Consider the following 55,116-nt stretch of genomic DNA (forward strand, 5'->3'; position numbering starts at 1 on the left):
TTTCGTCGCGCGCGAAGCCATCGTTTCACTCAACGAGGCTGACAGCCGTGAGGAGCTTGAGCATCTGACTTTGCCGACGCTCGTCGTCTGCGGCGAAGAGGATGCCATCACGCCACCTGCGCAATCCCAGGCACTCGCGGCCGGTATTCCTGGTGCCATACTGCAGCTGGTCCCCGCCGCTGCGCACTTCCCGATGCTGGAGCAACCCGAGCGTTTTAACGCCATCCTGCGCGACTTCATTGCGCGTATCGACAAGCGGAGCGGTGCCTGACGGCACCGCCATACATCTAGGAGTATGGACATGACAACAAACATAAACGCATCCCCCGCAACGCCAGGGACCCCCCGTGAAACGCGCCGCGTGGTCTTCGCCGCCGCACTCGGCACCGTGTTCGAGTGGTATGACTTCTTCATCTACGGTAGCCTCGCAGTGTTCTTCAGCGGATTGTTCTTTCCCAAGGGCAACGAATCCGCAGCCATTCTCGCGTCGCTCGCGACCTTTGGCGCAGGCTTCGTGTTGAGGCCCTTCGGTGCAATCGTCTTCGGACGCTTGGGTGACCTGGTTGGACGCAAGAAAACCTTTCTTGTGACAATGATGATCATGGGCCTGGCCACCGCGACCATCGGCTTCCTCCCCACGTTCGAGACCATCGGCTGGGCCGCCCCGGCGATTTTGGTCCTGCTGCGGCTGGTGCAGGGCCTGGCGATCGGCGGAGAGTTCGGCGGCGCTGTCACTTACATCGCGGAGCACGCAGATCCGCGGCATCGCGGCTTCACGACGAGTTGGCTGCAGATCACTGGAACCCTCGGGCTGCTCGCCTCTCTGACTGTGATCCTGGTACTGCGATCGTCGTTGTCCGCAGAGTCCTTTGCCTCTTGGGGATGGCGTGTGCCGTTCGTGCTGTCGTTGGGGTTGCTCGCGTATTCGCTTTATGTGCGTATGCGGCTGGAGGAGTCGCCGATATTTCTCGAGATGAAGGCGCACGGAAAGGGCTCGCGAAATCCGATCAAAGACATTTTCGGAAATTCGCGCACTCTACGCATTGTGCTGGTGACGATTTTCGGTGCAGTGGCAGGACAAGCCGTCATCTGGTATACGGCGCACTTCTACAGCCTGCAGTTCCTCACCACCATGCTGAAGCTGCCCGCTCAATCTGCCTATGGCTACCTCACGATCGCTCTCGTGCTGGCCACACCGTTCTTCGTGCTTTTCGGCTGGCTTTCAGATCTGGTTGGTCGAAAGTGGATCATGCTGACGGGCTGTCTGCTGTCTGCATTGCTGTTCGTGCCTCTCTTCCAGGGCATGGCCAAATACGGGAATCCAGCGCTGGAAGAGTTCCGCGCTCGGACTCATGTCGTCATTGAGGGTAGCGACTGTCGTGAGGAACAATCATTTGTCGGTCAACTCTTTCAGCCAAAGGCGACCAAGCCGTGCACGCGCGCCCGCTCATTCCTGGCCGCGCAAGGTATTCCATATACGTTGCAGCAGCAGCAAGGCGAACTGCGGCTCGTGATTGGCGAAATAACATTGCCCGGTTTTGACGAAGCCGTGGTACGTCGCGTGCTGGTTGAGCGCGGCATGCCGCTGGTCGCCGATCCAGCCCGCGTGAATGCGCCCATGATTGTGCTGATGCTGTTCGGGCTGATTTTCCTCTCGACCATGGTGTATGGCCCGATGGGTGCGTTCCTCGTTGAACAGTTTCCAACACAGGTTCGCTATAGCGGCGTCTCGGTGGCACTGCAATTCGGGAATGGCTGGATCGGTGGCTTCGCGCCTTTCGTGGCGACGGCAATGGTGGTAGGCAGTGGCGACATCTTCCACGGCCTTCTCTACACGGTTGCTGTGTCGCTGATCACTTTGGTTGTGGGGGCGATTTTCATTCGTGATCGCCACGGACTGGACATGCGCGAGCCGGTTACATCGGCGGAAAATCCCCATCCTGCCGCAGCTCTGGCAGCTTCGAAACGTCAAGCCGGATGATTCCCGTCACGATCATCACCGGCTTTCTGGGTGCCGGTAAGACGACACTCGTAAACCACCTGCTAGATCAGTGCCATGACGCTTTCATCGGCGTCATCGTCAACGAGTTTGGCGAGGTTGGCATCGACGGGGAACTGATCGTCGCCGATGATCGGCCGCTTATCGAGATCACCAATGGTTGCATCTGCTGCACGGTGCGCAAGGACCTGGCAGTGGCGGTCAACGATCTGCTCCAGCGTGCCGGCCGGCCGGTCGATCGCCTGATCATCGAAACCTCCGGTCTGGCCGACCCGGCTCCGGTATTGCAGAGTTTTCTCGCCGATGCGGCCATGTTGGAGCGCGTGGAACTTGAATCGGTCATTACCGTTGCCGATGCACACCATCTTCTACTCCATCTCGGCGACGATATTGTGCGTGAGCAAATAGCTTTTGCTGACGTCGTCATGCTCAACAAGATCGAGACGGTCGATGGTGAAGCAGTGAAGAGGCTCGAGCGCGAGTTACGTCTGCTGAACCCCGCTGCGCACCTGGTCCGGGCTGAACACGCGCGGATCCCGGTGGGTGAACTGCTCGGCACGAAGCGGTTTTCCCTGGCGAACGTGCTGTCGGTCGAGCCCGATCTCCTGGAAGACGAGCACAACCACGAGCACGACACCTCGATCGGCTCATACAGCATCGAGACCGATGAGGCCATTGACGCAGAGCGGTTCAATCGCTGGATGAACCAACTGGTCCAACAGTCGGGTGCCCGGTTGATGCGAAGCAAGGGCGTTCTGAACCTGCGAGGCGAGGCACGGCAGTTCCACTTTCACAGCGTTCACATGCTGCTCGATGCCCGGCCGGGTCGCGGCTGGCGACCTGGAGAGCCGCGCCGCAGTCGGCTGGTGTTCATTGGACGGAATCTGGACGTGGATTCGCTGCGCGACGGATTCCTCGGTTGCGTTGCCTCTAGCCAAAATGGTGCCACACCATGAAACTTCAACACACTCTGGGCGGCCTCGAAAACCTCGGGCCTGTCAGCCTAGAAATCCGCGTTTTTGTGCAGGAATGGGAAAAGCGGATTTTCGGCATCCACACCGTAATGATGGCCGAAAGTGCACATCTTGCAGACGCATTGCCGAAGTATCCGGTGGCTGCATTGCCGACCACGTTCAAGGAAACGTGGACCTGGGCGTCGCTGCGCTCCGGTGCCGAGGCGATGCAGCCTTTCGAGTACTTTAAGTTCCGCTATTACGAGAAGTGGCTGATGGGCATCACCCAGTTCTTCGTCGATAAAGGCTACTTCAACAGCGACGAGCTGGCGCGTGCGACAGCGCATTACAGCGCCGAGCCAGGTGCACCGCTGCCCGATAGGCCCAGCGAGCCCATCAAGCAACAGATCGTCGACTACCTGCTGCGCGGCGATTCTCCCCTTCGAACGCTGCCCGACGCACCGCGGTTCGTCCAGCGCCAGCTGGTTCGGGTGGGCGACCCGCCGGCAGTGGAACATACCCGGCTACCCGGCTACCTGCGCAACAAGCGGGGTACCGTCATGGAGGTGTATTCAGGGGCTTTCGGGTACTTCTGCTCGACAGGGCCCGACGGGATTGGCGCACCCATGCCGGTGTACCGCGTAGCGTTTGCTGCTGAGGACATCTGGGGGCCCGGTATGTCCGAGCCAAACACGACGATTTATGCGGACCTCTTCGAGGCTTACCTGAGAGAAGGACTATGAGCGACGACCTGTTCAAGTACAACGAGGAACGCGAAGCGGCGAACGCCGCAAAGGTCCGCGCACTGGAGACCCTTCTGATCGAAAAAGGCGTGATCGGCAGCGACTCAGTCGATGCCGTGCTCGAGCACTTCGAGAAGGTCGCCGGCCCCTTCAACGGCGCGCGCGTCGTCGCACGGGCGTGGACCGACCCCACTTACAAGGAGCGCTTGCTCGCCGATACGCCCAAGGCTATCGCCGAGCTGCAACTGCCGCAGGGCATGACGGGAGCCGAGGGCGAACACATGGCAGCGGTGGCGAACGTCCCCGGCGTGCACAACCTCATCATTTGCACGCTTTGCTCTTGCTACCCGTGGCCCCTGCTCGGTTTGCCGCCCTACTGGTACAAGGATCCGGTTTTCCGCGCCCGTGGCGTGCGCGAGCCACGTGCGGTCTTGCGCGAGTTCGGCGTTCCGGTGAATGAAGGCGCTGAAGTGCGGGTGTGGGACAGCAGCGCGCAAATTCGCTGGTTCGTCATACCGGAACGGCCGGCCAATACCGAAGGCTTAAGCGAGGAAGCGCTGGCTGCGCTGGTCACTCCCGAGTCGATGATGGGCGTCGCACTGGTACAAGCGCCCAAGACAATCTGAGGCTCACGCGATGTTTACCCGCTTCGAAGAGTACGCCGCATCCCGCATGCTTGGGCAAGCTGATGCACCACCTCATAGCAATGGCAAGTTGCACTTCAGCCAGGAGTGGCAACGCCAGCTTTTTGGATTGGCGCTTGCGGTGTCCAAGGAGGGCCATTTCGAATGGGAGGATTTTCGCCAGCAACTGATTCACTCGATCGGAAACTGGGAACAACTCGATTGTTCAGCGCAGCCACCGTGGGATTACTACGAGCGGTTTCTCGAGGCGCTGCTCAATGTTCTTCAGCTACAACAGTTGACATCCATAGGCGAGGTTACCAAAGCACTGGATAGTTAGCAGGCACCGGCCCAAAGGTTGTAACGCAACGATGGCCGTTGGCCTTTGATCGTGACTCATAGTTTTGAACACGAGCCTGGGAAGGCGATGGAAGTTTGCTCCGTCAGCCCGGATACCGGCCAACAAGGTGAACGCGCGGCCTGCAACGGCCGCGCGGTCGTAATGCTCAGGCGCTGGCGGGGATGCTGGCGCGAGTCTTTAGCTAGTTGAGGAAATACACCATGCACATCGAACCCGGTCTCGTTGACGGCACCAAAATACTTATGAGCTACGGGACTGCAGCGGCAGCGCTCGCCTACACCGCCAAGCTCGCGCTGGATATGTTGAAGAATGAGGGCATTGTCGCCTTGCTGCTGCGCTCTGCGATTGCCGCGGCGCTGGTGTTCAGCTTTTTTGAGCTACTGCCTCATCATCCTGTCGGGGGTTCCGAAGTGCATTTGATTCTGGGTACCACGTTGATGCTGGTTTTTGGTGTGGCGCCTGCCTGCATCAGCCTCGCGGCCGGCTTGTTGATCCAAGGCCTGTTCTTCGAACCTCAGGACATTCCCCAATACGGCATGAATGTCACTACCTGCTGGTGCCTTTGTTTGCCACTGCTGCCTTGGCGCGCCGTATCATTCCGGAAGAGCTGGCTTATGTTGACATCGGATACATGCAAGCGTTCAAGCTCTCTGTCGCCTATCAAGGCGGTATTGTGGTCTGGGTCGGCTTCTGGGCGTTGTATGGCCGCGGTGTCGGTATTGAAAACCTGAACCAAATTGCCAGCTTTGGCGCGGCGTACATGGCCGTCGTGCTTGTTGAGCCTCTGGTAGACCTCGGCGTGTTAGCAGCAGCCAAGGCTTGGCGTCGGCTGCAAGGCACGGTGTTGGTGGAAAAGCGGTTGTACCGCGCAATCTGATCAAAGTTTGTTGAATACCGCTGAAGTCTGACCAGAGGGGGATGCGGACAATAACTTGGACTGGTATGTGCCGTAAGTCCAAGATGCTCTCGGCTGACCGCCGAAAATCGCCGCCCGAATGCAAGTAAAGGCGTATCAATGCGATGTGTTCGACGTACTTCATTTAGTTGTCGAAAATTCTTGCGCAGCCCGGAAAACTTCGACGGACTTTGCTAGGTTAAAAACGGCAGGAAAAGTAATCGAAAGGCATTCCTCTTAGAGGAATTCTCCGACGGACTTTATTCATGACAATCAAGCGTGTTCCGTGGGAATAAGGTCTGTCGGAGATTCGGCAGCTCGATGGTGCCATTGCGAGGATTCCCACTACGCGTTGTTGACTTAGCCAAGCCGCATCGACAACTCCACGTCCTCGCCGAACGACACGGACAGGTAGCCACTGCCGGGCGAACGCATCCGGGTTAGGTAGTCCGGGCTCTGGTCGGCGTTGTCGGCCACGATCAGCGCACCCGGCAAAAGGCGGTTCCCCACCAGATCCAGGATGTCGCTGTAAAGCGCCTTGGCTCCGTCGAGCAGCAGCAGATCGATGTTTTCGGGGAGATCGGTCGCGAGGGTATTCAGTGCGTCGCCCTCGCGGATTTCCACCAAGTCGGCCAGGCCGCCCTCGGCGAGATGTTCCCGCGCCCGCGCCACTTTAGAGGGCTCAAATTCAGTGCTGATCAGGTTGCCGCCACCGTTGTCACGCAGTGCCGCAGCCAGGTGCAGAGTTGAAATACCAAACGAGGTGCCAAACTCGACGATGTTTGCAGCATTGGCATTGCGCGCCAGCATATAAAGCAGTGCGCCGGTTTCGCGCGAGACCGGAAGCCATAAATCTTTCAGAAGCCCATACAAACTCAAATATTCCGTCTTGCTTTGCATCAGGCGTTCTCGCTCTTCACGCGAAACGCCTGCCATTGCCGGGCTGGTGGCGGCATCGGCCTGCGCGAACAGTCTGTCCAACAACGGGGCGAGCGGGGGAGAGGTAAGTGTTGCAATCATTGAAGTGTCCAATCTGGGGGTGAGCGTTACGTAACGCGCGATAAAATGCGATCAATTCGTCGCATTCATAGAATACGATGAATTCCTCGCATTTGCTATTCGCATTATTTTTGGACACGCCACGCCGCCATGACTGACCGCCAGATCCCTCAGATTTCCTCGAGAAAACAGCCCAAGCAGGCCCGCTCGACTGAACTCGTCGCTGCAATTCTGGAAGCGGCCACTCAGGTTCTGGCCAAGGAAGGAGCACATCGATTCACGACAGCGCGCGTCGCGGAAAAAGCTGGAGTTAGTGTCGGCTCGGTGTACCAGTACTTCCCAAATAAGGCGGCGATCCTATTCCGGCTGCAAAGCGACGAGTGGCAGCAGACGACAGACATGCTGAGCAGCATCCTGAAGGATGTTCAGAAGGCGCCGCTTGAAAGGCTGCGGGCACTGGTTCACGCCTTCATTCGATCAGAGTGTGACGAGGCTGGAATGCGGGTGGCGCTCAGTGACGCTGCACCGCTCTACCGCGAGGCGCCTGAAGCACACGCGGCGAAGGCGTCGGGAGACCGAATTATTCAAGCCTTCATGCGGGAGGCGCTGCCCAAGGCGCCGCAGGTAACTCGTGTGCTGGCCGGCGATCTGATTACCGCCACTCTCAGCGCTGCCGGAAAGGACTTTTCGGAAAGCAGCCGCACAAACGCAGAGATCAAGGTCTACGCGGACGCAATGGCCGACATGTTCTGCGCCTACCTCAAGCATTTGCGTGCCGCTGAGTCGAAACGCCCCCCGAGTGGGCGGAATGGTGGATGAAGCAGACCGCCCAATGTTAAATCGCAAGCTATGCTGTTGAATTCTGATTTGAGGGGATCAGATTTCGACGGAATTCAACTGGCAACCGGGACCAAGGGTAAGGTGCAGTGGCGATATTTATATCAGGTGTGTATCAGCGAGCGCCGTACGCAAGAAGTGCAAGTAGCCAACCTGCAAGCGAGAGCACCAAGCGGAGCCAGTTGAGTGAGCGCCATTTTGCTGCGGTGCGCAGGGCCGTCCCAGTTGGCGAGTCATCGCCGCGCATGAGCCCTATTGCTTTGGGAATAAAGAAGGCGAATGTGAATATTCGCTCGACCAGCGTCACCGCACATGCAGCGAGCCAAAGGGTACGGACGGGCCCCGTACTCGCGAATGCAAAATAGCAATTGATGAGCGTCAAAAGACTCAGGGGTCCGGTGCTGACAAAGCCCCAGAAACGGCGCCCGGAATCGTCGGCTCGCATCGCCTCTGGATGAAGATAGCGTGCACCCCCGGGAGAAATTCCCATCCAGCGCGGAACGACGATTCGCTGCTCGTACAGACCGGCTCCAAAGGCAACGCCGTGAAAAATGACGAACATCACCAGCGAAAACGATGGAAAGTCAAAGAACATGTAATGCTTCGAGGAAGGATTTGTCGCTTAACGCGAAGATGGCTGGACCGGCAACATTCGCGGCGATGCCGCGTCCTGTCATAGTGTCTTTCCGTGAGCTTAACGCAATTTATAGCGCAAGGTCCGCGGCAGACGGGTTCGAACCTCGGCGCAATTCGACAAGTTCAAGCGAGGCTGTCTTTCTTCCTCAATGCATTGATGACATACAGCCAGGGCAGCAGCCACATGGCAGAAAAAACCATGAATGCCCACGGGATTGGGTCAGACGATGCAAGGCTGGGCCCAAGGTAAGACGTATAGAGATCGACACTCCAAAGCGTATTCAGCACACCGAGGAGCGGAGCCAACGCCACCACCCACGCCCCCGACACCTTCGCCCCTTTTACAAATAGGAGTAAAGCGATGGGTGCTGCCGCGCCAACAATGGGAGCCCAGAGTAAAAGTGAATCCACAGCGCGCAGGGGAGAACCCCATCCACCCAGTGCTAACGCTGCCGGCCAACTCACAAGTCCAACACCTATCGCTAAAACGATCCCGACAATTTGCATAACGCCCGCCCTCTTCACTTGGGGCATGGTATCGCACCTGATATCCCGTCGGGATGCCAATTCAGTACAACCTTTCTCCCACCCATCGCGCATACCGGAAATCCCGGATCCCCATCACTTTCCCCTCCGCAAATTCCAGCACCACCAGGTACCCCGGCGCCCCTGCACCTTCGTCCTCCTCGGTATCCACCCACAGTCCTGGCCGGCCCTCCACGTTGATGGGTGTTATGCGCAGCCCGTACGTCTTGGCTGCGTAATTCGTGAAGTACTCCCCACCGCGCGCCTGCATCGGCTTGCGGCGAGCCACCAGGTCCAGCTTCACGTCCTGACCCAGCATCTCGCGCAGGCCATCGAAGTCCCTGGCGTTGAAGCGCTCGGCATAGGCGGCCAGCAGGGCCTGGTCTTGCGGTGACAGGCTGGGCGGCGAAGCCGCGTCGTCGGGTTGCCCGGCCAGCTCGCGCAAGCGCGCGCGGCCGCGGTGCAGCGCCGCCTTGACGGCCGGCACGGTGGTGCCCATCACGCCGGCCGCTTCTTCGAGGGCGTAACCCAGCACGTCGGCCAGGATGACGGTGCTGCGCTGCGCGGGCGCAAGGCGCATGAAGGTGCGCAAGGCCGCGGTGGCCACATGGCGGCGGTCGGCGGACTCGGCCTGCTTGTCCGCGATTGTGTCCACGTCTTCGTCGGCAAACATCGCCTGCTCGCGCGATTTGCGCCGCAGGAAGTCCATGGCCGCGTTGTGCGCGATGCGAAACAGCCACGCTTCCACGTTCTGCACGGCCTGCGCGTCGTAGCTCCCGTTGGCCTTGATCAGCGTTTCCTGCACCACGTCTTCGCCGTCCAGCATCGAACCCGTCATTCGTGCGCAGTAGCGGTGCAGGCGGGCGCGCAGCTGGGCCATCAACTGGGGGAAGTCGGGGTCGGGTATAGGCGGGTCGGGAAGCTTGGTGGGGAGCATAGGAGCCTTTGGTGAGGGGGACATGGCGGGCCGAGCCCGCAATGGCGATCAGGGAAGACGTTTGGCAAAGGTGAAAGGATGCGATGCGGACGAAAAATATTTCCGGATCGTTGCGCCCCCGCCCTTCGTCTTTACAGCCATGCAACACGAAAGGATACAAGCAGATGCAAGACACCCATCAATCTACGGGATTCACGGGCACCCAGCGCTGGGTGCTGGCGCTGGCCGCGGCCGGCTCCTTCATGGCGGCGCTGGACGCCATGGTGGTGACCACGGCGCTGGACACGCTGCGGCACGACCTGTCGGCGTCGGTGGAGGCGCTGGAGTGGACGGTCAACGCCTACACCTTCAGTTTTGCCGCGCTGCTGATGACAGGCGCGGCACTGGGCGACCGGTTCGGGCGGCGCCGCATGTACGTGGCGGGGCTGGCGCTGTTCGCGCTGGCGTCGGCCGCCTGCGCGCTGGCGCCCGGCACCGGCTGGTTGATCGCCGCGCGGGCGGTGCAGGGCCTTGGCGCGGCGCTGCTGATGCCGATTGGCATGGCGCTGCTGGGCGCGACCTTCCCGCCGGCGCAGCGGGCCAGGGCGCTGGGCTTGTTCAGCGGCATCACCGGGCTGGCGGTGCTGTCGGGGCCGCTCATCGGCGGCGCCATCGTGCACGGGCTCGCGTGGCAGTGGATCTTCTGGATCAACCTGCCGGTGGCGCTGGTGGTGGCCTGGCTGATGCTGGCCAAGGTACCCGAGGGCAAGGCCGCAGCGCCGCAGCTGGACATCCTGGGCGCTGCGCTGATGACGGCGTCATTGCTCGGCCTGGTGTGGGGCGGGGTGCGCGGCAATCGCGATGGCTGGGGCAGCACGCAGGTGCTGCTGTCCTTGGGGGCTGGGGCGGTGCTGGGTGCGCTGTTCGTGGCGTCGCAACGATCGCGCGCGTGGGATGCGATGGTGCCGCCGCGTCTGTTCCGCTCCCCTGTGTTGGCGGCGGGGCTCACGATCGCTTTCTTGTTGACGGCCTCACTGATGGGCACGCTGTTCTTCATGGCGCAGTTTTTCCAGGTCGTGTGGCACCGCTCGCCGCTGGCCGCCGGCGCGAGCATGCTGCCCTGGACGGCGACTTTGTTCCTGGTAGCGCCGGTGGCGGGTGCTATGGTCAAGCGCGTCGGCGAAAAGGCATTGGTCGTCGTCGGACTGGGCCTGCAGGCAGCCGGCATGGTGTGGCTGGCGGCGCTGGTGCGCGCCGACGCCGGCTACTGGATGTGGGTGCTGCCGCTTGCGCTTGCCGGTGGCGGCATCTCAATGGCCATGCCCGCAGTTCAAAGCGCGGTGCTGGGCGCGGTCGAGCCGCCCGACATAGGCAAGGCGGCGGGTTTGTTCAACACCCTGCGGCAACTAGGCGGCGTGTTCGGCGTCGCGTTGGTCGTGGCGGTGTTTACGCGCGCGGGCGGCTACGCCAGCCCGCAGGAATTCGGCGCCGGCTTTGCCGTGGCGCTGTGGGTCACCGCGGCGCTTTCGCTGGCCGGCGCGGTGGTGGGTTTGCGGCTGAAGCCGCGCGCAACCCAGGTTGATACGGCGATACAAGGAGTGAAATCATGAAGACAGTGGTGGTGCGCTACAAGGTGATGCCGGAGTTCGCCGACGAGAATCAGCGGCTCATCGAGCAGGTGTTCGCTCAACTGGCGCGCGAGAAGCCCAGTGGTCTGCAATATCAATCATTCCGTATGGGCGACGGCTTGAGCTTCATGCACATCGCCACCCGCGAAGGCGGGCCGGACGACAGTCCCCTGATGAAGCTGGACACGTTCAAAACTTTCCTGGCGGGGATCAAAGACAGGTGTGTGGAACCGCCGGTACAGATGGAGGTGAAGCCGCTCGGACGGTACGACGAACTCGTGGACGTTGCAGCCCCATCCTGAACGGTCATCGATTCCTGCGTGGGATATGGCGTTTCACCCACACTTTTTTTGTAGATTGCGTTCTAAAACCAGTTCAAGCGAGAAAAATTATGCCAATCGGAATCACAATTTATCTGAAGTACGACAATGTTCAAATGGCTGCGGAAGGTCGCTAAGCGCCACAAGATGCGGCGCGTTCACCCGGAGGTTCCATATGTCTCTCACTCTGTCTGCATCTGACTTGGCCACACGCCTGGCAGTCGAGGACGTCGTCGTCCAGATGTTTGTTGCCACCGACGAACGAGACTGGCCGGCGCTGGAGAATTGCTTTACCAGCCCCTTTACGCTCGACATGAGCTCCATGGTCGGTGGAACGCCGGCCGAAATGACGCCAAACCAGGTGGCCCAGGCATGGGCTGCCGGATTCAAGCCGCTCGACCACGTTCACCACCAGATTGGCAACCTACGAACCGAGGTCAGTGGTAATCAGGCGCTTGTCAGATGCCACGGCGTGGCCTTCCACCACCGGGGAAAGGCAATCGGCCTGAAGAGCCGCATCTTCGTGGGCACCTACGAATTGCAGTTGCAACAGTTCCCGGACAGATGGCGCATCTCCCGGCTTGTCTTCAAGCTCAAGTTCATCGAGGGAAACCTGGAACTTGAGAAGTCGGCGCCGCAGTGAGAACGACAGCGAATCGCTTAAGCAACTTGCTCCCGGCAGGCCAGTCACCAAGACCGCTTTCGGAATTCAAGTGCCCGCGCGGCCCAACTTCGAAATAGTCGCTTCCCCAGGCCTTCGAACAGGCGCTTGCGTACGGCGTGCTTCCATACGGATCATTCGTGCTTGCAACAACCGTACTGGGGAAAGGCAACTCTTTCAATGGCACGGGCGAGAAGCCGACCGCTGATACAGGGAAAACTTGCGAGGTGGGATCGGGTACGGATACCAGTAGGGCTCCCCTGATCTTTTTTTCTTCCCGTGCAGCCCAGTGAATCACTGTCAGGCAGCCCAGACTGTGCGCCACGATGAGGGTGTCAGGCCCTAGGGACGCGACCTGCCGGCTGATGGCCGAAACCCAGTCATCGCACACAACGTGATCCCAGTCTTTGACTTGTAGTCGATGCCACTCAGGTCCCTTTTCCTGCCAGAGACTTTGCCAGTGTGAGGGGCCGGAATTCCCAATCCCGGGAACGATCAGAACAGGAGATGTCATTTTTCAAGCACCTATGTAAAAGCACCCAGTTTAGAAATGAATGAGATATGTCACCATAGACAATCCAAGGAAATGAGTACTTCAATTTTCCAAACCAATTGAATTTTTCCTCTCATGCAAATGAAACCAAAGCAGGCAGATCTCGACAAGCTGGACTGGAAGATTCTGGAGGCGCTGCAACTCAATGCGCGCATCAAGAACACCGAACTAGGCATGCAGGTCGGACTGTCGCAACCGGCCGTCACTGCACGCATTAGGCGTCTCGAGGAGGCTGGGGTGATTGAAGGATATTCCGCGAGGATCAATCTGCGCCTGTCGGGATACCCGACCTCCGCCGTCATTCGCATACGTACCACGCACGCTCAAATACCGGTCTGCTTGAAGGCTTTTGCTGCCATGCCGGAGGTGATTGATGCGCACCGCATTACGGGGGAAGACTGCTTCGTCGTGCGTGTGGTGGCCTCGGAAATGCAGGAACTGGAACAAACGATTGACGCACTCGCGGCGCTTGGCGCCGTGTCCACGGCCGTCGTGCTTGCGAGCTATCCAATGAAGATAGTTCGAGCTCCTAAGTGTTGAATTCCGCTGAAGCCTGACCCGAATTTTCCATCGATCTTGACCCGCCTTGGGTACTTGGGCTTGCTCTCCTCTGATCGTAGGTGCTTCTTCACTGTGTTGCGAGTCAGACTTGTACACCTTGAAATCCCGCGGATGGACATCTGATCCCGCAATGCCCAACGTCTGATGACATTCAATGTCGTCACGTCTATCACTCCTAATTTCCCCTGCTTTTAAAACAAGCAGGGTAGTGCTTACGTGGGGCAGTTTTGGATGAAAATTACTGCGCTAAGTGGGACAAATTTCGATGGAGCTCAACAAAAGTAGAGTTCATCTTGCGAACGCCGCCCCAAGCGCAGTGCCTGGCACCCAAGGGTGCAGCCGGGCCGGTTTATGAGTAGCGATGGTCAAACACAAAGGAATCGGCTGTTTGGGCCGCGCTCATCCATATTGAGGAGGCGATAAGCAGACTGTCCGTCTAGAATTGGTTTGCGGGGTTGGGTGTTTTTTTTCGACCTGAACGAAACCCAAAATGAACAATAAGCCCTTTAACAGCAAGCACCTGGCTGGGGTTTCAGCGGCCAGGTTATACCGCAGGCACGATGTTGTACCTCGGACCTTTCGGTATACATTGCGTCAGGCTCAGAAGGTCCATCCATGCCAAGCAAATTCACCCTAGTAGAGCAGGTTGCCCTCCCATCGCAGTCTGCCGTCGCTACTGCATTCAAGTCGGTGAATCTCGCGGACGCGTTTTCGATTCAACTTCCTTCTGACGCCTCTACAAATCCTGATGTCTTGGCCCGATTCATCTTCTCGGTGCAGCCATCCTGGATCGGAGCGCTCACCGGCCTCCGGGATGCAATCGTTGCAGGATTTGGCCTGAAGACCGCCAAACACCTCGCAACCCTTTCCAGTGACGCCACGGCCCCTCGCATCAGCATCTTCAGGGTCTTCAGCACTGGCGAAACCGAGGTTGTTCTAGGCGAGAACGACAAGCACCTTGATTTCCGGTTGTCAATTCTTTGTACGCCAGGCTCGCCGCCAAATACGGGTAACCAAGTGACCCTGTCAACCGTCGTTCACTGTCACAACCTTTTGGGCCGAACCTATTTGTCGGCCATTGCTCCCTTCCATCGCCAGGTTGTGAAAGCCAGTCTTCGCCGTGCTGCAAACGTCGGGTGGCCCAAGGCAAATGCGTAGGGGAATGCCATGTGTTGTCCGCTGAGGCTTAATCCTTCCTTCAAGCGGACCTGCCTGCGGCGGTCCGCTTAAGTCAAACGCCAGAACACAGCGATGCAACGCCAATTGCTCTTGGTTCTTCCCGCCTTGGCTGGCGGCCTGGCTATGGCGTGGAGCATTTATCGGTCCTATTTTCTCTTCGAGTTCAATGCAGGGAGTCTTCTGTGGGCTGTTGTTTTGCTCGGCCCCTATGTATTCGTTGCCGTGGTGGCATGGCGTTCCCGGCGAGGTTTAATTGCAGCGGTATTGGCCGTGTTTCCAGCCCTGCTACAGGCCGGCCCACCGTTCACGTGCTTTGCCATCGAATTCGGAGAAGGGTGTCTGTACCTTCTGGTGTTGTCCCCGCTCTACCTGTGGCTTGTCGTTGCCGCCGCTGCCTTGCTCGAACTCGGCAGTCGGCGCGGTGCCGCCTCGGAGGCTGGGTGACGCAGAGTTCTCGCCATTCAGTCAACACGGACGCTTTACGGCGTCCGCCTGCTTCGCGGGCTACTCGTCCAGCCAAGTCTCCGGGTGTTTCGTGGCCATAGAAAACATCCTCTTTGATGCTGATGGCGTTCTCCAGTACGCCACGAGGCACTGGCAACCTGCGTTTCAGTCCGTTCTCAAGCTCGAAGATGAGACGCAAGCCAAAGCCGTCCTGACTGACGTATTTGAAGCCGAAACCGAAGTGCTCGAAGCCGACGGCGGTTTCACTGAGCGGCTCGAGGCAGTGCTCGCAAAGTGGGGCCGGCCAGGCTTTCTCTCCGAAGCACTGAGCGTTATCCATGCAATCGAAATTCACCAGGATGTCATGCAGTCCGTCCAGTCCATTCGCCGCTCGGGCATCCGGTGCCACATCGGGAGCAACCAGCAGACCTCTCGCGCAAAGCATATGTCCGAAGGGCTGAACTACAGGTCTCTATTCGACACCGAGTTCTATTCGTGCGCCGTTGGCGTAGCCAAACCCAAGCTTGCCTTCTTCGAGAAAGTCGTTGCACAGCTCGGCTGCGATGCAAGCGCCGTGCTATTCCTGGACGATAGGGCCGAAAACGTTGAGGCTGCAAAGCAGGCGGGGTTAAACGCCATGGTCTTCTTTGGCGCAAACGGCGCGTCTGAGCTTCAGCGCCAGTTAGCCGGTTATGGCGTGTTCATAGGTGACTGAGCACAATGTGCGAGACGCTCAAGCCTTCCATCGAGAGGACTTGTCCCGGCAAGCCGGGCCGAGCCTCGTGTCAAACGTTAGCGCTCACAGGAGCAGTCGCATGAATCTATTTACACAACCCTCCAAGGTCATGCCTTTATGCGAGTAATTACTGTCCTCTCTGCTTTATTCGCTCTCCAGGTGCCCCACGCGCATGGGCAGATAAGCCTTTCTCCTGAGCGGAGGATCGAGGCCGTGCGCGCAACGGCGGTGAGCACCTGGAAGTTGCAGCGCGAGGAGGGGAATGCCGCGGCAATTACAAAGACGAATGAGTGCCGCGCCAGTCTTCTGCGAACGAAGACAAGCTACGATGAAGAAGTGGAAGCTTGCCTGGTGATCGACTATTACGTCTCGATGTCCACTGCTGGCTTCTACTCGCTGCTGTCCGAAGGGTATCGCCGCAATCACAACATCGACCCGGACAAGATCCGCCAAGACGTGACCAGGAGAATTCAGTCGGCCTACATACACTTCAAGCTCTCACCGCAACAGGCGCAGGAGGCAGAAAGCCTGTTAAAGGAACACGTGTTCCAGGCCGTAGAAAGCGTTGCGGGGACCAGGTGAGGCGAAAAAGCGGGTCACCTCGACTCGAAACTTGACAGGCTGCTCCGCGGATGGATCGCGCAAGCAACTGAACACCCAGTTCCGCTTCAAGCCGAAAGAGCCGGCGACCGACGATTGACCTGGCAACGCCGAGCCGGAGTGCGGGGGCGAAATTCCCCCGCGCATCAGAAACTTCCACGAACGTCCGCAGTTCCTCGATATCCACTTCGGTGTTCCCCGTTTCGCGACACAGCTCGCCACGAAATGGTACTACCGCATCGAGAAGGGGAGCAGCAAAATGGCCGCCAGGGACGTCGCCGCTGGCGCAATCTCCCCCGAAACCACCCCCTCACAACCGCAACAAAGGATTAACCCATGACTTTTCGTAACGGCCTTGCTTCGCTGCTTCGTCCGGAAGACTCCGTACTCGTTCTGATCGACCACCAGCCCTACCAACTCGCGAATGTGAACAGCCATGAACCGCAGATGGTGATCAACAACACGGCGGGTCTGGCCAAGGCCGCCAAGGCCTTCGGCGTCCCCACCATCCTGACGTCAGTGGTCGCCGAAAGGGGAGGACGCCTCTTTCCCCAGATCACCGACGTGTTCCCCGGCCAGGAAGTGATCGACCGCACGTTCATCAACACCTGGGAGGACAAGAAGGTGGTGGACGCGGTGAAGGCGACGAGCCGCAAGCAGCTGGTCATCGCCGGCCTGTGGACCGAGGTGTGTGTCGCGATGCCGGCAATCCAGGCCCTTGGCGAGGGCTGGGACGTTACCGTGATCACCGATGCGTCGGGTGGCGTTTCCGTCGAGGCCCATCAGGTCGCCATCCAGCGCATGATCGCAGCCGGCGCGAACATGATGACCTGGCTGGCGCTGGCCGCTGAATGGCAGCGCGACTGGGCCAGGGCCGGACAAGCTGCCGCGCTGACGCCAGTGATCACGCAGCATGCCGGCGGCAGCGGTATTGCGTTCCTGTGGGAGCAGCAACTCCTCAACACACCTGTGCCTGGCAGCGCAGGATGATTTAAACGGGGATGGGAGATGCTTGAGTTTCCACATACGTCTCTTTAGCAAGTCCGTCATGCCTCGATGCAGGCAGGCGGCATGGTCAACGACGCATCACCGGTCCGAGTGCGTATCGAAGATAAGCGATCTGAGCCACTGGTTTGCCGGGTCCTTGTGGTACTTGGCGTGCCAAAAAAGATTGATCGCGATTTGTGGCAACTTCACGGGATGGCTGACGTATCTGAGGTTGAACGGCGTCGCCATTTTTTCCGCCAGGCGCTCGGGAACTGTGGCCGCCATGTCGGTGGATTGAAGAATATGGCCAATCGCGACGAAATGGGGAACCGTGAGGCGTATGCGTCTTTTCTGTGAACCGCTGTCCAGGATTTCGTCGACTTTCCCGTGCCCGGTCCCTGCGGACGCAATCACGAGGTGATCGCTGGCAAAAAAATCGGCTGGAGAAATCTTTCGCTTGTCCAGTGGATGGTTTTTGCGAAACACACAAACGTATTGCTGAGAGAACAGGCGCTGCTGGAAGAATCCGGCCTTCAATTGGGGTAGCAGCCCGATCGCCAGGTCGACGTGGCCTGCCTCCATGGCATCTTTGAGGTTGACGGTGGTATTGCGCACCGTGCTGATGGAAACCCCCGGCGCCACTTTCTGGATCTTCTCCATCAAGAGGGGCAGGAAGTAGATTTCGCCGATGTCGGTCATCCCGACGGTAAAGCTCCGTTTGCTGCTGGCGGGGTCGAATGAGTTCTTGACGTTGATCGCGCCGTGGATCATGCCCAGTGCATAACCTATCGATTCGGCCAGCTGGTCCGCAAAGGGCGTGGGCTGCATGCCGCTCGACGTGCGCAGAAAAAGTTCGTCCCCAAACAGCTTGCGCAGGCGCGCCAAGGCATTGCTGACGGCGGGCTGTCCCAGGCCCAGGTTCTCCGCCACCTTGGAGACTTTTCTTTCGGTCAGTAGCTGGTTGAAGATCACCAGCAGGTTCAGGTCTATGTCCTTGAGTTCCATCTGTGGCCTCTAGTGCTTGGTGGTTGGGTGGTGGTAGTGACTATTGATTCAAATGATATAAAACATTGATGCCATTGTATTGACTGATTTTGGTGGGCCTCGGATCATGCCCTCATTGCAGCTGACGCCACTGATTGCCGCTGCCCACGAGACACACCAGATCAAGCACGATGGAAATTTTTGTCCGCCCTCTCCAGCGCACGCTGAGCGTTACCGCAGGGGTGAACTTGCTCGACGCCCTGCGCGCCAACGACGTGCCGGTGTCCTACAGCTGCCTGGCCGGGCGTTGCGGCACCTGCCGCTGCAAACTCGTCGAAGGGCAAGTGCTCGACTCGGGCGGGGAGGCGCAGCGGCCCGTGGCAGTCGGCGACCAGTACGTATTGGCCTGCCAGACCTTTCTGACGGAATCCTGCATTGTTGAGATCCCCGAGCCCGACGAGGTCGTTGTCCATACGGCAAGAATCGTCAAGGCCACCGTCGTTGCGGTAGAGGACCAGACTCACGACATCAAGCGCCTGCGGCTGAAACCGGCCAAGCCCATCGAGTTCTCACCGGGACAGTACGCCCAGCTCCAGTTCACGCCCGAGCACATCCGGCCCTATTCCATGGCCGGCCTCTGCGCCGACGGCGAGCTGGAGTTCCATGTGCGCCTGGTCGCCGAAGGCCGCGTCACCGGCTACATCGCCAATACGCTGAAGGCTGGCGACGCGGTGCGCGTCAGCGGTCCGCTGGGTTCGGCCTACCTGCGCCGCAAGCATGAAGGGCCGATGCTCTGCGTGGCCGGCGGTACCGGCCTGGCGCCGATCCTGTCCATCATCCGCGGCGTCATTGCGGAAGGCATGCGCAACAGCATCCACCTGTATTTCGGCGTTCGCTCCGAACGCGACATCTATGGCCGCGAGTGGCTGGCGGAGCTCCAGCGCCGGCATCCGCTACTGAAGGTGCACGTCGTGCTTGCGTCCGGCCAGGCGCCCGGGTGCCGCACCGGCCTGGTCACCGAAGCAATTGCCCAGGATTGGCCAGGCCTCGACGGCTTCCGTGCCTACCTCTGCGGTGCGCCCCCCATGGTTGAGGCGGCGAGCCTGCTGGTGCGCCAGATGGGCGTGCTGCCCGAACAAATCTATGCCGACGCTTTTTACGCCAGCGGCACTTGAGCGATCAACAGGAACCCCCATGAACAGCAGAAATACCGATCTTGATTCCCAGCTGAGCCGCAAGGCCTACTACGACCGCATTGGCGCGGACAACATGACGCCCTTATGGGAAGTGCTGGGCGCGCTGGTGCCGCACTCGCCGAAGTCGCCGGCAGTCCCGCATCTGTGGAAGTACGCCGACGTGCGCGAACAGGTCATGGAAGCGGGCCGGCTGATCAGCGCGGCCGAGGCGGAACGCCGCGTGCTGATCCTGGAAAACCCCGGGCTGCGCGGCCAATCCTGCATCACGCAGTCGCTGTATGCCGGCCTGCAGCTCATCATGCCGGGCGAAGTGGCGCCGGCGCACCGCCATACCCAGTCCGCGCTGCGGCTGGTGCTGGACGGGGAGGGTGCTTACACCGCGGTCGACGGCGAACGCACGACCATGCGCCGCGGCGACTTCATCATCACACCGGCCTGGACCTGGCACGACCACGGCAACCCGGGTGTACAGCCTGTGGTCTGGCTCGACGGCCTGGACATTCCCATCGTCCGTTTCCTCGATGCCGGATTCGCCGAAAAAAGCGACAGCAACTACCAGGCCGTCACCCGGCCGGAAGGCGATGCGCTGGCACGCTACGGCGCCAACATGGTTCCGGTCGATTTTTACCAGCAGCCCGCCGAGCCGACCAAGGTGTTTGTCTATCCCTGGGAACGCACACTGGCATCGTTGAAAGCCATAGCCGCCGGCAGTGAGCCCAATGCGCACTTCGGCCACAAACAGCGCTACGTGAACCCGGCCACCGGCCGCTCGCCGATGCCGACGATAGCGGCGTTCTCGCAGATGCTGCCGGCCGGCTTTGAAACGCGGCCCTACCGCTGCACCGATGGCACGGTGTACGTGTGCCTCAGCGGAAACGCTGAGGCGACCGTTGAAGGAAAAACCGTCCGCCTCGATGAAAACGACGTGATGGTGGTGCCGTCCTGGCACAGCCACCAGTTCCGCGCCGGTCCCGATAGCGTGCTCTTCAGCTATTCAGACCGCCCGGTGCAGCAGGCCCTCGGCTTGTGGCGCGAACACCGCGCCTGAAATTCATCCCCACTTTCAACTTTTCAACAGAACGCCATCACATGAACTACGCCGTCGAACCCGCTACCATTCCCACGCTCGCCGTGGCCGGCGTCAGCGAACGCTTTCCCGTCAACCGGATCTTCTGCGTGGGCCGCAACTACGCCGCGCATGCGCGCGAGATGGGAAAAGACCCTGATCGCGATCCCCCGTTCTTTTTCATGAAACCGGCCAACGCGGCCGTCGATGCGTCGTCGCCGGTCAGCATTCCTTATCCGCCGAAGACGAACAACTTCCACCACGAAATTGAACTCGTCGTCGCCATCGGCAAGGGCGGCCGCGACATCGCCGTGGCCGATGCGCTGGACCATGTCTACGGCTACGGCGTGGGCCTGGACATGACACGCCGCGACCTGCAACTCGATGCGCGCGACAAGGGCCGTCCGTGGGAATTCGGCAAGTCCTTCTCGCTGTCGGCACCCGTCGGCGCGCTGTCGCGCGTGGCCGGCGGCGGACACGTCGCGCAAGGTGCCATCAGCGTCACCGTCAACGGCGGCGCCCGCCAGTCGTCAGACATCGCCAAGCTGATCTGGTCGGTCCCGGAGTGCATTGCCTACCTTTCCGAATATGAAACGCTGGAGCCCGGCGACATCATCATGACCGGCACCCCTGAAGGCGTGAACGCCGTGCTTGCGGGCGACGTGATGCAAGGCGACATCGCGGGCCTGGCCGGCATCACGGTCACGGTGGCGGCCTGAAACGCAGGCGCTGAATAACCGAAACAAAAGGAGACAGCGATGACTGCATCGACCGCCCCATCAACGGCCCCATCAGCGGCCGCCTCCACCGGCACCTTTCCCGTCAAAATCCATTGGGAATCCGAAGGCACAAGCCGGATCCCCTTCATGGCCTACACCGACCCGGACCAGCACAAGAAAGAGCTGGAGCGCTTTTTCTACAACAAACACTGGAACTACGTCGGCCTTGACGCCGAGATCCCCAACGCCGGTGACTTCAAGCGCACGGTGATCGGCGAGCGTTCGGTGATCATGGTGCGCGATGCCGACGGCGGCGTCAGCGTTGTCGAAAACGTCTGTGCCCACCGCGGCATGCAGTTCTGCCGGGAACGCCACGGCAACAAAAAAGAGTTTGTGTGCCCTTATCACCAGTGGAGCTACACACTGAAGGGCGATCTGCAGGGCGTGCCGTTTCGCCGCGGCGTCAAGCAGAACGGCAAGGTCAACGGCGGTATGCCCGCGGACTTCAAGACCGCCGACCACGGCCTCAACAAGCTGAAGGTCGCCACGCGCGGCGGCGTGGTATTTGCCAGCTTCGACCACGGCATCGAATCCCTCGAGGACTTCCTTGGGCCGGTCATCCTCGGCTATTTCGACCGTCTCTTCGACGGCCGCAAGCTGAAAATCCTGGGCTACAACCGGCAGCGCATCCCGGGCAACTGGAAGCTGATGCAGGAGAACATCAAGGACCCCTACCACCCCGGGCTGCTGCACACCTGGTTTGTCACCTTCGGCCTCTGGCGCGCCGACAACAAGTCCGAGCTGAAGATGGATGCGCGCCACCGCCATGCCGCGATGATCTCCACGCGCGGCCAGTCGGGCAAGGCCGACGAGGTCACCCAGGTGTCCAGCTTCAAAGAGAGCATGAAGCTCAACGATCCACGGTTTCTTGACATCGTGCCCGAGCCCTGGTGGGGCGGCCCGACCGCGGTGATGATGACGCTGTTCCCCAGCGTCATCCTGCAGCAGCAGGTCAACAGCGTATCCACGCGCCACATCCAGCCCGACGGCCACGGTTCCTTCGATTTCGTCTGGACGCACTTCGGCTTTGAGGACGACACGCAAGAGATGACGCAACGCCGGCTGCGCCAGGCCAACCTGTTCGGCCCGGCCGGCTTTGTGTCGGCCGACGACGGCGAGGTGATTGAGTTCTCACAGCAGGGTTTCGAGCAGAAGCCCTACCACCGCACCCTGGCCGAACTCGGCGGGCGCACGGTCGAAGACACCGACCACATGGTCACCGAGACATTGATACGCGGCATGTACCAGTACTGGCGCGAAGTGATGGAGGCCGAAGCATGACCACCGTCGTCGCCGTCAATTTCGAAGACTATCAACAAATCGCACAGCTGTATGCCGACTACGCCCAGGCGGTCGACTCGGGCAACTGGGATTTGTGGCCCGAGTTCTTCACCGAGGACTGCCTCTACAAGCTGATCCCGCGGGAGAACCATGAACGCGGCTTTCCACTGGCAACCCTGCTTTTTGAAAGCAAGGGCATGCTGAAAGACCGTGTCTATGGCATCCGCGAGACCTTGTTCCATGACCCCTACTACCAGCGCCACGTCGTCGGCGCGCCGCTGATTCGCGCGGCCGGCGGCAACCGCTTTGAGTCGGAAGCCAACTACGCGGTCTTTCGCACCAAGCTGTCACAGGAGTCGACGGTCTTCAATGTCGGCCGCTACATCGACGTGATCGTGCGCACGCCAGAAGGCCTGAAGTTCGCTTCGCGGTACTGCGTATACGACAGCGAAATGATCCCCAATTCCATCATCTACCCCATCTAAATCATGAGCAACGCCAGCTGGATTGAGGCCACCGAAGAAGACGGTGTTCCCGAAGACGACGTGATCGGGCTGCAGGTCGGCGGCCGCGACGTGGCCTTCTACAAGGTCGAAGGCAGCATCTTCGCCACCGACAACATCTGTACCCACGGGCATGCCCGCCTGTGCGACGGCTTTCTTGACGGCTATGAAATTGAATGCCCGCTGCACCAGGGAAAGTTCGACGTGCGCAATGGCCGCGGCACCTGCGCACCAATCACGCAGGACGTTCGCAGCTACCCCGTGCGCATCGAAGGCGGGCGCGTCTTCGTACAGATTTCTGACTGAACCCGCAGCTTCACCTTTTCACCCTTTTCATTACCCCCTACAGAGGAGACAACCCACCATGAACACAACTTCCAAGACGCCCTCCAAGACACCATTTCACCGCAGCGCACTGATCGCCGCAGCCGGGCTCGCACTGGCCGGCGCCAGCCAGTTCAGCGCCGCCGCCACCATCGGCTTCATGGCCCCCTTGTCCGGCCCACAGGCCATCGTCGGGCAGGACCAGGTCGACGGCTTCATGCTGGCGGTCGAGCAATTGGGCGGCAAGCTTGGCGGGCAGGCCGCCACGGTGCTGAAGGAAGATGACCAGCTCAAGCCTGAAATCGGCAGCCAGATCGTGCGCAAATTCATCGACAAGGACAAGGTCGATGCCATCGTGGGCCTCAGTTTTTCCAATGTGCTGATGGCCAGCCTGCCGCGCATCGCCGAGTCGGGCACCGTGGCCATCGCCACGAACGCCGGCCCATCGCCGCTGGCCGGCGCGGGTTGCAAGGCCAATGTGTTTTCCGCTGCGTGGCAGAACGACGGCGCCGCCGAAGCCATGGGCAAGCTCGCCCAGGACAAGGGCCTGAAAAAAGTCTACCTGATGGCACCCAATTACCAGGCCGGCAAAGACATGCTGGCCGGCTTCAAGCGCTACTTCAAGGGCCAGGTCGTGGACGAGGTTTACACGCAGGTGAACCAGCCCGACTATTCCGCCGAACTCGCGCAGTTGCAGGCCGCCGCGCCCGATGCGGTGTTTGTGTTCTACCCAGGCGGCATGGGCGTCAACTTCATCAAGCAGATGAGCCAGGCCGGCCTGATGGCCAAAGTGCCGCTGTATTCCGTCTTCACCGTCGATGGCACGACCCTGCCGGGCCTGCGCGACGCGGCCCTTGGCAGCATCAGCGGCGCGATGTGGGACGCGGCGCTTGACACGCCGGAGAACAAAAAATTCGTTACCGACTTCGAACGCAAGTACAAACGCACGCCCAGCGCGTACGCGGCGACGGCCTACGACGCGGCCAATATCCTGAACATCGCCCTGGGCAAGGCCAAGGCCGGCGATTCCAAGGCACTCGCCGCAGCGGTCAAGGCGGCCGGCAGCGAGTTCAAGTCGGTGCGCGGCCCATTCGCGTTCAACAACAACAACCTGCCGGTGCAGAACTACTATGCGTTCGAAACCGTCAAGAGCGGTGGCAATGTCGTCGGAAAGCTCATCGCAACCCCCTTGCCCAAGCAGAGCGATGCCTACCACGCGCAGTGCGCGTTAAAGTGACATGAACGGCACGATCGTTTTCGCTCAGCTGCTCAACGGCCTGCAGTACGGCGTCCTGCTGTTTTTGCTGGCGGCAGGCCTGACGCTGGTCTTCGGCATCATGAGCTTCGTCAACCTGGCGCACGGCTCGCTTTACATGATGGGCGCGTACTTCGCGGCCACGGCCTTCCAGTACACCGGCTCCTTCGGGCTGGCTTTGCTGGCGGCCATGCTGGGTTCGCTGCTCCTGGGTCTGGCGCTGGAGTTCGTCGCGGTCGCGCGCCTCTACCGTCGCGACCATCTCGACCATGTGCTGGCCACCTTCGGCCTGGTCCTGTTCTTCAATGAAGGGGTGCGCATTATCTGGGGCCCGCAGCCGGTATTTTTGCAAGTGCCGGAGTTCCTGAGCGGCGCCATTCCCATCGCCGGCTTCAGCTACCCGGCCTACCGGTTCGCCATCATCGTCGTCGGACTGGTGGTTGCGCTGGGTTCCTGGTTGCTGATCAACAAGACCCGCGTGGGTATGCTGATCCGGGCCGGCGCGGTGAACCCCGCGATGGTCGCCGCGCTCGGCGTCAATATCCGCCTGCTCAACGCCATGCTGTTTGCGGTCGGCGCCATGCTCGCGGGCCTTGCCGGCGCGATGGCCGGGCCTATCCTGTCGGTGCAGTCCGGCATGGGCGAGTCGGTGCTCATCACGACGCTGGTCGTCATCGTGATCGGCGGCATCGGCTCGGTTACGGGCGCCTTTTATGCCGCGCTGATCGTCGGCATCGTCGACACCCTGGGCCGCGCATTTTTACCCTTCCTGCTGCGGCAGGTCACCGAGCGCTCGCTCGCCGACGCGGCCGGCCCGGCGCTGGCCTCCATGCTGGTCTATCTGCTGATGGCGGTGGTCCTGGCCTGGCGACCGCAAGGCCTCTTTCCCGCCAACAGGTGAAACCATGACCCCACTTCTTTCACGCCCCAGCGCCTGGGTTCCCTTGGGGGTCCTGCTGTTGCTGGCGACCGTGCCATTCGTCGCGCAGGCCACCGGCCAGCCGTTTTACGTCGCGTTCTTCGCGCGCATCATCATCTACGCGATTGCCGCCTGCGCCCTGAACATGGCGCTGGGTTACGGCGGGCTGGTGAGTTTCGGCCATTCGCTGTTTCTCGGGCTGGGAGGGTATGCCGTCGGCCTGGCCTCTTTCCATGGCATCGGCAACGGCTGGATGCACCTGGCGCTGTGCCTGGGCATGTGCGGCCTGGTCGCCCTGGTCACAGGCGCCATCAGCCTGCGCACCACCGGCATCGCCTTCATCATGATCACGCTGGCCTTCGCGCAGATGGGCTACTTCCTGTTCGTGAGCTTGAAGAACTATGGCGGCGATGACGGCATGTCCATCGCCCAGCCCAGCCGTTTCGGCCCGCTCGACCTGTCGTCCGCGACCAGCGTCTACGTCGTGGCCTTCGTCGTCCTGGTCCTGTCGATCTGGTGGCTGGCCAGGCTGCGCGCCGCGCCCTTCGGCATGGTGATCCGCGGCGCCAGGCAGAACACACGCCGCGTCAACGCCGCCGGCATCCCGGTGCTGCGCTACCAGCTGCTGGCCTATGTGATGTCGGGAATGTTGTGCGGTGTGGCCGGCCTGCTGCTGGCCAACCTCAACGCCTTCGCCTCGCCCAGCACGCTGGCCTGGTCGGTCTCGGGCGAGCTGATCGTCATCGTGGTAATCGGTGGTCTGGGGACAGTGTTCGGCCCCTTGATGGGGGCACTGGTTTTCCTCGGCCTGGAAGAAATCCTGAAAGGATTTACCGAGCACTGGATGGTCATCTTCGGCCCCTTCATCGTCATCGTCACGCTCCTGGGAAACCGCGGCATCATCGGGCTGCTGCAGCGCTTGGATGCCCGGGAAAAGCCGGCCCCAAAAGCCGCTTCATCGGTCGCTGTGGCGACGGATGCCGCGCAAGGAGCCCTGTAATGGCCAGCATTCTTCGCACAGAATCCCTCACCAAACGCTATGGCGCGGTGCTGGTCACCGACGCGGTCTCGCTGGATATTCGCGAAGGCGAACTGCACGCCATCATCGGGCCCAACGGCGCGGGCAAGACCACGCTGATCAACCAGTTGTCGGGCGAACTCGCACCGAACAGCGGCCGCGTCTGGTTCAACGGCGCGGATGTGTCCGCCTTGCCCATCCATGAACGCGCGAAGCTTGGTTTGTTGCGCTCCTACCAGATCACCTCGATCTTCGAGGACTTCAGCGTGCTGGAGAACGCCACATTCGCGGCGCTTGGCTCACGCCAGCATGCCTTCAAGTTCTGGACGCCGATGCTGGCGGACAAGAAAGCACGCAAGTTCGCCGAAGAAGCGCTAGCAGCCACCGGCCTTGCGCATCGCCTCCATGTTGCGGCGGCCGATCTGGGGTATGGCGAGCGCAGGCAGCTGGAGCTGGCCATGAGCCTGGCCGCCGGGCCCAAATTTCTGCTGCTGGATGAGCCCATGGCAGGCATGAGCGTCCAGGAATCCGCCGCCGTCATCGCACTGCTGAAAAGCCTTAAACGGCTGTACGCCATCCTGCTGGTCGAGCACGACATGGATGCGGTGTTCGCGCTGGCGGACCGTATCAGCGTGCTGGTCTACGGCAGGATTTTGTTCACCGGTACGCCCGAGGAAATCCGCAAGCACCCGGAAGTGCGGGCGGTGTACCTCGGTGAAGAAGCTGAAGCATGAAGCGGACAAGGAAAAAGCCATGACGCCATTTTTATCCGTCCAAGGCCTGCAGGCTTCTTACGGCCACGCACAGGTGCTGTTTGACATCTCCTTCGATGTCGGCCCTGGTGAGGTTGTGACCCTGCTGGGACGCAACGGCATGGGCCGCTCCACCACGGTCAAATGTTTGTTCGGCATGCTGCCCATAGCCGCCGGCAGCGTGTCGGTGGCCGGTGCCCGCGTAGACCATTTACCTTCGCACCGCATCGCGCGCCAGGGCCTGGCGCTGGTGCCCGAAGGCCGGCAGGTGTTTCCCAACCTGACGGTCGAGGAGAACCTGGTGGCGACCGCCCGCGACGACAACAAGAGCCATGGAAAGCCCTGGGGCCTGGGCCGTGTCTACGCCTTTTTTCCACGATTGAAAGAGCGCCGCGGCAATTTGGGATCGCAGCTGTCGGGCGGTGAGCAGCAGATGCTGGCCATCGGCCGCGCGCTGATGACCAACCCGCGGCTGCTGGTGCTCGACGAGGCAACAGAAGGCCTGGCTCCTGTGATTCGAAACGAAATCTGGCGCGCCCTTGCTGAGTTGAAGGAGGAGGGCCTGTCGCAGATCGTCATCGATAAAAACGTGAAAGCGCTGATGGGACTGGCCGATAGGCACTTTGTGATTGAAAAAGGCTGCGTGGTCTGGCAAGGCACTTCGGATGAGTTGCGCGGACAGCCTGAAATCGTTCACCAATACCTGGGCGTCTGAACCGATCTGTGAGGCCCTTGCCGCAAGTTCGGCGCTCGAACTTATTGCTTGAGGACTAGGCTGCGTTGGCCAGCGTCAATGGGCCTGCGTAAACGCGGCAAGGTAGTACGACATCTCGGGGTTTAACCCATTTGAATTACTTTGCTTTGGTGATGTACTGGCTGAAGTAATAAAGGAGACTAAATGGCTCTCAATTTCACGCACCTCAAGACCACCATGGCTGCACTTCTGATCTCGGCCTTGCCGATGTCCAGCCACGCCATCGACCTCGTCTTCGGACAGGTCGCTTCACAGACCAACCCGACATCGGCCGCGAACGCCAAAGGCATGGCGGCGGGTATCCAGGCCTATTTCGACAAGGTCAACGCGGGCACTACCCTGCAGGGCAACAAGCTCAAGCTGGTCACGCTTGATGACGGCCTGCAGGCCCCAAAGATGATGGAGCTGACCCAGCAACTTATCGGCGATCCGGCGGTGGTAGGGCTGTTGGGCTTTCTCAACAGCGCCGGACTCGCCGAAATCGCCAAGCAGGACTTGGCGGGCAAGAACGGCATCGCGCTGATTGCGCCGCTGCAGGGCGATAAAAATGTGATCTCCGCCAGCAATGTGTTTCCCCTGCGCAGCGGCTATGCGGATGAAGTTGCCAGCCTGCTCAAGGAAGCCAAGACTTGGGGCAAGGACTCGCTGGCCATCGTCAATATGAGCGTCGCTTTCGGCCCACCCCTGGCTCAGCTGACGACCCAGCTCAGCGGCCCACAGGGCGTCAAAATCGCGACGCAGCAGGTGCTTGACGCCGCGCCCGACAAGCTGGATGCGAGTGTCCGCGCAGCCGTCGCCGCCATCACAGAGATCCGCCCCAAGGGCATTATTTTGCTGGCTGCGGGAAAGCCCGCATTTGAATTCGTCAAGGCTGTTCGCGAGGTCCCTGGAGGGTCGGTGCAGATCTACGGCCTGTCGGTGCTGCTGCACGACGGCCTGGTCAATGCCACCGGCAAGGACAAGGCACGCGGCATCGTGTTGAGCCAGGCGGTGCCTTTCCCCTTCGTTCCTTCCAAGCCGGTCATCACCGAATATCAAGCTGACATGAAGAAGTACGCGCCGGGCGAGGCCCTGTCTTTCTCAAGCCTCGAAGGCTACATGGGCGCCAAGATCGCTGCGGAAGCCGTCCGGCGTGCGGGCAAGACGCCGACCCGCGCCGGCGTGCTGCAAGCCTTGTCCAATCTGGGCGAATACAACCTGGGAGGTGTCTTTGTCAACTACACCGCCAACCAGCGGACCGGCTGGGGTGGTGTGGATCTCTCCATCATCAATTCCGGCGGCAACCTTCAAAAGTAGGTTGGAAAACTGCGATCGCCGTTCAAAGCGACGGAAGGCGAAGCCGCACTCGCGTTTCCGCAGGCGCTCGTGCTGCGCTACGGAGTTTTGAGCCCGAACATCGACGCCTGCCGTCTGTTGCGGAGAACCGTGGAAAGTGGTTTCCAGCCGCGTTGCATGCGCTGAAATCGCGACCGAATTCTTCCCGGATATAGGTGACACATCCTTCAAGGAGCCCGGATTCACAGCCCGTGAGCGTGTCACCCTGCGACCGTCGCTGGACGTGAATGGACTTCGCGAAGCGAAGTTACGCGGCCACGTTCCGGCGATTCACGCTTTGTAGTTGCCCCTCGCCAAGCTTCGCGCCGCACGCTGGCCTGTACCCATCGCTCTCAGCGTGTCCCCTGCGTCCTGCATTGTGAATATTCACGCTCAAGCAATGTACCGAATTAGTTCTCTCCAAACCTGTCGCGAGAACTGGAGGCGGACACGAGCGCAAAGATTTTCCGTCAATGAGCGGTGCTGTGCGTTGTTGACCGCGATGACGAAAGCCGACGAGTAAAAGGATTAATCACCTGTGGGAACCAACAGGGAAATTAAGCTACCCGTTCAACTCAAACCTCTGTTTAATTCGATCCGAAGACTGCAAAGAACGTTACAGGTTCGTGGTTCCAGGCTTTGTACGAGCCGGAATATTCATCGGCTTGAATTGCCGTCCTGATGATGATTTTTTCGGGATTTCAAAAAAACACTGTGTTACCCGGAAGCCCCGGCCCGACTGGGTTTTCTCACACACCTGGAAGGCTTTTCTATGTCTAACGGCATGACACTCTCCGCTCCTCAGAACCTGGGGAGCAATACCATCTTGACCGCGCCTCCATCAAAAATTTATATTGTGATGGGGCAGGTGGCAGTGCCGGAAAATGGCCACAACAACATAGCAACCATGTACTTGTCGACCGGCACTGGACCCACTCCGGACACGCTGCGGACGGTTGCGTCGGTTCAATTTTATAAAAATAAAAATGACTACATTACGCTGAACAGTGCAACGATGCCGGTGCCAATCAATCAAACCTGTGATTGGACTCTCAGTATGGCTGGTGACGGTGTTACGTCAAACCCGCAAGTGTTCTACTTCGAAGTAACCTTTCCCAGCGGCGTTGCTCCTCCCTCTTCCTTTGCTTCGGGCAGCGGCGCCAACAATCTGGCTCCTTGCATAAACGGTGGTGCCTGGACTGCGCCTGGGGATGGCTTTTTGGTGGGATACATAACAGGCAACTCTGGTATTACGCAGATGATCGCCAAGATCAAGGCGCCGACAGGGTCATCCGGAAATATCGCGGCCGCATCCGAGATCTATGGAACCGATGTCTATATGGGCAGCAATTCATTTTGCTTGCCGGTGTGTTCCAGCTCGGTGATCGAGGTGAGTTGGCAAGACTATCAAGGGGGCGGCAATACCGCCGGAGCGAATGCCGCTTTGTTCTGGCTGGGCTTTAACAATACCGTTTTTCAAGGTGGCTATACACCGCTATCAACTGGACTTGCTTATCAAGCGGCAAACGATTTGTTTGTCATCGGCAATGTAGCTTCTGCCGGACCAGCTGACGGAAACATGAAGATGTGGGGGAGCTTTGGCCCGTCACCGGAAGCGATGACGCAGTATGTTGGCTCCTCGGTGAACTGGGGAAAAAATCGTTGGCTGGCATACAACTCCTTTTTAATGCCAGTGCCCAAAGGCAATTGGTATCGCGTGGATCAGCAAGTAAGAGGCGGGAATCCCACACCTGGGGCAACGGCTTTTATGCTGCCCGTAATACCCCGCTAGTGATGCCTGGCTGGTGATGCTTATCCAGCCGTTCGTTCGCCCATCCGCTTATTCGCCCACGTCATCACTTTGGAGATTGCTTTGTTCAAACAACAAGATCCCTATTCCTTCACGCAGTACCTCTCTTTGTACCTGGACAAGACGCCGATCGGCATACTTTCACTCGAGTACACGGTAGCGCTATACAACGACGTTCTGGTATCAACAACCAGTTTCGTCAGCCAGCCAACAAATCAGCAGTTTCTTCTTACATGTACCCAACGTGTTTTGTTGAAAAACGTCTCAAATTCGAAAATGAATCCGGATCCGGTGAGTGATCCATCATTGGAACAATTCGAGGACTACCCTGCACTGGTTTCTTCGTCCGTGGAGGTCCGGGGAACGACAGAAGGCCTGACCCTCAATCTTCTGGATTACTCGCCGCAGACCGTGAATACGGCGGTTCAACAAAGTCAATCCCTGGCCGACACGAGCGGAAAAGCGACATCGGTTACTTCAACAACGGGGTCGTCATATTCGCAATCCACTACCTACGGAACTTCCGTCTCGGTGTCAGCCGCCAGCAGTGGCGACGGATCTGCCAGCTACGCGCGCGATCACAGCAGAACAACCACCTCTACATCGGATAAGTCGAACTCATCGGGGAGCGATGCCTCGGTGTCGAACGAGGCCTCCAATTCAGCATCAATGAGCATCAAAGACTGGGGATCCTATGCCGTCATTGACCCCAGCGCTGACTGTCCGACGTGGGTCTTCGGACAGGAATATCCGTGGAACGCCATCGAATGCCGTTATGCAATGTCCGGCAAAAACAACCCCAGCAACGACAATCAGGTTGAGATGTATATCTCGTCCACGATGCAGTCTCAACTGTATGACGGTTCGTTTCTATATCCGCCAAGTGAGTTGTCATATTTCGGGCTCAACTTTGTCATGAAGTCCCAATGGCGCGTCTATATTGACTATACGGCGTCGACCGAAATCATCGTCAATAGCCCTGTGGACTATTACTCAGCAAGTCATGCTCTGGAGGATGCCGGCCAGCCGGACGCCAATGGGGATGAAATCTACGTCCCAAAGGTATACATGGACTCCACTTCAAGAGCTTTGCAGGCCCTTGACGCATCAGGCGCCTACGTAACTCCCTCGGTGACGATTGACCTCAATGTCATGGGCTTGGATCCAATTGGAAAAAATAGCGACACTGCCATCGTCGGGTTTTTGCCAAATAAGTTCATCCCGCCGGTGACGCCTCCTTCACCAGCCTCCTCGGTGAAACTGCCCGCGGACTTCAAGATAATTTCATCCACCAATGATTTGATGGTTCTCGATACAGGGGATGAGTCTGGTTTTTCCGTATCGCAAACCAGCATCACCGCTGATTGGGATGCCGGCTCTCAAGAGCCGTACGAAATCACGCTTTATTTTAAAGTTCTGGATTGGGTGGATGAATACACGCTTTATATAAAACAATGGAAAACAAGTTCCACTGGGGTCATGCTTTCGTTCGTTTTCAATGGTGACGCAAGCAATGTAGTCACGAAGTATGTTGACGCATACGAGGGAGAAGGTGGCGAAGGTAATCTCCTGAAACTCGCACTTCGTGACCTTGACTTCTCGTCCATTGAATACCACGACTATCTGCAGCTTGGCCTGAATTCAGTAGCGATCGCGATGACACCCATGAGTCTGGATGGGTGTGGTTATCAGATCAGAGCGTTGTCCGTCCAAAAGAGTTAAGCGCCTTGAAAAACCCGCTACGAAAGATTTCCTGTGCCTAAAAGGAACCTGGAAGAGCTTCAGGATGGAGAGGCCCCTTACGGTGACATGCAGTCCTCCGAAGAGTTGGAGGGCGGAGAGGATCTATCCGGAGGTATGAGGCTCCGATCAGGGCGCTTGAAGGATCCGACGGCTCTGGTCAAAAAGAAATGGAGCGGTCGACGTGGAGATTTGCGGTATCCGGAGCAAAAAGTGCGTTCTCTGGTTGCTCGCAGGAATATGACCGATGCGGACACCGAGCGAATTGCTGATGCCACAATTCGGGGCCAAGCCGGTTCCCGATACTACATGCACCTTGCCAGACCTATCGGTACCCAGAACTTATCCCTGGAAGAATCACCGGTGCAGTCTAATAAAAAAGGAAAATTATCCTTAAAAAAGGTACCCAAAAAAGTGCATGCCAACCAGGTTTTTTCTCTCAAGAACAAAAATGTTTCCCGCGATCATATTTTGGCGGATAGCAATGTCCGCAATATCGTGACCGAGATATACAAGTTCATGAAAAAATCAGGAGCGGAGAAAATTCCCATGTCGGTGGCGCGCTTCGTTCATGCAATGACGGCAGGTGATGGATATAAATCTGTTATCCAGCGAATGAAAATTGATTTTTCCAGAAAAGGCCAAGCAAATTTTGCGGGAGTGGCTGATGAGCTTTCTCACGGAAGAGGCAACCTGTTTTTTGGTGATGCCAGGGTAAATGGGAATATCCTGCACGGATTGGATGTCCCCTTGGAGCGGGGCAGGCCAACAAGAGCGGCTGCGAAAATTATGGATGCGACCAATGGTCTCGGTCACGAGGAGGTGGTTCCGAGAGAGATGATTTTCGACGCACTCTCACCCACCGGATCTGCGTCCACAGGCTTGGCCCTCAGCTCCTCTGGCGGCCCATTCCATCCATCGCACCGTTTCAATACTCCTTCCCGCCGGCCTCCCCTTGGAAGTACAGGAAGGCCTCGCAGTTTGAGCATGTCAGATCTCGCGGGGGCTGAAGGTGAGGGCGCTGCCCGGCTTGCTATATTTTTTCTGGCGTAGCGTAGCGTGGTATGGCAGGGATGTGCGATGTTCGGGCGCTTGAAGTTGCATCACGTTCCGCATAGGGGGAAACTGCCACGCATTGGTATCCGGCTTGTAACAGTGCTGGCCCTTGGCGCTCCCTCTTAGCGGCGCTCTTTCAGCGCCGTGTGCAGGTAGTCGTAGAACATCTTCGCCGGCGCGCGCAAGGTCGTTCCGCGCAAGGTGGTGAGCCCCAGGACACGCGACACCGCCGGCGCGACCAGCGCCACGCCGACCATCGACGGATGCCGTTTCGGCAAGGCCAGGCGCGGTACGGCCGCAAGCCCCAGCCCCGCCTCGACCATGCCGAGCAGCGTCGCGATGTGGCTCACCTCGAGGCGGTACGAGGGGTTGATGCCGGCCTTGGCCAGCGCGTCGTCCAGCAGTTGCCGGTTGCCGCTGGTGCGCGAGACCGCGATCAGGCGCTCGGTTTCCAGGTTCTTCCACGACAGCGTCTTGCGCCCGGCGAGCGGATGGTGACGCGGCATGGCCACCACGAAAGGGTCGGTGTGAATGGGCTCGAAGTCCACGCCGGGCACCTGGTTGCCCATGAAGCTGATGCCGAAGTCCGACTCGCCCGACACCACGCTGGCCATCACCGCGCCGGCGGCTTCGTCGATCACGCGGACGCGGATCAGCGGGTAGCGCTCCGAGAACGAACTCACCACCGAGGGCAGGAAATGGATGGCCGCGGAGGGTACGCAGGCAACCGTGACCCGGCCGGTGCGGCTGCCGGCGATGTCGGTGATGCCGAGCATGGCGGACTCGAGGTCGTCCATCGCGGCGCGTGCGCGATCGAGAAAAACCTGACCGAGGGGCGTCAGTTCGACCTCACGCGTGGTCCGGTTGAAAAGCCGGGCGCCCAGGATGGTCTCGAGTTTGTCGATGCGCCGGCTTAAAGCGGGTGGCGAAAGGTGGATGTGGTCGGCCGCCGCGCGGAAGCTCCCGCGCTCGGCCACCGCCACGAAGGCCTCGAGTTGCTGCAAATCGAAATTGATGCGTGCCATGCACCAATACTAGCAAAAGTTGCACTTCACGGATTCCCTGCACGCATTGATGATTCGGTAACCAGAACATCCACAGGAGACATCCATGCTGCCCAAACACCCCGTCCGGACTTTGCTGATGCTGAGCTTGCTGCCGCTGGCGGCCGGTTCCTCCATGGCGGCGACCGGTCCAGCGACGTCCCAGAACTGGCCCGAAAAAGCGATCACCATCGTGGTGCCGACCTCCGCCGGCGGCGCCAATGATGCGATGGCGCGTGTCCTGGCCCAGGGACTCAGCAGCCGGCTCGGCAAGCCGGTCATTGTGGACAACCGGGCCGGCGCGAACGGCGCAATTGCCAGCGAGTTCGTGGCCCGCGCCGCGCCGGATGGCTATACCTTGATGTTCGGCTATATCGCCACCCACGGCATCAACCCGGCCCTGCAAAAACTACGCTACAACCCGGTCACCGATTTTGAACCCATTGGCATGGTGGCGGCTTCTCCGACGGTGCTGGTCGTCAACCCGGAAGTGCCGGCCAAGACCGCCAAGGAACTGGTGCAGCTCATCAAGGCCAAACCCGACAGCTTCAGTTTCGCGACGGCGGGGAACGGCACCGCGCCGCATATCGCCGGCGAGCTTTTCAAGCTCTCCGCCGGGCTGGACGTGATCGGGATTCCCCACAAAGGCTCGGCGCCCGCCGTGATGAGCACCATCTCCGGCATCACGCAGTACATGTTTCCCAGCTTGTTCACCGCCTACCCGCAAATCAAGGGCGGCAAGCTCAAGCCGCTGGGCATCGCCGGCGACAAGCGATCGCCCATCTTGCCTGACGTCCCGACGCTGGCCGAACAGGGCATTCCCAACGTCAGCATGTCTCAGTGGTATGCCATGTTCGCTCCCGCCAAAACCCCCAAGGCGGTGGTGGACCGGCTGAACCAGGAGATCAACCGCGTGCTGGCCGAAAAATCCGTGCAGAAATTCATCGAAGACCAGGGGGCCGAGGTCGAAACCAGCACGCCAGCGCAGCTCAAAACCCTGGTGCAAAAGGAAGTCACGCGCTGGAAGGGCGTTGTGGCGGCTGCAAAAATCAAGCTCGATTGAGCGGCGCAAGATCTGCTGAAAGGAGTGCATGCGCATGAATCTGCAAAACTGGACAGGCCGCAGCGAAACGGTGGAAGACCTCGTCACCGCGACGCCCTGTGCGGCACTGGCCGCCACGCTGGACTGGCCCGCTTCCGCCGGGCCGCAGCGTCCCGCAGCCGGCACCCCGTTGCCTTACCTGTGGCATTGGCTGTATTTTCTGCCTCTGCACCCGCAATCGGACATCGGGCCCGATGGCCACGCCAAACGCGGCGGCTTCCTGCCGCCCGTACCGCTGCCGCGCCGCATGTGGGCCGGCAGCGATTTCGAGTTCCATGAGCCCTTGCGGGTCGGAGACGCGCTGCAGCGCACGTCCACGATTGCCGGAATCACCGAGAAATCGGGCCGCAGCGGAAACCTGGTTTTCGTGAAGGTGCGCCACGAGCTTCGCCGCAACGGCTCCGCGGACGTGGCGTTGACCGAGCACCACAACATCGTCTACCGCGCGGCGCCGACGCCGGCCGACGTGGCCCCGCCGCCGCAGGCCGCGCCCGCCGAATTTGCCTGGGTGCGCCGCATGGTCGCCGACGACGTGCTGCTGTTCCGCTACTCGGCCCTCACGTTCAACGGGCACCGAATCCACTACGACCGCAAGTACGTCACCGAGGTCGAGGGCTACCCGGGCCTCATCGTGCACGGCCCGCTGATCGCCACGCTGCTCATGGACCTGCTGCGCCGGCACATGCCCGACGCCGCGGTGCGCAAATTTGAGTTCAAGGCGGTCCGGCCCACTTTCGACGTCAACCCGTTCTCGATTCACGGCCAGCCTTCAGCCGACGGCAAAAGCGTGCGCCTGTGGGGACGCGACCACGAAGGCTGGCTCACGATGGATGCCACCGCCACGCTGGGCTGAGGAAACGCCATGCAACCACTCAAGGGAATCACCGTCGTCACGCTCGAACACGCCATCGCGGCGCCCTTCGCCACACGGCAACTGGCCGACATGGGCGCGCGTGTCATCAAGGTCGAGCGCCCCGGCGTGGGTGATTTCGCGCGGGCCTACGACAGCCGCGTGCGGGGCTTGGCGTCACACTTCGTCTGGACCAACCGCTCCAAGGAAAGCCTGACGCTGGACGTCAAGCATGAGGAGGCGCGGAAGATCCTCATGCGCCTGATCCTCGAGGAGGCCGACGTCGTGGTGCAGAACCTCGCGCCAGGCGCCGCCGCGCGGCTCGGCCTGTCGTACGAAGCCTTGGCCAGGCGCAAGCCCGGCATCATCGTCTGCGATATCTCGGGCTATGGCGACGACGGCCCCTACCGCGACAAAAAGGCCTATGACCTGCTGATCCAGAGCGAGGCCGGTTTCGTCTCGGTGACCGGCACGCCCGACACGCCGTCCAAGGCCGGCCCGTCCATCGCCGACATCGCCGCCGGCATGTATGCGTACACCAACATCCTGGGCGCGCTCATGCACCGTCAGCAGACCGGCGAAGGCCAGCGCATCGACATCTCGATGCTCGAGTCGCTGTCGGAGTGGATGAGCTACCCGCTCTACTACGCCTTCGAAGGCGCGGCGCCGCCCCAGCGCACGGGCGCCAGCCACGCGACGATTTACCCCTACGGCCCGTTCCTGGCCGGTGACGGCAAGACCGTGATGATGGGCCTGCAGAACGAACGCGAGTGGAAGGTGTTCTGCGAAAAGGTGCTGCTGCAGTCAGCGCTCGCCAGCGACCCGCGTTTTGCCGGCAATGCCCAGCGCAGCGCCGCCCGGGGCGAGCTCTCCTCGCTCATCGTCGAAGCCTTCAGCGCCCTGAGCGCCGCGCAGGTCGTCGAGCGGCTGGAAAGCGCCGGCATCGCCAACGCGCAGGTCAACACCATGGGCGAGCTGTGGAAACATCCGCAACTCGAAGCCCGCGCGCGCTGGCGTGAAATCGATACACCGGCGGGCGCCGTGCCCGCCATGCTGCCGCCCGGTTCCTGGCAACACGGCGCCCCGCGCATGGACGCTGTGCCTGCGCTGGGCCAACACACCGACGCGATCCTGAACCACTTCGGCTACGGCACCGAACAGATCGCCCAGTTGCGCGCGGAAGGCGCCGTATGAGCATGCCGCCCGCCGCGCCGCTGAGCTACCTGTTCGTGCCGGGCAACGTGCCCGAGCGATTCGCGAAGGCCTTGGCCTCGGGTGCGGACCGCGTCATCATCGACCTGGAAGACGCGGTCTCGCCCTCCGGAAAGGCTGCCGCGCGCGAAGCCATCGCGGCGTGGATGTCCTCCGCCAACGAAGAGATTCGTGGAAAACTGCTGATCCGCATCAACGACGCGAGCACGGGCTGGTACAAGGACGACCTGCAGCTCCTGCGGCAGGTGCGGGCCGCCTGCGTCATGATTCCGAAATGCGAAAGCAGGCGGCAGCTTGCCGACGTTCTGGGTCCGCTCGGTGTGGGCGCCACCGCCTTGCCGCTGGTCGAAACAGCGCGTGGCCTGCTGGCCGCCCTCGACCTTGCCACCGCACCAGGCATCGCGCGCCTGGCCTTTGGCTCGCTCGACTACATGGCCGACCTCGACATTCCCACCGACAGCCCGGCGCTGCAGCACGCCGCGATCCAGCTTGCCGTTGCGTCACGCGCCGCGGGTTTGCCCCCGCCCGTGGCCGGCGTCACGCCCGACATCGACGCGGACCGCGTTGCAGCCGACATGGCGCAGGCACGCCGCCTCGGCTTCGGCGCCAAGATGTGCATACACCCCGCGCAGGTTGCCGCGGTGCATCGCGCGTTGCGGCCCGGCGCCGAAGAGCAGGCCTGGGCACAACGCGTCCTGATCGCCTCGCGCGCGGCCGGCGGTGGCGCCATCCAGCTCGACGGGAAGATGGTCGATCGCCCGGTGATCCTCAAAGCCGAGCGCATCCTGGCCCTGGCCGCACGCATCCCCTGATTTTTCACAAGATACATAACCCAACGTAACCCAACATAACCCAACGGAGAAACTATGTCCGCAACCATCATCGACTCAAAAATTTTCGGCGACATGTTCAGCGATGCCGCCATGCGGCATGTCTGGTCGGACGAAAACCGCACCGCCAAATACCTGGACATCGAGCGCGCGCTCGCCAAGGTCCAGGGCGCCCTCGGCATCATTCCCAAAGAGGCGGCCGAAGAGATCGTGAGGAACTGCGAGCCCAGCCAGATCGACTGGGCCAAGCTCAAGGCCAAGACCGAGCAGATCGGCTACCCGATCATCGCCGTGGTCAACCAGATCAACGCGCATTGCAAGGATGGCCTGGGCGAATACTGCCATTGGGGCGCCACCACGCAGGACATCACCGACACGGCCGCCGTGCTGCAGATACGCGAGGGCCTCGCGCTGGTCGAGGCCGACCTCGCGGACATCTCGGCCTCGCTCGCCAAACTGGCGCGCGACCACCGCGACACGCCGATCATCGGCCGCAGCAACCTGCAGCAGGCGACACCCATCACCTTCGGCTACAAGATGGCCAGCATCCTCGCGGGCATCGAGCGCCACCGTGAACGCCTCACGCAGCTCAAGCCGCGGGTGCTGGTCGGTGAGTTCGGTGGCGCGTCGGGCACGCTGTCCTCGCTCGAGAAAGGCGCGATGGAAACCCAGGCCGGCCTCATGAAGGAACTCGGGCTCGGGCAGCCGCTGATTTCGTGGCACACCGTGCGCGACAACTTCGCCGAAGTCGGCGCCTTCCTCGGCATCGTCGGGGGTTCGCTCGGCAAGATTGCCATGGACGTCAAGCTGCTGATGCAGACCGAGGTCGCGGAAGTGTTCGAGCCTTTCGCGCCAGGCCGCGGTTCCTCGTCGACCATGCCGCAAAAGCGCAACCCGATCTCCTGCCTCTACATCCACGCCAATATCTCCGTGGTGCGCCAGCTGGCCGCATCGCTGATGGATGCGATGGTCGCCGACCATGAGCGCTCCACCGGCCCGTGGGAAATCGAATGGGTGGCGATGCCCGAGATTTTCTGCCTGATCTCGGGCGCGCTCAAGCAGACGAAGTTCATCCTCGCGGGCCTCGAAGTCGATGCCGCGCAGATGCGCCGCAACATCGACATGACCCACGGCCTCGTGATGTCGGAGGCGGTGATGATGGGCCTGGGCCCCTACATCGGACGCGAATACGCGCACGACCTGGTCTATGACATCTGCCGCGAGGCGCTCCAGCAAAAGCGCCCACTGATCGACCTGCTGGCGGAGCACCCTCAGATCAAGAAGCACGTGACGCGCGAACAGCTGGCCTCGTTCTGCGACCCGATGAACAACCTGGGCCAGGCGGGCGTGATGGTCGACAGGGTGCTGGCTTCGATCAAGGCACCCGCCTAGCAGCCTACAACGGTGTCATTGGCGTAAGCGCATCAACAGGGGCATTTTGTCGCCTGGCCGTAGCGAAAGTTACGCCGAGGTCGAAAGGGCCGCCAGGCGCTGCTGTTCCTCGAACTGAAGCCGCGTGACATCGCGCTCAAGTCCCACAAACCGCGCCTGGGGAATGGGTTGCGTTTTGTACAGGCCGATCCAGATATCCGTGATCCGGCTGTCGGAAAACACGTGGCTCACCAATTCGTTCAGGCGTGTTTCCAGCAAGGGCGTATGCGCGCTGAGCGGCCACTCGTCGAGTACCCATCGGCAGATAGGCTCATAGTCGAAGCATTGAGCCAGGGTCGAGGGGATTGTCTCGGCCAGCCCGCTGATGCGCAAGCTCACCAGGACGGGCTGCGGTTCGTGTTCATGGCCGTAAACACCGACGCGCAATCGCGTCTGGAGCGACTCGATACGGACCGTCCATTGGGAGCGAAGCGTCGTCAACCGTTCACCCCTGCCTTTTTCAAACACTAACATTCAACGATGTTGACCGCCAGGCCTCCGCGCGCGGTCTCCTTGTACTTGGTCATCATGTCGGCGCCGGTTTCGCGCATGGTCTTGATGACTTTGTCCAGGCTCACATGGTGCGTTCCGTCGCCATGCAGGGCCATGCGGGCGGCATTGATGGCTTTGACCGAGGCAATGGCGTTGCGCTCGATGCACGGTATCTGGACCAGCCCGCCGACCGGGTCGCAGGTCAGCCCGAGGTGGTGCTCCATGCCGATCTCGGCCGCGTTTTCCACCTGCTCCGGTGTGCCGCCCATGACGGCACACAATGCCGCCGCCGCCATGGAGCAGGCCACGCCGACCTCCCCCTGGCAACCCACTTCGGCCCCCGAGATCGAGGCATTCTCTTTGTACAGCATGCCGATGGCGGCGGCGGTCAACAGGAAGTCGATCACGCCGCTGGGGGTGGAAGTAGCCACAAAGCGGGTGTAGTAGTGAAGAACGGCCGGTACGATACCCGCCGCGCCATTGGTGGGCGCCGTGACGACGCGGCCTCCCGCGGCGTTTTCTTCGTTCACCGCCAAGGCGTATAGGTTGACCCAGTCCAGCACCTGCAGCGGGTCGCGCAGGGCGGCCTCGGGATTGGCGCGGAGCCTGTGGTGCAGGTCGGCCGCGCGGCGCTTGATCTTGAAGCCGCCCGGCAGCACGCCCTGGGTCCGGCAGCCGCGCTCCACGCAGGCTTGCATTACTGTCCAGATCCTGTGCAGGCCTGCGTCGATGTCGGCATCGCTGCGCCAATGCCGTTCGTTGCGGCGCATGAGTTCGGCGATCGAGATGCCCGCGGTTTTGCATTGGCGCATCAGCTCGTCGCCGCTGTGGAAAGGGTAAGGCAACACGGTGACATCCGGTGCCAGCACTTTCTGCTTGCTTCCATCGGCCGCTACTTCGTCGCTGACCACAAAGCCGCCCCCAACCGAGTAGTAACAGCGATTCAGCAGTTCCGCCCCCATGGCGTCATATGCGATGCAGCGCATGCCGTTGGGGTGAAAGGGCAGGGTTTCGCGGCGGTAAAACGCCAGATGGTCTTTTTCCCTGAAGGAGACCACATGCCGGCCAGCCAGACGTAGTTGGCCGGTGGCGCGGATCGCCTCCAGCAGCGCCGGAATGGCTTCCACGTCGACGTTTTCAGGGTCATGCCCTTCCAGGCCCAGCAGCACGGCCTTGTCGGTGCCGTGGCCTTTGCCGGTCGAACCCAGGGAACCGTAGAGCTTGACCTCGACACGTGCGCAAGACGCCAGCAGGCCCTGGTGCGCCAGGCGCTCGGTGAACAGATGGGCCGCCCGCATCGGCCCCACGGTGTGCGAGCTGCTCGGTCCGATACCGATCTTGAATATGTCAAAAACACTGACAGCCATAGTGGAGGGTCTCGTTTAGCGCTGTGCGCTCTGGTATGGAGGATGGATGAAAAAGAGGGTAGCCAGGCCGGGCAAAGGCGCCATTGCGCCGGCCGTGGCGAAATGCATTGTGGTCAACGCAGCACCACGGTTTTCATGCCGTTGATGAACACCCGCCGCTCCAGCACGAAACGCAGGGCCCGTGACAACACCAGGCTTTCCACCAGGCGGCCCGCCTGTGACAGGTTTTGCGGTGTGTCGGCGTGGTCCACACGTTCGACGGACTGCTCGATGATCGGGCCCTCGTCAAGGTCGGTGGTGGCAAAGTGAGCGGTGGCGCCAATCAGCTTGACGCCGCGGTCGTGGGCCTGCTGGTGGGGTTTTCCGCCTTTGAAGCCGGGCAGGAAGGAGTGGTGGATGTTGATGACCCGGCCATGCAGTTGCCGGCACAAGGCTTCCGACAAAACCTGCATATAGCGGGCCAGTATCACGAACTCGGCTCCGGTCTCCGCGATCAGCTGTTTCAGTTTTTCCTCTTGCGCGGGCTTGGTTTCAGCACTGATCGGAAGGTGATGAAAGGGAATGCCCTCGGCTTCGGCCAAGGGCGCCAGATCGGCATGGTTGGACGCGATGGCCACGATGTCCATCTTCAGTTCGCCGCGCCGCCATTGGGCGATCAGCTCGCGCAGGCAGTGGTCAAACCTGGACACCATGATCAGCACGCGGGTGGGCTCCGCCAGGTCATGCACCCGCCATTGCGCCTGCGGGAATGTTTCGGCCAGTTCGGCGAAGGCGCCGCGCAAGACCTCCACCGGACTGCGCAGGCTGAAAACACCGCGTACAAAAAAGCGTTCCGTCGTATGGTCGTCAAACACCGAAAACTGTTCGATGTAGGCCCCATGCTGGTTTAACAGCGCGGATATGGCGGCGACCTGCCCCTGGGCGCTTCCGCAGGCCAGGTTCAGGCAGTAATGGTTGTCTTGGTCCGGCGTCATTGGCACGAGAGATTTTGAGTGGAGTGTTTTTTTTTGCGGAATCTGGAGACTGCTTTCGCGGTCCGAGGCATCGCCCCGGACCATGAACGTCAGGCGGCCTTCTTCAGTTGCCTGCGCGGGTCGATGACAAATTTCTTCGGCGCACCGGCATCAAACTCGGCATAGCCCGAGGGTGCGTCGTCGAGCGATATCACCTGGACGCCCACCACATCGGCGATATTGATACGGTCCCACAGAATGGCCTGCATCAGCGCGCGGTTGTATTTCATGACGGGTGTCTGGCCGGTGAAGAAACTGTGCGACTTGGCCCAGCCCAGGCCGAGGCGGATGCTGAGTGAGCCGAGTTTTGCCGCCTTGTCCACGCCACCGGGGTCTTCCGTCACATACAGGCCCGGAATACCTATCTTGCCCGCCGCGCGTGTGACTTCCATCAGTGAATTGAGCACCGTGGCCGGGGCCTCCGTCTGCGACCCCGCATGGCCATGGCCGCGCGCCTCGAAGCCCACCGCGTCAACGGCGCAGTCGACTTCGGGCGTGCCCAGAATGTGCGCGATCTGCTCGCCCAGTGTTACATCCTTCGACAGATCGACGGTCTCAAAACCAACCTTGCGTGCATGTTCGAGGCGAGACGGGTTGATGTCTCCGACAATGACCACGGCGGCCCCCAGCAAGCGTGCCGATGCGGCAGCGGCCAGGCCCACCGGGCCGGCGCCCGCCACATACACCGTGCTGCCTGGGCCGACCCCGGCCGTCACCGCGCCGTGGTAGCCGGTGGGCAGGATATCGGACAGGCAAGTCAGGTCACGGATCTTTTCAATCGCCTGTGCGCGATCGGGAAATTTCAGCAGGTTGAAGTCAGCGTAGGGCACCATGACGTACTCGGCTTGCCCGCCGATCCAGCCACCCATATCGACGTATCCGTAGGCCCCGCCCGCGCGCGACGGATTGACGCTCAGGCAGACGCCGGTGTGCTGCTCTTTGCAGGTGCGGCAGCGCCCGCATGCCACATTGAACGGAACCGAAACGACATCACCCGGCTTCAGCGTTTCGACGTCGCGGCCGACTTCGAGCACCTCGCCCGTGATTTCATGGCCCAGCACCAAGCCGGCCGGCGCGGTGGTGCGGCCGCGCACCATGTGCTGGTCGGAGCCGCAGATGTTGGTGGTGAGCACCTTCAGGATGACACCGTGTTCGGCGGTACCACCCGCTGGATTGACCAGCTTGGGAAACGGAATGGACTGGACTTCAACATGGCCCTGGCGCAAATAGACGACACCGCGATTCGCTGACATTTTTTGTCTCCTTGGGTTGGCATGAAATGACTTGCATGGCTGTCATGTCCGGGGCGTCGCGCTTCACGGGCCGGTGGCACGATGGTGAAACCCCGGCGGAATGGCCGATGTCAGGTTCATGTCCCGGTCCTTGCAGATGTGAAATTGCGCGGCGCAACGCACCACTGCACTTTCACAGGTTGGTGCGGCGGAACTTTGCTGGGAACGACGCGGAGTTGTACCGCAGCGGCGGACGCATAGCCGCGGTCAGTGGTTTCAGGCGGCTCGCGCGACAGCTGCCAGGCGTTTGCGCGGGACCTTTGCGCGGGGTTCGCCGTCACCCACCTTGCGGCGGCGCTCCTCGCTGGGCGCATGCCCGAACAAGCTGCGGTAAGCCTTGCAGAAATGCGAGGAAGACTGGAAACCGCACGCCACGGTGACCTGCATGATGGGGTGGCTGCTGTGTGTCAGCAGCTCCTGGGCCCGGCGCAGCCGCAGGTTCATGTAGTACTGCGCCGGATTGATGCTGAAGTAGCGGTGGAACAGGCGCTCCAGCTGGCGCAGCGAAAGCCCGACGGCGCCGGCCAGTTCGGCCAGGGGCAAGGGGTCTTCAATGTTGGCCGCCATGATTTCTGCGGCCTCGGTCAGATGTTGATAACCCGGGCCGATGCACTCGGGCTGCGGGATGCGCTGGCGGTCGTTGCTGGCACGCAGCCGCTCCACGATGAATTGTTCGGAAATATCCATCACCAGCTTCGCGCCGTGGCTGCCGCGGATGAGATGCAGCATCAGGTGCAGGGGTGCCGTGCCGCCGGAACAGGTCATGCGGTCGCGGTCGAGGATGAAGACCTCCGGCGCAAATCGCACCTTGGGAAACTCCTCGCTGATCGCCGCCAGGTTCTCCCAATGGATGGCGCACCTGTAGCCGTCCAGCAGCCCGGCGCTGGCCAGTGCGAAGGAGCCGGTGCACAGTGCGCCCATGACCGCGCCGCCGGCGGCGCATTGGCGCAGAAGCTGGCGCACGGCGTCATTGGTCACGCCGCGAACGTTGATGCCGCCGCAGACAAATACCATGTCGCAGCCGGCCAGGTCGGCAAGGCTCCCATTGGTCGCCATGGCCAATCCGTTACTGGCCACGGTGCTTGTCTGTTCGGGGCTCACCACGGTCCATTGGTACAGCGGGCGGCGGCTGATGTAGTTGGCCATGCGCAGCGTTTCCACGGCATTGGCAAAGGCGATCATCGAGTAGTCGTGCAGCAGGATGAAGCCGACACGGGTGCCGTCCTTTCCGGACGTTCCATCGTTGGCGCTCAACGCGGATGACGGGGGGGCTTCAACCGGAATGCGTGGCATGGGGGTGCTCCTTGTGACACCTAGCTCTCGTTTTTCTCGCGGGCCGCGCCAAAGCTTTCGGTGAGGCGGTCCAGGATGATGGCCAGTAAAACCACTGCCAGCCCACTCTCGAATCCCAGGCCGATGTCCAACCGCTGGATGCTGGCGAGTACGTCGTTACCCAGGCCGCCCGCCCCCACCATCGAGGCGATGATGACCATCGATAACGCCATCATGATAGTCTGGTTGACGCCCGCCATGATGGTTGGCATGGCGATAGGCAGCTGAACCTTGAACAGCAGCTGGGTGGAGGTACAGCCAAACGCGTTACCGGCTTCCACCTGCTCGGAACTCACCTGGCGGATGCCCAGGCTGGTCAGGCGCACCACGGGCGGCATGGCGAAGATCACGGTGGCGATGATGCCGGGCACCCGGCCCAGGCCGAACAGCATGGCCGCGGGGATCAGGTACACAAAGGCGGGCATGGTCTGCATGAAGTCCAGCATCGGCCGTATGGAGGCATTGACGCGAGGGGCGCGGGCGCACCATATTCCCAGCGGGATGCCGAAAAACAGGCTGATGAGGGTGGCCGAGAGTGTCAGGGCCAGCGTGACCATGGTTTGCAGCCAGAATCCGGTGACCACAATCAAGGCCAGGGCGAGCGCCACGAACACCCCGAACTTCCAGCCCAGGCGGCGAACACCCACGGCCGCGGCCACCAGGATGACCAGCCAGAAGGGCGCGGCCAACATGCCCATCTCGACCCATTGGGCAAACTGTTCCACCACGACGCCGATCGAATCGAATACGGCCGCCCCGTTGTCCAGCAGGTGTTTGACGCCGGCGTTGACCCAGCGTCCCAGGGGCAGAACGTCGTGCGAGGCCTGGGTGATTTGAGATAGAAGGTTAGACATGACGGGCCTCTTGAGCCATTCTGACAAGCAGGCTGCGGGCGGAAATGCAGCCCAATAATTGATCGGTGGCGTCGAACACGCCCACGGGCTGGTCCATGCCCAGGACAATTTTCATGGCCTCGGGCAAAGTGGTGTGGGAGGGAAGCCGTGGCCCCCCGTTGTAGGAGTGGCCGTTCAATCCGGGATCCAGCAAGTCCGCCGCGGTCAGGTAGCGCGAAGTGTCCACACCTTCGAAAAACCTGCGCACGTAGTCGTTGGCGGGCTGGGTGATGATCTGGTGCGGGGTTCCCTCTTGCACCAGCTTGCCGCCTTCCATGATGGCGATACGGGTGCCGATGCGCAGTGCTTCTTCAAGGTCGTGCGAGACGAACAGCACCGTGCGCTGCTGGTCGCGCTGCAAATCCAGCATCAGGCTTTGCATCTCGACGCGCTTGAGCGGGTCCAGCGCCGAGAAGGCCTCATCCATCAGCAGGATGTCGGGGTCCACCGCCAGGGCGCGCGCCAGGCCCACGCGTTGCTGCATGCCACCCGACAGTTGCGAAGGGTATTTTGCCGCGTAGGTCTGCAAGCCCACCTGCTTCAGCACTTCCATGGCCCGGTCTTCACGCGCCTTGCGCGGTGTGCCCGCCATCTCGAGCCCAAACGCGGCGTTGTCGAGCACATTGCGATGCGGCATGAGCGCGAAAGACTGGAACACCATCGCGACCCGCTTGCGCCGCCACTTGACCAGGTCACATTGCGGCAGGGCGGTGATGTCTTCGCCGTCGATATGGATGGTTCCCGAAGACGGCTCGACCAGGCGGTTGATGAGCCGGATCAAGGTGGATTTCCCCGACCCCGACAAACCCATCAGCACATAGATTTCGCCCGCCACCACGTCGAAGCTGACTTTGTTGACGCCGACGACATGCCCGGTCCTGGCAAATACCTCGTCTTTGCCCAAGCCTTCCCCCAATAACCTTACGGCTTCGGAAATATTATTTCCGAAGATCTTGTAAAGATTTCGAACACTGATTTTGGGTTTGGTCATCGTATGTCTCCGGGGAATTTTTTCGCTGCATGCTTCGGTTTTTCTTATGAGCAAACAGCGTGCCACTATTTTCTCGGTCGAATAGGTTTCGGGCTATAGGGTTTGTCCATGAGGGGTGCTATTTCTGCCCCTAAACACCTTAAAAGCCCCGTGCTTGTTGATAGAAACGCGAAGCGGCTCTTGAATTGGTGCATGCGCATTTTTTTGTTCACCGATCCAGTGCAACATCACTCACGGGTTTGCTGCAGCAGGGAAGAATCCATCCCTGGTCGATTTCGCGCGGGCGAATGCCCCCGGCATGTTTCATCTCGACCTGGCCGGATATTTTTTTGGTTTTGCAGGTGCCGCAGATGCCGCTGCTGCAGGAAGAAGGCAGGCGCAAGCCCGCCGCGGCGGCGGCTTGCAGAATTGTCTGGTCGGCCCGGCATGGGAAGGTCTGCCCCATTTTTTGCAGCTGGATGTTGAGTATGGAAGCGCTGCCGTCGCCCTGCGCTTGCGATTCGGGCTGTGCCTGCTCGGCGAAAGAAAAGCTCTCTTCGCGGTAGCGCTGCATGTCATGGCCCGCCGCGGCCAGAAGCTGGCGAACCGCCGCCATGAAAGGCGCGGGGCCGCAGGTGTAGACATCGCGTTGCAGGAAGTCGGGTGCGATATGCGCCAGCCGCGCCGCATCCATGCGCCCCAGGTGTCCGGCGTAGGCGCTGCCGGGCGTGTGCTGTTCGCACACGGTGGCCAGGCGCAAGCGCGCCATGTTGCGCGCCATCAAGGTCAGTTCTTCCGGGAACAGTATGTCCGCGGGGGTGCGCGCGCAATGCACAAACAGGATATCGGCGTCGCTGCCCAGGTCGTGCAGTGCCCGGGTCATCGACATCAAGGGCGTGACGCCGCTGCCGCCTGACAGGAACAGGTAACGTTGCGCCGGCGCCTTGAAGCAGCTGAACTCCCCCGATGGCCCGATCACGCTTAGCGCCATGCCGGCACGCAGGTTGTCATGCAGCCAGTTGGACACAGTCCCGCCCGGAACGCGCTTGACGGTGATGCTGACCAGGTCGGGGCGGGTAGGCGTGCTTGAGAGCGTGTAGCAGCGGTTGATCTTGCTGCCGGCGATTTCCAGCTCAAGCGTGATGAACTGGCCCGGCAGGTAGCGGAAGCTGCGCGGTCCGTCCGCCGCCAGCACAAAAGTTTTGACGTCGTGTGTTTCCTGGCGTACGTGGACACAGCGCAGGGTTTCGTCCCGGTCGGAGGACCAGGGCGGGGACGCGGGGGCCGCGAAGTCGGGAGCGTGAAGAAAGGTGGACATGGGGATTGGTTGAACGCTGAATATCGGCAGGCATCTACCGGGTCAGGGCGCTCAAACGGTTCACGTACCAGTTGCAGAATTTTTCCACCAGGCCTTCGGTGAAAGGCGAGTACGGTCCGGGCTGGTAAGCGCCGGTGGCGATTCCAATTTGCGACTCCTCCACAAGGCGGCGGTCTTGCGCATTGGTGGCATTCCATACCGCGGTCAGGTTCTCCACGGTGTAGTCCACGCCCTCCACCGCATCCTTGTGCACGCACCAGGTGGTCCGTACCAGGGTTTTGGTGGCGGAGATCGGCAGCACCGAAAAGCTGACGATGTGGTCGCTCATGAAGTGATGCCAGGAGTTCGGCTGCGTCCAGAACGACAAGCCGCCGAGCGCCGGATCGACAAAGTCGGCCAGCAGTTTTTTGGATGCGACTTCGGCGTTCATGGTTTGCGACTGGCCGGAGCGGTCTATCGGCAAGCGCTGGGTGCGAAAGCCCGTCACCCGGTCGTCCAGGGTGTCGATTTCCGCCGAGGGCAGGCCCATGCCTTCCCAGCGTTCATGGTTGGCGGCCATGATGTTCTGGAAGCGCTGTTGTTCGGCGGCGTTGTGCTCGTCCGGCTTGTAGCCGAAGCCGTATTCGTACAGGGAAATGGTCAGCTCGGGGTGGTTGCTCATGCAGTGGTAGCACTCCCGGTTGTTTTCCATGGTGAGTTTCCAGTTGCAGTCTTCCACCATGTCGACCTGGGCCGCGACTTTGCACTGGCTGAGCTGGTGGGGCGCCAGGTAAGGCGTCATCTCCGCGGCCATCTGTTCAAAGTCTTCCGGTGGGTTTTCGGCCAGGCAGATGAAAATCAAACCGGCCAGGCTGCGCACGTGCACGGGCTTGAGGCCCAGGCCCGTGGCGTCAAAATCATCGCCCATGTGCTTGGCGTGGATCAGTTTTCCCGTCAGGTCGTAGGTCCATTGGTGGTAAGGGCAAACGATATTGCCCACCACGCCTTGCCGGCTGGCGCACAGGCGTGAGCCGCGGTGGCGGCAGACATTGTGGAAAGCCTGTATCCGCATATCGTCGTCGCGCACGATCAGGATGGAGTTCTTGTCGAAGTCCACGGTGATGTAGTCGCCGGCTTCGGCGATTTGAGGTTCGACGGCGACGAAAATCCAGTGCTTGCCGAAGATGTGCTCCATGTCGGCCTGCAGCAGTGTGTCGCTGAGGTAGAACGGCGCCTCCAGGCTGTAGCCGGGGCGGCGGCGGGCCAGCAACTCGCGGGTGAGCAGGGTTTGCGCGGAAATGGTCTTTGTCATAGTGGGCGTTGGTCAAAAATGAACAAGAGAATGGGTGCGCAGGTAGTCCAATACCGCCTGCGCCTTGCTGTGCGGGTCGCCTGTTTGCAGCACGGTGCCGCCCGTCGAGGGTGACTCGATGGCCCCCAACATGCGGGCGTGGCCGCTTTGCTGGATACGGGCTTCCAGCAATTTGCGGCGCTTGCTCCTGGGGACCAGCTGGCCCGCGGAAACGGGAACAGGCGCGGCCTCCGGTGTTTGAGCCGGTTTGCGGACAATCCGGCCCGCCATGGCATCGGCCAGTGAATAACGCGGTGATGGGGATGCGGCGGCACTCACCACAAGCACGGCGGGCGGATGGACGCGCAGGCGGCGCCGGGCTCCCTTGGGCAGTGCCTGCGTCACAAGCCAGGCGGCACCCTCGGGCTCCACGGCCAGGACATCCGCGACCACGGGGCGCCCCAGCCCGGCTGCCAGGGCGTAAGGCAACATCCCCGTGCCGTGTTCGGATTCCGGGCGGGTTCCGGCCAATACCCAAGGCACATCACGCAAGGCAGCCAGCAAGCTTGCCGTCACATCGGCCTCTTCCTTGCATTCCAGAACTTCAAGCAGGGGCGCACCCAGGGCCAGGTAGTCGCGGGCAACTGAATCCGGCAAAGGGCCGGCCGTCAGCAGCCGGATCCCATCCGACAGGCCCAAAGCCAGGGCTGCCGCGCTTGCATCGGCACGGCTGCGGACGGGGCGACCGCTGACCGCATGCGTGTGGGCCGCCACGAGTACGACGATGTCGCTCATGCGGCCTCCTTTTGCGCGCGGACCAATTTGAGCAGGGCCTGCATCAGCGCCGCGCTGTCCTCAACGACGGTCAGGTCGGCGCGGCGCGCGATGGGCGCTGAAGCATCCAGGTTTACCGCGATGACATGGCGGCAATCCTTGATGCCTTGCAGATGCTGTACCGCACCGGAAATGCCCAGCGCCAGGTAAGCCGAAGCGGACACGGTTTTTCCCGTGGCGCCGATTTGCTGGGCGCGGGCAAAGCGGCCGTCATCCACCGCGACGCGCGAGGCCCCGACCGCGGCGCCGACTTCCAGCGCCAGCGAGTGGAACAGGGGCAGGTCGGTGACGCCGTTGCCCGCGGCCAGGATGAGGTCGGCTTCCTCCAGTGCCAGCGTTTTTGGATCCCCGGCCTGTACGCCCAGGTCTTCGATTCCGCTCTCGGAAACCGCCGGCAAGGCTTGAGCGGGTTCGCGTACGCCGAGGCCCACAAACGGCAGCTTGGTGCCGGCGACACTTTTGGCCAGCAGCATGACCTGGGCGTGCGGGCGCAGGCAGTCCTGGCTGGCGCTGGCGGGCACGCGCAGCGTGTCCGCCCCCAGCTCGGCCACGCCGCAAGCCAGGTCCAGCCCGGCGTGGAGGGCAAAGCGGCGGCCCAATTGGCCGTCAAAACCGTGATCGGCAAAGAACCAATGTTGAGGCGTCCAGAGCGCTTGCAGGCCTTGCAGCCATTGAACGCAGGCGCTGGGCTGGTAGCGGTTCGGATCAAAATCCTCCGACACCAGCAAACGATCCACGCCCAGTGCCGCCACGTCGTCATGGCAGGCGCCCAGCACCGCCAAAATCACTTCGGTGTTGGCGGGGGCCAGAATCGCGGCCGCCGCAATCGCCTGGCGCGCCATGTCGCTCAGCGCGCCGCGCTCCGCGTGGGCCACCACCATGGTGGTGTGTTGAAAGGGGCCGGTGCTGCGCGAGGCCTTGGCGATCGGGGCGTCCAGGCGGCTTGCGGTTCCGCGTTCGCCTTCGCTGCTGCCCAGGACGATGCGCCGCAGGCCCGCGGGCGTCAGGATGGCGGGCCGTCGCGGGTCCACGCGGCGCACCTGGCCTGAAGGGGCGTAGGGGGTGCTCATGCCACCTCCAATGCATGGGCCAGCAGTTCTGCCACGTCGAGCACTTCGGGTCGCGGCCCCACCACACCTTCGAGCATGGCGGTGCAGTTGGGGCAGGCCACGGCCACCACGCCCGCGCCGGTGAGCCTGGCATCGGCAATACGGATGTCGGGAATACGCGTGGTACCGGGAATGTCGGTAAACGGCGCGCCGCCGCCGCCGCCGCAGCAACGGCCCCGCTCGCGGCTGCGTTCCATCTCCACCACCTTGATGCCTATGCTTTTGAGCACCGAGCGCGGAGCTTCCACTTCGCGGCCGTAGCGGCCCAGGTAGCAGGGATCGTGGTAAGTCACGGCCTCCAGGCTGCCGGCGCGGGTGGGTTGCAACTGGCCCTTGGCCAGCAGGTCGGCCAGCAGCTGGGTGTGGTGCCACACGTCGAAGTCGCCGCCCATGGCCGGGTACTCGTTCTTCAGCGAATGGAAGATGTGGGGATCGGGCGTCACGATGTGCAGAAAGCCGCGTGCCTTCAGGGTGGCGATGAGCTGCAGGGACAGGCGCTGGAAGCCATGCTCGTCGCCCAGGCGGCGCGCCAGGTCGCCGCAATCGGTTTCCGCCGCGCCCAGCAGGGCGATCTTCAGCCCGGCCTTTTGCAGCGTTTTGATAAAGGCGCGCAGGGTGCGCTGGTAGCGCATGTCGAAGCCACCTTCCCCAACCAGTACCAGCCAGTCGGTGTGGCCACCGGCTTCAAGTACCGGCACGTCGAGGTCGGCCGCCCAATGGTGCCGGGCGGTGAGCGGGAAGCCGCCGGCGGTGTCGGTGTCGCGCAGCTGTTCCAGCGCTTCCATGCCTTTGTTCGGCACCACGCCGCCCACCAGGGTCATGTGGCGGCGCATGTCCACAATCGCATCCACATGTTCGATCAGCATGGGGCATTCCTGCACACAGGCGCGGCAGGTGGTGCAAGACCAGAGCGTGTCGCTGTTGATCAGGCCATTCACGATGGGCAGGCCCGGGGCCCCGCTGTGCTGGCCGACTGGCTGGCCTGGATAAGGGCTGCCCGCGTAGCCGGCATCGGTCTTGGCGCTCATGCCGGCGACCAGGTCCTGGATCAGCTTCTTCGGGTTCAGCGGCTGGCCCGCCGCAAAAGCCGGGCAGGCGGCTTCGCACTTCCCGCACTGCACGCAGGCGTCGAAGGACAGCAGTTTGTTCCAGGCGAAGTTGGCCGGCTTGCCCACGCCCATGTCGTCGGCGGTGAGCTTCAAAGGTCGCAGCGCCGTGGCGAAGCGCCGGTCTGCAGGACTGCCAAAGCGTTCGGGCCGGGGGTGCAGGCCCAGGTGCAGCAGGCCCGCCACGGCGTGCTTCATGGGGCCACCGAGGCCTATGCCCAATGCCAGTTCAGCCGCGCCGGCGGCGAACGCCAGGCTGATCAAGCCGGCCAGCCAGGGCGCCAGAGCGGTGCCGGTCAGCGCCACCGCGCCGACCGAGGCCGCGGCCAGCGCGAACAGCATCAGTGAATAAGGCAGCCGGCTCCACGGGCCTTGGGACAGGCGCGCCGGTGCGTTGCGGCGGCGCGATGCCATGGCGGCCGCACCGGCCAGCATCATCAGGCCGGCCAGCAGCAGCACCGCGTCAAGGCTGGGCCAGTACAGGCCGAGGCCGTAGTTCAGCGCGACCAGCACCAGGGCCAGGATCGCGCCGCCGGCCACACCGACATGGGCCCGGGCCACAAAAGGCTCTCGCGCCACCACGTCATGCAGGTCCACAAAATAGCGCTTTGGAATTTGCAGCAGCCCACGCAGATCCACGCTGGCCGGCCGGCCTGTTTTCCATATGAGCGCGCGCCGGGCCATACCCCAGGCCAGACCCAGGACGGCCAGCCAGAACACGGAGCTTACAAGCTGCTGCAGCATGCTAGAAGTCCTTGCACAGGCGCAGCGAGTCGTAGATCGCGGCGTGGATGTTGTGCATGGAGACGCAGTCACCCACGCGGTAGAGCAGGAAGTCGCCGTTGCCGGTGGACTGGCTCAGTGCGGGTTGCGGCAGCGCGTCATACAGGGCGTCGATATCGGTCTGGCCCTTGTTGAGCGAAAGCGGCTTGAGCTGCCAGTACAAGCCGTCATTGGGCAGGATGCCGTTTTCGACGACAACCTGGTCCACCGCGCGCTCTTCCAGCGCCTCGGTGTATTCGTTCTTCAACACGGCGATCAGTTTGTCGCCTTCCCGGTAGACCTTTTCCAGCCAGAAGTTCGGCGTTTGGATCACGGCGTTGGCGTAGAGCTGGCGGTAGAAGATCGGGAAGGTGGTGCCGCCTACGTCATCGGCTACCTTGACGTCGGGTGTCACGATTTCCACCAGCTTGCCGCGCGCCGCGATGAAGTCGGCCGCGCCGGTGCCCGCGTGGGTGCTGATGCTGTCGTACACCAGGACGTTTTCACCCGGCGCAACCGCGCCCGACAGGATGTCCCAGCTGCTCACGCACAAGCCCTCGGCCGCGCCCCAGGCCGGGGTCTGCCCGGTATGCGGTACGCCGCCGGTGGCCAGGACCACGATGTCGGGTTTCTCGGCCAGGATCATTTCCTGCGTGGCCGCCACGCCCAGGCGGCGTTGCACGCCCAGGCGCTGGGTCTCCATGTCGAACCAGCGGATGATGCCGGCCATCTGTTCGCGCTTGGGCGGCTTGGCGGCCAGGTTCACCTGGCCGCCCACCACGGAATTTTTCTCGAACAACACCACGTCGTGCCCGCGCTCGCGGGCCACGCGGGCGGCTTCCAGGCCCGCCGGGCCGGCGCCGACCACCACCACCTTGCGGCGAACGCCCGTGGTTTTCTCGATCACATGCGGCATGGTTTCTTCGCGGCTGGTGGCGGCGTTCTGGATGCACAGCACATCCAGGCCGTTGTACTGGCGGTCG

At 61.3% G+C, this 55,116-nt stretch carries 57 protein-coding genes and 4 pseudogenes (2 of these 61 only partly in view); 39 read left to right on the forward strand and 22 right to left on the reverse strand.

The window, feature by feature from the left end; translation table 11 throughout:
- The 7 genes and pseudogenes from AC1D1F_RS14375 to AC1D1F_RS14405 form a co-directional block, all read left to right on the forward strand.
- Positions 1-271, forward strand: partial view of an alpha/beta fold hydrolase gene (locus AC1D1F_RS14375; protein WP_477678282.1) — the 3' end only. It extends 521 nt beyond the left edge of the window; only the last 271 of its 792 coding nucleotides appear in the window; its start codon lies beyond the left edge, outside the window; the stop codon is at positions 269-271.
- A 30-nt stretch (positions 272-301) separates the two neighbouring features.
- Positions 302-1,981 (forward strand): MFS transporter, encoded by a 1,680-nt coding sequence (locus tag AC1D1F_RS14380; RefSeq protein WP_477700758.1) that lies wholly within the window; start codon positions 302-304, stop codon positions 1,979-1,981.
- On the forward strand, positions 1,978-2,955 hold the full coding sequence (locus AC1D1F_RS14385; protein ID WP_477700759.1) for a CobW family GTP-binding protein: 978 nt from the start codon (positions 1,978-1,980) through the stop codon (positions 2,953-2,955). Before AC1D1F_RS14380 ends, AC1D1F_RS14385 begins: the two co-directional genes overlap by 4 nt.
- Positions 2,952-3,695 carry a nitrile hydratase subunit beta gene (nthB, locus tag AC1D1F_RS14390; protein WP_477678489.1) on the forward strand — a complete coding sequence of 248 codons (744 nt, stop codon included), beginning with the start codon at positions 2,952-2,954 and terminating at the stop codon, positions 3,693-3,695. Before AC1D1F_RS14385 ends, nthB begins: the two co-directional genes overlap by 4 nt.
- Positions 3,692-4,321 carry a nitrile hydratase subunit alpha gene (gene nthA, locus AC1D1F_RS14395; RefSeq protein WP_477678490.1) on the forward strand — a complete coding sequence of 210 codons (630 nt, stop codon included), beginning with the start codon at positions 3,692-3,694 and terminating at the stop codon, positions 4,319-4,321. The genes nthB and nthA overlap by 4 nt, the downstream gene beginning before the upstream one ends.
- A 10-nt stretch (positions 4,322-4,331) precedes the next feature.
- Positions 4,332-4,658 carry a nitrile hydratase accessory protein gene (locus AC1D1F_RS14400; RefSeq protein ID WP_477678491.1) on the forward strand — a complete coding sequence of 109 codons (327 nt, stop codon included), beginning with the start codon at positions 4,332-4,334 and terminating at the stop codon, positions 4,656-4,658.
- Positions 4,659-4,879: 221 nt separating this feature from the next.
- Positions 4,880-5,556 (forward strand): annotated as a pseudogene (locus tag AC1D1F_RS14405) (energy-coupling factor ABC transporter permease).
- A gap of 378 nt (positions 5,557-5,934) precedes the next feature.
- Here the strand turns inward: AC1D1F_RS14405 and AC1D1F_RS14410 are convergent.
- Positions 5,935-6,594: an O-methyltransferase gene (locus AC1D1F_RS14410; protein WP_477678492.1), complete on the reverse strand. Its 660-nt coding sequence runs from the start codon at positions 6,592-6,594 to the stop codon at positions 5,935-5,937.
- Between the two features lie 129 nt (positions 6,595-6,723).
- On the opposite strand from AC1D1F_RS14410, the gene AC1D1F_RS14415 reads away from it, so the two are divergent.
- On the forward strand, positions 6,724-7,392 hold the full coding sequence (locus AC1D1F_RS14415; RefSeq protein ID WP_477678493.1) for a TetR/AcrR family transcriptional regulator: 669 nt from the start codon (positions 6,724-6,726) through the stop codon (positions 7,390-7,392).
- 133 nt (positions 7,393-7,525) lie between these two features.
- On the opposite strand, the gene AC1D1F_RS14420 is transcribed toward AC1D1F_RS14415, so the two are convergent.
- From AC1D1F_RS14420 to AC1D1F_RS14430, 3 genes are all read right to left on the reverse strand, one after another.
- Positions 7,526-8,005 (reverse strand): hypothetical protein, encoded by a 480-nt coding sequence (locus tag AC1D1F_RS14420; RefSeq protein WP_477678494.1) that lies wholly within the window; start codon positions 8,003-8,005, stop codon positions 7,526-7,528.
- A 164-nt stretch (positions 8,006-8,169) separates the two neighbouring features.
- Positions 8,170-8,580 (reverse strand): hypothetical protein, encoded by a 411-nt coding sequence (locus AC1D1F_RS14425; protein WP_477696453.1) that lies wholly within the window; start codon positions 8,578-8,580, stop codon positions 8,170-8,172.
- 34 nt (positions 8,581-8,614) lie between these two features.
- The gene (locus tag AC1D1F_RS14430; protein WP_477696454.1) at positions 8,615-9,508 is read right to left on the reverse strand and encodes a sigma-70 family RNA polymerase sigma factor; all 894 of its coding nucleotides are present in this window, start codon (positions 9,506-9,508) and stop codon (positions 8,615-8,617) included.
- A gap of 164 nt (positions 9,509-9,672) precedes the next feature.
- Between AC1D1F_RS14430 and AC1D1F_RS14435 the strand changes: the two genes are divergently transcribed.
- From AC1D1F_RS14435 to AC1D1F_RS14445, 3 genes are all read left to right on the forward strand, one after another.
- Positions 9,673-11,097, forward strand: a complete 1,425-nt coding sequence (locus AC1D1F_RS14435; protein WP_477677901.1) for an MFS transporter — start codon at positions 9,673-9,675, stop codon at positions 11,095-11,097.
- On the forward strand, positions 11,094-11,417 hold the full coding sequence (locus tag AC1D1F_RS14440; RefSeq protein ID WP_477677902.1) for a hypothetical protein: 324 nt from the start codon (positions 11,094-11,096) through the stop codon (positions 11,415-11,417). Before AC1D1F_RS14435 ends, AC1D1F_RS14440 begins: the two co-directional genes overlap by 4 nt.
- Before the next feature lie 220 nt (positions 11,418-11,637).
- The gene (locus tag AC1D1F_RS14445) at positions 11,638-12,078 is read left to right on the forward strand and encodes a nuclear transport factor 2 family protein (protein ID WP_477677903.1); all 441 of its coding nucleotides are present in this window, start codon (positions 11,638-11,640) and stop codon (positions 12,076-12,078) included.
- Here AC1D1F_RS14445 and AC1D1F_RS14450 read toward each other — a convergent pair.
- Positions 12,035-12,610 carry an RBBP9/YdeN family alpha/beta hydrolase gene (locus tag AC1D1F_RS14450; RefSeq protein WP_477677904.1) on the reverse strand — a complete coding sequence of 192 codons (576 nt, stop codon included), beginning with the start codon at positions 12,608-12,610 and terminating at the stop codon, positions 12,035-12,037. The two genes, AC1D1F_RS14445 and AC1D1F_RS14450, sit on opposite strands and share 44 nt — an antisense overlap.
- Positions 12,611-12,730: 120 nt before the next feature.
- Between AC1D1F_RS14450 and AC1D1F_RS14455 the strand changes: the two are divergent.
- A pseudogene (locus AC1D1F_RS14455) lies at positions 12,731-12,865 on the forward strand (AsnC family protein); the annotation flags it as partial.
- Positions 12,866-13,006: 141 nt separating this feature from the next.
- Positions 13,007-13,189 (forward strand): Lrp/AsnC ligand binding domain-containing protein, encoded by a 183-nt coding sequence (locus AC1D1F_RS14460; protein ID WP_477677911.1) that lies wholly within the window; start codon positions 13,007-13,009, stop codon positions 13,187-13,189.
- 38 nt (positions 13,190-13,227) lie between these two features.
- Here the strand turns inward: AC1D1F_RS14460 and AC1D1F_RS14465 are convergent.
- Positions 13,228-13,383, reverse strand: a pseudogene (locus AC1D1F_RS14465) (IS21 family transposase); the annotation flags it as partial.
- Between the two features lie 442 nt (positions 13,384-13,825).
- Here AC1D1F_RS14465 and AC1D1F_RS14470 point away from each other — a divergent pair.
- The 4 genes from AC1D1F_RS14470 (at position 13,826) to AC1D1F_RS14485 (ending at position 16,151) form a co-directional block, all read left to right on the forward strand.
- Complete coding sequence (locus tag AC1D1F_RS14470; RefSeq protein WP_477677905.1) at positions 13,826-14,368, forward strand: DUF2867 domain-containing protein; 543 nt, start codon at positions 13,826-13,828, stop codon at positions 14,366-14,368.
- Between the two features lie 93 nt (positions 14,369-14,461).
- On the forward strand, positions 14,462-14,833 hold the full coding sequence (locus AC1D1F_RS14475; RefSeq protein WP_477677906.1) for a hypothetical protein: 372 nt from the start codon (positions 14,462-14,464) through the stop codon (positions 14,831-14,833).
- A gap of 91 nt (positions 14,834-14,924) precedes the next feature.
- Positions 14,925-15,548 carry an HAD family hydrolase gene (locus AC1D1F_RS14480; protein WP_477677907.1) on the forward strand — a complete coding sequence of 208 codons (624 nt, stop codon included), beginning with the start codon at positions 14,925-14,927 and terminating at the stop codon, positions 15,546-15,548.
- A gap of 138 nt (positions 15,549-15,686) precedes the next feature.
- Positions 15,687-16,151, forward strand: a complete 465-nt coding sequence (locus tag AC1D1F_RS14485) for a hypothetical protein (RefSeq protein ID WP_477696464.1) — start codon at positions 15,687-15,689, stop codon at positions 16,149-16,151.
- On the opposite strand, the gene AC1D1F_RS14490 is transcribed toward AC1D1F_RS14485, so the two are convergent.
- Positions 16,060-16,356, reverse strand: coding sequence for a helix-turn-helix domain-containing protein (locus AC1D1F_RS14490; protein WP_477677908.1), 297 nt, complete (start codon positions 16,354-16,356; stop codon positions 16,060-16,062). The two genes, AC1D1F_RS14485 and AC1D1F_RS14490, sit on opposite strands and share 92 nt — an antisense overlap.
- Positions 16,357-16,505: 149 nt before the next feature.
- Between AC1D1F_RS14490 and AC1D1F_RS14495 the strand changes: the two genes are divergently transcribed.
- A complete protein-coding gene (locus AC1D1F_RS14495; protein ID WP_477677909.1) occupies positions 16,506-17,159 on the forward strand; it encodes a hydrolase in 654 nt (217 codons plus the stop codon).
- Positions 17,160-17,255: 96 nt separating this feature from the next.
- On the opposite strand, the gene AC1D1F_RS14500 is transcribed toward AC1D1F_RS14495, so the two are convergent.
- Positions 17,256-18,161 carry a LysR family transcriptional regulator gene (locus AC1D1F_RS14500; RefSeq protein ID WP_477677910.1) on the reverse strand — a complete coding sequence of 302 codons (906 nt, stop codon included), beginning with the start codon at positions 18,159-18,161 and terminating at the stop codon, positions 17,256-17,258.
- Positions 18,162-18,331: 170 nt separating this feature from the next.
- On the opposite strand from AC1D1F_RS14500, the gene AC1D1F_RS14505 reads away from it, so the two are divergent.
- The 16 genes and pseudogenes from AC1D1F_RS14505 (at position 18,332) to AC1D1F_RS14580 (ending at position 33,904) form a co-directional block, all read left to right on the forward strand.
- Positions 18,332-19,315, forward strand: coding sequence for a 2Fe-2S iron-sulfur cluster-binding protein (locus AC1D1F_RS14505; protein ID WP_477696456.1), 984 nt, complete (start codon positions 18,332-18,334; stop codon positions 19,313-19,315).
- A gap of 19 nt (positions 19,316-19,334) precedes the next feature.
- Positions 19,335-20,384, forward strand: coding sequence for a gentisate 1,2-dioxygenase (gtdA, locus tag AC1D1F_RS14510; RefSeq protein ID WP_477677301.1), 1,050 nt, complete (start codon positions 19,335-19,337; stop codon positions 20,382-20,384).
- A 41-nt stretch (positions 20,385-20,425) separates the two neighbouring features.
- A complete protein-coding gene (locus AC1D1F_RS14515; RefSeq protein WP_477677300.1) occupies positions 20,426-21,121 on the forward strand; it encodes a fumarylacetoacetate hydrolase family protein in 696 nt (231 codons plus the stop codon).
- A gap of 39 nt (positions 21,122-21,160) precedes the next feature.
- On the forward strand, positions 21,161-22,462 hold the full coding sequence (locus AC1D1F_RS14520; protein ID WP_477696457.1) for an aromatic ring-hydroxylating dioxygenase subunit alpha: 1,302 nt from the start codon (positions 21,161-21,163) through the stop codon (positions 22,460-22,462).
- Positions 22,459-22,947: an aromatic-ring-hydroxylating dioxygenase subunit beta gene (locus AC1D1F_RS14525; RefSeq protein ID WP_477696458.1), complete on the forward strand. Its 489-nt coding sequence runs from the start codon at positions 22,459-22,461 to the stop codon at positions 22,945-22,947. Before AC1D1F_RS14520 ends, AC1D1F_RS14525 begins: the two co-directional genes overlap by 4 nt.
- Before the next feature lie 3 nt (positions 22,948-22,950).
- On the forward strand, positions 22,951-23,271 hold the full coding sequence (locus tag AC1D1F_RS14530) for a non-heme iron oxygenase ferredoxin subunit (protein ID WP_477677297.1): 321 nt from the start codon (positions 22,951-22,953) through the stop codon (positions 23,269-23,271).
- A 58-nt stretch (positions 23,272-23,329) separates the two neighbouring features.
- Entirely contained in the window at positions 23,330-24,526 is a 1,197-nt protein-coding gene (locus AC1D1F_RS14535) for an ABC transporter substrate-binding protein (protein ID WP_477677296.1), read from the forward strand.
- Between the two features lies 1 nt (position 24,527).
- Positions 24,528-25,445, forward strand: coding sequence for a branched-chain amino acid ABC transporter permease (locus AC1D1F_RS14540; protein ID WP_477696460.1), 918 nt, complete (start codon positions 24,528-24,530; stop codon positions 25,443-25,445).
- 4 nt (positions 25,446-25,449) lie between these two features.
- The gene (locus AC1D1F_RS14545) at positions 25,450-26,463 is read left to right on the forward strand and encodes a branched-chain amino acid ABC transporter permease (RefSeq protein ID WP_477677294.1); all 1,014 of its coding nucleotides are present in this window, start codon (positions 25,450-25,452) and stop codon (positions 26,461-26,463) included.
- Positions 26,464-26,531: 68 nt separating this feature from the next.
- Positions 26,532-26,978 (forward strand): annotated as a pseudogene (locus AC1D1F_RS14550) (ATP-binding cassette domain-containing protein); the annotation flags it as partial.
- Positions 26,979-27,077: 99 nt separating this feature from the next.
- Positions 27,078-27,215, forward strand: coding sequence for an ABC transporter ATP-binding protein C-terminal domain-containing protein (locus tag AC1D1F_RS14555; protein ID WP_477655466.1), 138 nt, complete (start codon positions 27,078-27,080; stop codon positions 27,213-27,215).
- Between the two features lie 19 nt (positions 27,216-27,234).
- The gene (locus AC1D1F_RS14560) at positions 27,235-27,948 is read left to right on the forward strand and encodes an ABC transporter ATP-binding protein (protein ID WP_477677293.1); all 714 of its coding nucleotides are present in this window, start codon (positions 27,235-27,237) and stop codon (positions 27,946-27,948) included.
- A 183-nt stretch (positions 27,949-28,131) separates the two neighbouring features.
- The gene (locus AC1D1F_RS14565) at positions 28,132-29,283 is read left to right on the forward strand and encodes an ABC transporter substrate-binding protein (protein WP_477677292.1); all 1,152 of its coding nucleotides are present in this window, start codon (positions 28,132-28,134) and stop codon (positions 29,281-29,283) included.
- An 802-nt stretch (positions 29,284-30,085) separates the two neighbouring features.
- Positions 30,086-31,093 (forward strand): hypothetical protein, encoded by a 1,008-nt coding sequence (locus AC1D1F_RS14570; RefSeq protein WP_477700760.1) that lies wholly within the window; start codon positions 30,086-30,088, stop codon positions 31,091-31,093.
- Between the two features lie 81 nt (positions 31,094-31,174).
- Complete coding sequence (locus AC1D1F_RS14575; RefSeq protein ID WP_477678999.1) at positions 31,175-32,833, forward strand: hypothetical protein; 1,659 nt, start codon at positions 31,175-31,177, stop codon at positions 32,831-32,833.
- Positions 32,834-32,989: 156 nt separating this feature from the next.
- Positions 32,990-33,904: a hypothetical protein gene (locus AC1D1F_RS14580; protein ID WP_477700761.1), complete on the forward strand. Its 915-nt coding sequence runs from the start codon at positions 32,990-32,992 to the stop codon at positions 33,902-33,904.
- Between the two features lie 125 nt (positions 33,905-34,029).
- On the opposite strand, the gene AC1D1F_RS14585 is transcribed toward AC1D1F_RS14580, so the two are convergent.
- The gene (locus tag AC1D1F_RS14585) at positions 34,030-34,932 is read right to left on the reverse strand and encodes a LysR substrate-binding domain-containing protein (RefSeq protein ID WP_477677093.1); all 903 of its coding nucleotides are present in this window, start codon (positions 34,930-34,932) and stop codon (positions 34,030-34,032) included.
- Positions 34,933-35,017: 85 nt separating this feature from the next.
- Between AC1D1F_RS14585 and AC1D1F_RS14590 the strand changes: the two genes are divergently transcribed.
- The 5 genes from AC1D1F_RS14590 to AC1D1F_RS14610 are packed head-to-tail and all read left to right on the forward strand — an operon-like array spanning position 35,018 to position 40,336.
- The gene (locus AC1D1F_RS14590; protein ID WP_477677094.1) at positions 35,018-36,013 is read left to right on the forward strand and encodes a Bug family tripartite tricarboxylate transporter substrate binding protein; all 996 of its coding nucleotides are present in this window, start codon (positions 35,018-35,020) and stop codon (positions 36,011-36,013) included.
- A 34-nt stretch (positions 36,014-36,047) separates the two neighbouring features.
- A complete protein-coding gene (locus AC1D1F_RS14595; RefSeq protein ID WP_477677095.1) occupies positions 36,048-36,905 on the forward strand; it encodes an HTD2 family dehydratase in 858 nt (285 codons plus the stop codon).
- 9 nt (positions 36,906-36,914) lie between these two features.
- On the forward strand, positions 36,915-38,096 hold the full coding sequence (locus tag AC1D1F_RS14600; protein ID WP_477677096.1) for a CaiB/BaiF CoA transferase family protein: 1,182 nt from the start codon (positions 36,915-36,917) through the stop codon (positions 38,094-38,096).
- Positions 38,093-38,926, forward strand: a complete 834-nt coding sequence (locus tag AC1D1F_RS14605) for an HpcH/HpaI aldolase/citrate lyase family protein (protein ID WP_477677097.1) — start codon at positions 38,093-38,095, stop codon at positions 38,924-38,926. Before AC1D1F_RS14600 ends, AC1D1F_RS14605 begins: the two co-directional genes overlap by 4 nt.
- Positions 38,927-38,980: 54 nt before the next feature.
- Complete coding sequence (locus AC1D1F_RS14610; protein WP_477677098.1) at positions 38,981-40,336, forward strand: class-II fumarase/aspartase family protein; 1,356 nt, start codon at positions 38,981-38,983, stop codon at positions 40,334-40,336.
- A 69-nt stretch (positions 40,337-40,405) separates the two neighbouring features.
- On the opposite strand, the gene AC1D1F_RS14615 is transcribed toward AC1D1F_RS14610, so the two are convergent.
- From AC1D1F_RS14615 to AC1D1F_RS14675, 13 genes are all read right to left on the reverse strand, one after another.
- Positions 40,406-40,816, reverse strand: coding sequence for a dihydroneopterin aldolase (locus AC1D1F_RS14615; protein ID WP_477677099.1), 411 nt, complete (start codon positions 40,814-40,816; stop codon positions 40,406-40,408).
- Positions 40,817-40,842: 26 nt separating this feature from the next.
- A complete protein-coding gene (locus tag AC1D1F_RS14620; protein ID WP_477677100.1) occupies positions 40,843-42,234 on the reverse strand; it encodes an L-serine ammonia-lyase in 1,392 nt (463 codons plus the stop codon).
- A gap of 113 nt (positions 42,235-42,347) precedes the next feature.
- Positions 42,348-43,208: a formyltetrahydrofolate deformylase gene (gene purU, locus AC1D1F_RS14625; RefSeq protein WP_477677101.1), complete on the reverse strand. Its 861-nt coding sequence runs from the start codon at positions 43,206-43,208 to the stop codon at positions 42,348-42,350.
- Positions 43,209-43,297: 89 nt separating this feature from the next.
- Entirely contained in the window at positions 43,298-44,500 is a 1,203-nt protein-coding gene (gene fdhA / locus AC1D1F_RS14630) for a formaldehyde dehydrogenase, glutathione-independent (protein WP_477677102.1), read from the reverse strand.
- Between the two features lie 255 nt (positions 44,501-44,755).
- Positions 44,756-45,832: a GlxA family transcriptional regulator gene (locus AC1D1F_RS14635; RefSeq protein WP_477677103.1), complete on the reverse strand. Its 1,077-nt coding sequence runs from the start codon at positions 45,830-45,832 to the stop codon at positions 44,756-44,758.
- 20 nt (positions 45,833-45,852) lie between these two features.
- Positions 45,853-46,725 carry an ABC transporter permease gene (locus AC1D1F_RS14640; RefSeq protein ID WP_477696463.1) on the reverse strand — a complete coding sequence of 291 codons (873 nt, stop codon included), beginning with the start codon at positions 46,723-46,725 and terminating at the stop codon, positions 45,853-45,855.
- Positions 46,718-47,755, reverse strand: a complete 1,038-nt coding sequence (locus AC1D1F_RS14645) for a quaternary amine ABC transporter ATP-binding protein (RefSeq protein ID WP_477675149.1) — start codon at positions 47,753-47,755, stop codon at positions 46,718-46,720. Before AC1D1F_RS14645 ends, AC1D1F_RS14640 begins: the two co-directional genes overlap by 8 nt.
- 208 nt (positions 47,756-47,963) lie before the next feature.
- Positions 47,964-49,052 carry an FAD-binding oxidoreductase gene (locus AC1D1F_RS14650; protein WP_477675148.1) on the reverse strand — a complete coding sequence of 363 codons (1,089 nt, stop codon included), beginning with the start codon at positions 49,050-49,052 and terminating at the stop codon, positions 47,964-47,966.
- 34 nt (positions 49,053-49,086) lie between these two features.
- Positions 49,087-50,343, reverse strand: coding sequence for an aromatic ring-hydroxylating oxygenase subunit alpha (locus AC1D1F_RS14655; RefSeq protein ID WP_477696670.1), 1,257 nt, complete (start codon positions 50,341-50,343; stop codon positions 49,087-49,089).
- 12 nt (positions 50,344-50,355) lie between these two features.
- Positions 50,356-51,117: an adenine nucleotide alpha hydrolase family protein gene (locus AC1D1F_RS14660; protein WP_477675146.1), complete on the reverse strand. Its 762-nt coding sequence runs from the start codon at positions 51,115-51,117 to the stop codon at positions 50,356-50,358.
- Positions 51,114-52,226 carry an FAD-binding protein gene (locus AC1D1F_RS14665; RefSeq protein WP_477675145.1) on the reverse strand — a complete coding sequence of 371 codons (1,113 nt, stop codon included), beginning with the start codon at positions 52,224-52,226 and terminating at the stop codon, positions 51,114-51,116. The genes AC1D1F_RS14660 and AC1D1F_RS14665 overlap by 4 nt, the downstream gene beginning before the upstream one ends.
- Positions 52,223-54,115 (reverse strand): (Fe-S)-binding protein, encoded by a 1,893-nt coding sequence (locus AC1D1F_RS14670; RefSeq protein ID WP_477696669.1) that lies wholly within the window; start codon positions 54,113-54,115, stop codon positions 52,223-52,225. Before AC1D1F_RS14670 ends, AC1D1F_RS14665 begins: the two co-directional genes overlap by 4 nt.
- A gap of 1 nt (position 54,116) precedes the next feature.
- Positions 54,117-55,116, reverse strand: partial view of an oxidoreductase gene (locus tag AC1D1F_RS14675; protein ID WP_477696668.1) — the end only. Its footprint extends 1,061 nt past the window's final position; 1,000 of the gene's 2,061 nt are visible here — the last part of the coding sequence; its start codon lies beyond the right edge, outside the window; it ends in the stop codon at positions 54,117-54,119.

Source organism: Polaromonas sp. P1_H6, assembly GCF_056405195.1.

Excerpts from the sequence above, each read along its gene's own strand:
- AC1D1F_RS14430 (WP_477696454.1), bottom strand. The coding sequence starts at position 9,508 with ATGCTCCCCACCAAGCTTCCCGACCCGCCTATACCCGACCCCGACTTC.
- AC1D1F_RS14410 (WP_477678492.1), bottom strand. The coding sequence starts at position 6,594 with ATGATTGCAACACTTACCTCTCCCCCGCTCGCCCCGTTGTTGGACAGA.
- AC1D1F_RS14540 (WP_477696460.1), top strand. The coding sequence starts at position 24,528 with ATGAACGGCACGATCGTTTTCGCTCAGCTGCTCAACGGCCTGCAGTAC.
- AC1D1F_RS14590 (WP_477677094.1), top strand. The coding sequence starts at position 35,018 with ATGCTGCCCAAACACCCCGTCCGGACTTTGCTGATGCTGAGCTTGCTG.
- AC1D1F_RS14485 (WP_477696464.1), top strand. The coding sequence starts at position 15,687 with ATGCGAGTAATTACTGTCCTCTCTGCTTTATTCGCTCTCCAGGTGCCC.
- AC1D1F_RS14585 (WP_477677093.1), bottom strand. The coding sequence starts at position 34,932 with ATGGCACGCATCAATTTCGATTTGCAGCAACTCGAGGCCTTCGTGGCG.
- AC1D1F_RS14635 (WP_477677103.1), bottom strand. The coding sequence starts at position 45,832 with ATGCCACGCATTCCGGTTGAAGCCCCCCCGTCATCCGCGTTGAGCGCC.
- AC1D1F_RS14670 (WP_477696669.1), bottom strand. The coding sequence starts at position 54,115 with ATGCTGCAGCAGCTTGTAAGCTCCGTGTTCTGGCTGGCCGTCCTGGGT.
- AC1D1F_RS14400 (WP_477678491.1), top strand. The coding sequence starts at position 4,332 with ATGTTTACCCGCTTCGAAGAGTACGCCGCATCCCGCATGCTTGGGCAA.
- AC1D1F_RS14520 (WP_477696457.1), top strand. The coding sequence starts at position 21,161 with ATGACTGCATCGACCGCCCCATCAACGGCCCCATCAGCGGCCGCCTCC.
- AC1D1F_RS14425 (WP_477696453.1), bottom strand. The coding sequence starts at position 8,580 with ATGCCCCAAGTGAAGAGGGCGGGCGTTATGCAAATTGTCGGGATCGTT.
- AC1D1F_RS14545 (WP_477677294.1), top strand. The coding sequence starts at position 25,450 with ATGACCCCACTTCTTTCACGCCCCAGCGCCTGGGTTCCCTTGGGGGTC.
- AC1D1F_RS14420 (WP_477678494.1), bottom strand. The coding sequence starts at position 8,005 with ATGTTCTTTGACTTTCCATCGTTTTCGCTGGTGATGTTCGTCATTTTT.
- AC1D1F_RS14475 (WP_477677906.1), top strand. The coding sequence starts at position 14,462 with ATGCAACGCCAATTGCTCTTGGTTCTTCCCGCCTTGGCTGGCGGCCTG.
- AC1D1F_RS14535 (WP_477677296.1), top strand. The coding sequence starts at position 23,330 with ATGAACACAACTTCCAAGACGCCCTCCAAGACACCATTTCACCGCAGC.
- AC1D1F_RS14525 (WP_477696458.1), top strand. The coding sequence starts at position 22,459 with ATGACCACCGTCGTCGCCGTCAATTTCGAAGACTATCAACAAATCGCA.
- AC1D1F_RS14530 (WP_477677297.1), top strand. The coding sequence starts at position 22,951 with ATGAGCAACGCCAGCTGGATTGAGGCCACCGAAGAAGACGGTGTTCCC.
- AC1D1F_RS14385 (WP_477700759.1), top strand. The coding sequence starts at position 1,978 with ATGATTCCCGTCACGATCATCACCGGCTTTCTGGGTGCCGGTAAGACG.
- AC1D1F_RS14605 (WP_477677097.1), top strand. The coding sequence starts at position 38,093 with ATGAGCATGCCGCCCGCCGCGCCGCTGAGCTACCTGTTCGTGCCGGGC.
- AC1D1F_RS14660 (WP_477675146.1), bottom strand. The coding sequence starts at position 51,117 with ATGAGCGACATCGTCGTACTCGTGGCGGCCCACACGCATGCGGTCAGC.
- gtdA (WP_477677301.1), top strand. The coding sequence starts at position 19,335 with ATGAACAGCAGAAATACCGATCTTGATTCCCAGCTGAGCCGCAAGGCC.
- AC1D1F_RS14620 (WP_477677100.1), bottom strand. The coding sequence starts at position 42,234 with ATGGCTGTCAGTGTTTTTGACATATTCAAGATCGGTATCGGACCGAGC.
- AC1D1F_RS14565 (WP_477677292.1), top strand. The coding sequence starts at position 28,132 with ATGGCTCTCAATTTCACGCACCTCAAGACCACCATGGCTGCACTTCTG.
- nthA (WP_477678490.1), top strand. The coding sequence starts at position 3,692 with ATGAGCGACGACCTGTTCAAGTACAACGAGGAACGCGAAGCGGCGAAC.
- AC1D1F_RS14650 (WP_477675148.1), bottom strand. The coding sequence starts at position 49,052 with ATGTCCACCTTTCTTCACGCTCCCGACTTCGCGGCCCCCGCGTCCCCG.
- AC1D1F_RS14435 (WP_477677901.1), top strand. The coding sequence starts at position 9,673 with ATGCAAGACACCCATCAATCTACGGGATTCACGGGCACCCAGCGCTGG.
- AC1D1F_RS14555 (WP_477655466.1), top strand. The coding sequence starts at position 27,078 with ATGGATGCGGTGTTCGCGCTGGCGGACCGTATCAGCGTGCTGGTCTAC.
- AC1D1F_RS14450 (WP_477677904.1), bottom strand. The coding sequence starts at position 12,610 with ATGACATCTCCTGTTCTGATCGTTCCCGGGATTGGGAATTCCGGCCCC.
- AC1D1F_RS14600 (WP_477677096.1), top strand. The coding sequence starts at position 36,915 with ATGCAACCACTCAAGGGAATCACCGTCGTCACGCTCGAACACGCCATC.
- AC1D1F_RS14665 (WP_477675145.1), bottom strand. The coding sequence starts at position 52,226 with ATGAGCACCCCCTACGCCCCTTCAGGCCAGGTGCGCCGCGTGGACCCG.
- AC1D1F_RS14460 (WP_477677911.1), top strand. The coding sequence starts at position 13,007 with ATGCCGGAGGTGATTGATGCGCACCGCATTACGGGGGAAGACTGCTTC.
- AC1D1F_RS14595 (WP_477677095.1), top strand. The coding sequence starts at position 36,048 with ATGAATCTGCAAAACTGGACAGGCCGCAGCGAAACGGTGGAAGACCTC.
- AC1D1F_RS14470 (WP_477677905.1), top strand. The coding sequence starts at position 13,826 with ATGCCAAGCAAATTCACCCTAGTAGAGCAGGTTGCCCTCCCATCGCAG.
- nthB (WP_477678489.1), top strand. The coding sequence starts at position 2,952 with ATGAAACTTCAACACACTCTGGGCGGCCTCGAAAACCTCGGGCCTGTC.
- AC1D1F_RS14560 (WP_477677293.1), top strand. The coding sequence starts at position 27,235 with ATGACGCCATTTTTATCCGTCCAAGGCCTGCAGGCTTCTTACGGCCAC.
- fdhA (WP_477677102.1), bottom strand. The coding sequence starts at position 44,500 with ATGTCAGCGAATCGCGGTGTCGTCTATTTGCGCCAGGGCCATGTTGAA.
- AC1D1F_RS14495 (WP_477677909.1), top strand. The coding sequence starts at position 16,506 with ATGACTTTTCGTAACGGCCTTGCTTCGCTGCTTCGTCCGGAAGACTCC.
- AC1D1F_RS14380 (WP_477700758.1), top strand. The coding sequence starts at position 302 with ATGACAACAAACATAAACGCATCCCCCGCAACGCCAGGGACCCCCCGT.
- AC1D1F_RS14655 (WP_477696670.1), bottom strand. The coding sequence starts at position 50,343 with ATGACAAAGACCATTTCCGCGCAAACCCTGCTCACCCGCGAGTTGCTG.
- AC1D1F_RS14610 (WP_477677098.1), top strand. The coding sequence starts at position 38,981 with ATGTCCGCAACCATCATCGACTCAAAAATTTTCGGCGACATGTTCAGC.
- AC1D1F_RS14500 (WP_477677910.1), bottom strand. The coding sequence starts at position 18,161 with ATGGAACTCAAGGACATAGACCTGAACCTGCTGGTGATCTTCAACCAG.
- AC1D1F_RS14440 (WP_477677902.1), top strand. The coding sequence starts at position 11,094 with ATGAAGACAGTGGTGGTGCGCTACAAGGTGATGCCGGAGTTCGCCGAC.
- AC1D1F_RS14645 (WP_477675149.1), bottom strand. The coding sequence starts at position 47,755 with ATGACCAAACCCAAAATCAGTGTTCGAAATCTTTACAAGATCTTCGGA.
- AC1D1F_RS14570 (WP_477700760.1), top strand. The coding sequence starts at position 30,086 with ATGACACTCTCCGCTCCTCAGAACCTGGGGAGCAATACCATCTTGACC.
- AC1D1F_RS14515 (WP_477677300.1), top strand. The coding sequence starts at position 20,426 with ATGAACTACGCCGTCGAACCCGCTACCATTCCCACGCTCGCCGTGGCC.
- purU (WP_477677101.1), bottom strand. The coding sequence starts at position 43,208 with ATGACGCCGGACCAAGACAACCATTACTGCCTGAACCTGGCCTGCGGA.
- AC1D1F_RS14640 (WP_477696463.1), bottom strand. The coding sequence starts at position 46,725 with ATGTCTAACCTTCTATCTCAAATCACCCAGGCCTCGCACGACGTTCTG.
- AC1D1F_RS14415 (WP_477678493.1), top strand. The coding sequence starts at position 6,724 with ATGACTGACCGCCAGATCCCTCAGATTTCCTCGAGAAAACAGCCCAAG.
- AC1D1F_RS14505 (WP_477696456.1), top strand. The coding sequence starts at position 18,332 with ATGGAAATTTTTGTCCGCCCTCTCCAGCGCACGCTGAGCGTTACCGCA.